Source organism: Mesobacillus subterraneus, from assembly GCF_020524355.2.
Taxonomy (GTDB): Bacteria; Bacillota; Bacilli; order Bacillales; family Cytobacillaceae; genus Mesobacillus; species Mesobacillus subterraneus_C.
Genome location: NZ_CP129019.1, coordinates 4,457,672 through 4,515,342, shown reverse-complemented (window position 1 = coordinate 4,515,342; position 57,671 = coordinate 4,457,672). Strand labels below are relative to the sequence as shown.

Sequence of the window (57,671 nt, the reverse complement as noted above, 5' to 3'; positions counted from 1 at the left end):
TCTGAAGCAGAAATTAGCTGTGACCTCCCGGTTAACTGCAATAAATAGGTCAAAATCCAACGATTTGGAACCAATAAACGGAAAAATGACCCTTATTTTCAAAGAAATAAGGGTCATTTTCAATTTATGCTGAATTTTTCCGTTAAAGTGGTGAAAACAACAATAAAAAACTACAGCTCAAACTGTGGTTTAATCTATTTCGTCAATTGACCATATTTCCCCATAGCAGCATTTAAAAGCTGGTCTGGTGCCAACTCGACCTGGAAGCCGATTTTCCCTGCGCTGACGATGATGGTCTCGAGCTCTTGGGCACTCTCATCCAAAAACGTCGGATAGTCCTTTTTCATTCCGATGGGTGAACAGCCGCCGCGAATATAGCCGGTGAATTTCTGGATATCCTTAACCGGAAGCATTTCCACTTTCTTTTCGCCGGCTTCCTTCGCTGCCTTTTTCAGATCGAGCTCGGCTTCGACCGGAATGACGAAAACATATAAATCCTTGCTTGCCCCTGCTGCCACAAGCGTCTTGTAGACCTGCGAAGCATCGTGGCCAATTTTCCCCGCAACGGCAACGCCGTCAATCTTGCCATCCTTCGAGTCATAAGTAAGGACCTCATACGGCACCTTCTGCGTGTCAAGAATCCGCATTGCATTTGTTTTAACCTTAGCCATCCTGGTTCCTCCTTAGTTGAAGGTATTTAGGATAATTTTACCTTAGGGCAGGTGGTCGATTCAATTACGTTCTTTATAGGCTTAGCCCTGAAATCTCGAGTTCTCCAGATTCCGATTCACATTAACGGCTTTCCTGCCAACAGAAACGTATGTTAAGCCAGCTGACTCTGCCTCAGCCAAATCATAGCAGTTCCTTCCGTCAAAAATAACCGGGTCTCGCATGAGCAACGGAAAACGTTCTAAATCATATTGGGCGATTTGCGTCCACTCAGTCATGATGAAGACGAGGTCTGCTCCTTTGATGGCAGTATCGATGTTTTCAGTGTAGTAGAGCCGGCTTCCAAAAAGATTACCGGTATTGCGGGTGGCAGCCGGATCATATACGGAGATGTCTGCCTTTTCTTCAAGCAGTCGGGCTATCAGATCAACAGCTGGCGCCTCACGGATGTCATCCGTATGCGGCTTGAACGCCAGCCCCAGCACAGCCACCCTTTTGCCCTGAAGATTCCCAAACAACTCCCGGGCTTTCTCAAACAATTGCTGCTTCTGCCTGTTGTTTACCTCGATGACGGAGCGCAGGATTTTAAAGTCATAATCATATTCTTCCGTCAGTTTTTCCAGCGCCTTCGTATCCTTGGGGAAACAGGAGCCGCCATAGCCAATTCCCGCTTTTAAAAACTGGCTGCCGATCCGGCCGTCCATGCCCATTCCCTTCGCCACATCTTCAATGTTTGCGCCTGTGTGATCACACAGGTTGGCCACCTCATTGATGAAGCTGATTTTCGTCGCCAGGAAGGCATTTGAAGCATACTTAATGAGCTCCGCACTACGGATATCTGTCTGCAAAATCAGCCGTCCAAAAGGTTTATATAAATCAGCCACCGCACGGCCTGCCTTATGGTCATCTGCCCCGACAACGATCCGATCCGCATGGAAGGTATCAAGAATTCCTGAACCCTCGCGCAGGAATTCCGGACTTGAAACGACCTTCACCTGGATATTGTCAGGCGTGATTCTACGAAGCTCCTGATAGATCCTTTGATTAGTCCCTACTGGCACGGTGCTTTTAATAATAATGACTGCATCTCTGACCAGGTTCGTGCCAATCTGCTCAACAGCCCTCTCCAGGTATTCAAGGTTCGCCGATCCGTCCTCATTTTCAGGCGTCCCGACGGCAATAAAAATGTAATCCGCATTCTTACAGACCGATTTTGAATCGTATGTAAAATGAAGTCGCCCCTCTTTAAGATTCCTTTTGAGCATCTCCTCAAGACCAGGTTCATAAATTGGGCATCTCCCCTGGGAAAGGGCGGTGATTTTACGGTCATCTATATCAAAACACGTGACATTATAGCCTACTTCAGCAAAACAAACACCGGTAACAAGGCCAACATAGCCTGTCCCAAAAATCGTTATATCCATATTGGCCCTCCATTCTGATGCTCTCATTTTATCATGATGGAACCCCTTCCTTCTGCAATACGCTCTATTTGGCAAAAACTTGTCTATCTAAATTATTAGTGGGTAAAAGGAAAAATAGCATGATTTTCACCAATATAGGAAAAATTAGTTATTATGAAGATTTTCAAGGAGGATTGTTGATGAACGAATACACTTCAAAGCTGCCTCGTTTTCCTGAACCCTACTGGCGTAAAACAGCTGAGTTGCCTTCCTTTCCACAGCTGGAGGAGGACCTGAAGACAGACGTCGCGATTATTGGAGGCGGAATCACTGGATTGACCTCTGCCTATCTGCTGGCAAAGGCTGGTGTGAAAGTCGCTGTGATCGAGGCTGGCAGCATATTGAATGGAACAACCAGCCACACGACTGCAAAGATCACTGCACAGCACGGTGTCATTTACGATGAGCTGATCAACCATCATGGTGAGGAGAAGGCACGTCTTTACTATCAGGCCAACTATGACGCGGTGCAATTTGTCAAAAACCTTGTAAAAGAGCAGCAGATTGACTGTGATTTTTCGGAAGAGGATTCTTATATCTACACGAATTCCGACAAAGAAATGGAAAAGCTCCTAACTGAATTTAAGGCCTACGAAAAACTCGGAGTACATGGCAGCGAGTATGTTTCTCAAGTTCCCCTGCCTATAGAAGCGAAAGCCGGAATTGTGATGCGCAACCAGGCCCAGTTCCACCCGCTCGAATTTTTAAAGCATCTGGTTGAGCGTTTTACTGAAATGGGAGGACAAATTTTCGAAAATTCTACTGCCGTCGATATGGAAGAAGGCGCAGAGCCTGTCGTTACAACCCGCGATGGTCATAAGGTGCACTGTAAACAAATGATTGTCAGCACGCATTACCCTTTCTATGACCTAAAAGGGTTTTATTTTTCCAGGATGACCCCGGAAAGATCATATGTGCTGGCTGTTAAAACTGAAAAAGAATTTCCCGGAGGCATGTTCATCAATGCCGAGCAGCCTACCCGTTCGCTACGTTACGCTGACTGGAACGGTGAAAAAATCGTCCTGTTTGGCGGCGACAGCCACAAAGTCAGCCATAAAACGAATACGCACCAATACTATGAAGCACTCGAGGCATTTGCATATCAAACATTCGGCGTAAAGGAAATTCCGTTCAGATGGTCTGCTCAGGACCCTGTTCCTAATGATAAACTCCCATTTGTCGGCCAATACTCAACGACCACAGACAATATTTATGTCGCGACTGGATACCGAAAATGGGGAATGTCTAACGGAATCAATGCAGCAATGATGTTGAGCGACCAGATTCTGAAAATAGACAATCCATATAAAGAAGTATTTGATCCGCAGCGTTTCAAGGCAGATCCTGAACTGAGGAAAATCATTTCAACAAGTGCCCATATTGCCAAGACACTCGTAAAAGGGAAGCTGGAACGCCCATCTACCCAGGCGACATCGCTTGATAATGATGAGGGTGCAACCGTGACAGTCAACGGCAAGCGTGCCGGCGCCTATCGCGATGAAAACGGCGAGCTGCATGTAGTAGACACAACCTGTACCCATATGGGCTGCGAGCTAGAGTGGAACAATGGCGAACGTTCATGGGACTGCCCATGCCACGGTTCCCGTTTCTCATACAAGGGTGACGTCATTGAAGGACCAGCTGAACTGCCGCTAAAAAAAGTCGATATAGAATAGAAGAAAGCCGCCACTACAGTTTGAGTGGCGGCTTGCATTGTGTCCAGAGGGGAGTATAATTTCCAATCGGGATTATATTGTTCTCATCAGGGATTATATTGTTCTCATCAGGGATTATACCGCTCCCAACAGGGATTATTTTGCACTCATCCGGGATTATATCGCTCCCAACAGGGATTATTTTGCACTCATCCCGGATTATATCGCTCCCAACAGGGATTATTTTGCACTCATCCGGGATTATATCGCTCCCAACAAGGATTATTCTGCACTCATCCGGGATTATATCGCTCCCAGCAGAGATTATCTCACTTTGAACGGGAATATCCCGCTCCCGACGATTCTCTGTGAAAAAAATTCACCAAAACGATTACCTCTTATCCGCTAAGAGTGTCTTATGAATCCAAATGCTGGCCTGCATGCCGTCGCCCATGGCAATCGTTGTCTGTTCGGAATGAGCGACTAGGTCACCTGCGGCCCAGACTTTCTCGACATTGGTCATTTTTGTCCGCGGGTTCACTAATACATGCTTGTTTTTATGAAGGTCGACGCCAAGCTGCTGTGCGAGCTGCGATTTCACTTCATTCCCTCCGAAGTCCATGAAGCCGCGCTCTGAGGTCAGTTCCTCGCCATTCTCTAGGACAACTCCCCTGAAGTCAGGACCGTCTGCCATAACCTTTTCAATCGGTCCTTCGACATACTTGATGTGCCTTTCCTTCATGGCTGCCATTATCTCTTCATCAACTTCTTTATTTTCATGATTCACATACGTGAGTTTATCTGTAAAATAGTTCAGGGTCAGTGCCATGTTGGCACCAGGGTTGCCAGAACCCATTACGATGGTGCTCTTGTCTTTCACTTCATAGCCATCGCAATCCGGACATATATACACGCTGATGCCAAGCGTAGGCATCAGCTCCGGAAAAGGTGGAATCCGATCCATGACTCCTGTGGCCAGAAGCATAGTCTTCGCCTTGTATGTGTCGCCGCTCTCCGCCTTTACTTCGAATCCATTCTCCGTCTTTTCGGCACTCTCAGCCTTGCCAATCACGAATTCAACGCCATATTGCGCCGCCTGCTTACGGCCGACTTCTCTTAAGTAAGGTCCGCTTACTCCATCCGGATATCCAAGGATATTATGGTAGCTCTGGCATATCGCCGACCGGCCATCACCTGCATCCAGAACCATGACATTATGATCGTATCGCCCAAGCTGAATCGCCGCCTGAAGCCCGGCAATCCCGCCTCCAACTATAAGGCAATCATACATACCGATCCACCGTCCTTTTAAAAAGTATCATAATTGCATGTTTCCCTTTTTAAAGGTGGTGTAATCCGGTTTATTCACTCCACTATTTTCTTAAGTAATTTTCTCAATATTTTTACTAACACTAGTTTTGTCGAACACCTTCAAATTACTACTTTGACACTATGAAATCAGTTATAATAAAAGCGAGGTGGATAATAATGACAAATACCGTCGCGAAAAAACCAAGATTACTGCTTTATGTAGTTTTAACCTCTTTGATCCTGGCAACAAATTTCATTCTTTACCGTACTTCGATATTCGGGCCAGTCCCCGATGGCGCCGTCATCGGTTCACTGCTTGACCTGTTAATCATTTTGCCTCTCTTGACTTACTTCATGATCATTCGCAAAAGATATTCACTAAAGTATATGGGAGTCGTCATATTTGCTGGATTTGCCGCAGCCTACTTCATCGTCCCCCAGCAGCATCTATCAGATTACCCTTTCCTTCCCTATCTTTTATTAGTATCAGAAGGCGCATTCCTGCTGGTTGAACTTTATATAGCCTACACCCTTATCACAAGGCTTCCGAAATTGCTGAAAGAGTATAAAACGCTGGCCAGCCGAAACTCGTTCTTTCTTTTTAACATTCGAAAGGCTGTAGAGGCTAGTCTGCCAGATCATACTGCAGCCAGAATCCTTGTCACTGAATTTTCCATGTTCCATTACTCTCTCTTCTCTTGGAAAAAGAAGGTTCAGATTGATTACGGCATGGCTTTTACCTATCATAAAAAAACAAGCGTGAATGCTGTCTACATCATGATCATCCATGCCATTGCGATTGAATCGGTTGGCCTGCATTACTTCCTGCATAGCTGGAACCCAATTGTTTCCTATATCCTGCTGATTTTGAACATATACGGCATTCTGTTCATGCTGGCCGAGCTTCAGGCCACACGCCTGACTCCGTTCCTGCTGACCGATGACCATTTGTTATTGCAGACAGGATTTTCAAGCTCAATGCACCTGCCTTTAAGCAATATCAAGGAAATCAACCATTACGAAGGGCCAGAAAAATTCAGCAAAAAAGAGCAAAAAGGGCTTTTTGATGCCAGAGTGCCTGATTTGATCCAGGAAAAACCGATGTTTGAAATCCTGCTGCATCAGCCGCAGGATGTCTACCTTATCTATGGCTTGAAACGAAAAGTGCACCGAATCGTCCTGAATGTCGACGAACCGGATGTTTTTTATCATGAATTGCAGCGGTCACTCCCGGAGTGATCGCTTTTTTCATGCTGAATAAAAATAATCTCTCGCTCAATAGGGATAATCTCTCAATAAAAAGCAACATTCTCTCGATGAATCGAAAAAATCTCTCACTAGAAGCAAGTAATCTCTCACTTAAGCCAAATAATCTTCTATTTATCCAAAAAAAAGTAAAAACCCAGCCGCATATTCACGACCGGGTTCCATAACTATTATGAGTTATATACTTCTAAGATTTTCTCTAATGAAAGCTCAGCCGTGCTGGCATAGACGATATCAGCATTCTCGAAGCTTTCCTTTGGCCCCACAGCGACAGCGAACATTCCTGCGGATTTAATCGCCTGTACGCCTGCGGCTGCATCCTCGACACCAATGCATGCTTCAGGCTCAACACCAAGCATTTCCGCTGCACGCAGGAAAACTTCCGGATGCGGCTTGCCGTTCACGACGGTCTTTGCGTCAACGATGATATCGAACTCGGATTTCATTCCGAGTGACTCCATCACAGTGAACGCATTCTTGCTTGCAGAAGCCATGCCCAGCTTGAGGCCCTTTGCTTTAATATCCGTAATCAGCTCTTTGATCGCGGGTAAAAGGTCAGCTGGAGTGATGTTCTGAATCAGCGTGAGGTAATGATCATTTTTCTTGCCAGCCAATGCTTCTTTTTCTTCTGCTGTAAAATCGCCTGAACGGCCGCCAAGATCAAGGATTTTCTCCAGGGAATCCATGCGGGATACGCCTTTTAGTTCCTCGTTATCCTCACGGGTAAAAGTAATGCCCAAATCCTCAGCCAGCGCTTTCCACGCTAAGAAATGATATTCAGCTGTATCAGTAATGACGCCATCAAGGTCAAAAATAAACGCTTTTAGTGGTCTTGTCATGATTAAACTCCTTTCATGAATCGTTCTCATAACGATACACATTGTTTGTTATGTTGTTCTTAGACATTTCAAATCCATTCCCGGTTCAGGATGTCTATTAAAACCTGGTTCTTAGACATTTCACATCCAACTGCTCTTCAAAATGTCCTTTAAAACCTGGTTGTTAGACATTTCGAATCCATTCACACTCCAAAATGTCCATTTAAGCTGTAATATATAGTACCGCGCGGCAGCATCATTGAGAGAGACCTTCAGGCTGCCCCAAAGATCTCTCAGTATCTTTATTTCAATTTTACAGTTAGTTCGCCTTCTGCTGGAATTGTGATTTCCTCGCCGTAAAGCTTCATTGCAAGTTCTGGTCCTTGCTGCGATAGGACGACGTTTTCCTGGTTCACTTCTACCTTGATGTAGTGGTCGCGGTAGATGATGTTGAAGCTGTACTGTGTCCAAGCTTTAGGGATGAAAGGCGCAAATGATAATGTGCCTTCAGCCGTACGCATGCCCGCGAAGCCCTGGACAATACCCAGCCATGCACCTGTCATGCTCGTGATGTGCAAACCGTCTTCTGTATCATTGTTGTAGTTATCAAGGTCAAGGCGCGCCGTACGGTTGTACATTTCGTATGCCTTCTCTTCCATGCCAAGCTCTGCAGCAAGCACTGCATGGATACTTGGTGACAGTGATGACTCATGCACCGTCATTGGCTCGTAGAATTCGAAGTTGCGGCGCTTCTCTTCTTCTGTGAATTCGTGATTGAAGAAGTACAATCCTTGAAGAACATCAGCCTGTTTGATGAAGCAGCTGCGCAGAATTTTATCCCATGACCAGTTCTGGTTGATCGGGCGGTCTTCAGCTGAAAGCTCATCAACTGTCATCAAGTCTTTATCTAGGAATGTATCGTGCTGGATGAATACACCTTTTTCTTCATCGTATGGGAAGTACATTTTTTCAATGATGTCCTGCCATTTCGCAAGCTCATCTTCGGAGAATTCAAGGCCTGCGAGGCGCGCCTCATGTCCGTTTTGCTTAAGAGATTCAATGACTTCAAGCGTGTAGCCCAGTGTCCAGACAGCGATACGGTTCGTATACCAGTTGTTGTTGACATTGTTTTCGTATTCATTCGGTCCAGTTACACCATGCATCATATATACGTTTTTGGACTTGCTATAGTGGACGCGATCTGCCCAGAAACGGGAGATGCCAGCGAGCACATCGATACCGTATTCATGGAGATAATCTTTGTCTCCAGTGTAATTTACATAGTTATAGATACCATAGGCAATAGCACCGTTACGGTGAATCTCTTCAAACGTGATTTCCCACTCATTGTGGCACTCGACGCCTGTAAAAGTAACCATTGGGTAAAGTGCACCATTAAGTCCCTGCTGCTTCGCATTGTGATAGGCGCCATCAAGCTGGTTGTGGCGGTAAATCAGCAGGTTGCGGGCAACCTCGGATTCCGCAGTAGAAAGGTACAGCGGGATTGCGTACGCTTCTGTATCCCAGTAAGTCGCACCGCCATACTTTTCGCCTGTGAAGCCTTTTGGTCCAATGTTCAAACGGGAATCTTCACCATAATAAGTAGAGAATAGCTGGAACAGGTTGAAACGGATTCCCTGCTGTGCAGAGTCATCGCCTGCGATTTCAACATCAGCTATTTCCCAGCGGCTCAACCAGCCATTTTTGTGCTCTTCCAACAGCTGCCCAAACCCTTTTTCAACTGAACGGTCTAGAACTTCACGGCCTTTAGAAACAAGCTCACAAGCTTCATAGTCACGGTCCGTTGTTACGGCAACATATTTGTAAAGGTTTACAGTTTGACCCTGCTCAACCTTAACTTCGATCACATTTTCTACGTATTCTTCTTTTTCACTGACTTCAACCTTTGCTACATTTCCTTCGACAACCGTTTGCATAGTGGTTGCCACCTGGAATGTGGGAGTACCGAATGGGTTGTCTTTCGTTTTCATTACAAGACTGCCCTTATGTTCTGAAGCATCCCTGCTAATTTCGTACCAGAAATCTTCATCATAATTAGAATCTTCGTTACGCACGTCTCCATCGAGATAAGGAACAAAGGTAACGTTTCCATTATAATTCTTAGCCGTAACTGAATACTTGATCGCAGCCAGTTCTTTATCAGCAACTGAGAGGAATCGGATTGCTTCTACTTCCGTTTCCTTGCCGCTCTGAACGACTGTAAAACGGCGTGTCAAGACACCATGCTGCATATCAAGTTCACGATAGTAATCTTTCACTTCTGCTTTGTAAAGGTCGAGTTCCTCTCCGTCAACAAACACTTTTATGCCGATAAAGTTCGTTGAGTTAATGACCTTGCCAAAATAGTGGGGATAGCCATTCTTCCACCATCCTACACGTGTTTTATCGGGAAACCAGACGCCTGCAATATATGAACCGCGATGGAAATCTCCAGTATATGTCTCTTCAAAATTTCCGCGCATGCCCATATGGTCATTTCCGAGGCTTGTGATGCTTTCTGCAAGGCGGAAATCTTCTTTATGCAAGTCCGTTTCGACGATCTTCCAGCTATCAATCCCAAATAATCTTTTCATAGCTTTTATCTCCTTTTAGAAGTTGTACAAACGTTTGCACTATTATATCATGAATTTCCGTAAAAATGACAAAAACCAAAGGTGATATTTTTGTGTCATCCTGAACTTATTATTATTTTACTATTATAATCCGCTGAAAAAACTTTTCCACCTATTTAGTTGGTACATATGTTATAAACTTTCAGAAAACTAATATAATCTAAAAGAACTACATATGGAAGGAGGAAACCATTTTGAGCATACGTTTTTTCAGAGTTGCTGCGGTCTATTTTGTCATTGCTATTATTCTAGGAATTATTATGGGGATCGCACATGACTTCACACTGACTTCGGTGCATGCCCATTTAAATCTGCTTGGCTGGGTATCAATGGCCCTGTTCGGTACAATTTACTATCTTTTTCCTGCAGCAGGGAACAGCAAGCTAGCCTCAACCCATTTCTGGCTCCATAATATTGGAGTCCCCGTCATGCAAGGCGGGATTACCTTATCTATGTTGATAGGGGGAGTCATTTTTACCGTCTTTGCCATCCTTGGATCACTAGTCGTCGTTATCGGAGGCATTCTCTTTCTGTTAAATGTTTCCAAATATGTAAAAGCCTAAAATAAGATGAAAAAGTTCGCCTCCAAAAAATGAGGCGAACTTTTTTATTATGCCAGCTCCTTCTGCTTCGTTTCCGTGCCCCAGAAAAAGACGGCAGCAGCACCGATCAGGATTGCTATGCAAAAAATCGTAAAAATGGTGGTGATCGATAGATTTTGCGCCGATAAATACGGGACCATCAGTGGTCCGATTATCCCGCCGATTCGGCCAAAAGAGGCAGCCATACCTGCACCGGATCCGCGGATTGTCGTTGGATATTGTTCCGGTGTATAAGCGTATAACGCTCCCCAGGCACCAAGATTGAAAAATGATAGCAGAATTCCAGCTGTGATCAGCAACGGAAGCGAATCTGCCGTCCCAAAGAAATAGGCGCTAAGTGCTGTCCCTATTAAATAGACAACCAGCACGAACTTCCTGCCTGCTTTTTCAATCAGCCATGCTGCCGTAAAATACCCCGGAAGCTGGGACAAAGTCATGATCAGTACGTATTGGAAGCTCTTAATCAATGTGAAGCCCTTCATGACCATCACGCTTGGAAGCCACAGGAACATTCCGTAATAGGAAAATACCACGCTGAACCATAGAATCCAGAGCATCGCCGTTTTCTTGAAATGTTCCTTTGACCAGACCTCGGCAATGCTTTCCTTGATCGTAAGCCTTTCCTTCTTTTCAACAGTCAGGTACCGTGGTGAATCCGGCAGGTTTATTCGTAGATACAGGGCATAAAATGCTGGCAGGGCACTAAGGATCAAAGCCATTTGCCAGCCGAATTTCGGGATGACGAAGTATGAAATCAATGCCGCAACAAGCCAGCCTGCAGCCCAGAAGCTCTCAAGCAGGACGACGACTCTCCCTCGTTTCTCAGCAGGCACACTTTCCGCAACAAGAGTGGACGCTACCGGCAACTCACCGCCAAGTCCCATTCCAATAAAGAATCTTAGCAGTAAAAAGAACGACAGAGTTGTTGCCATAGCGGAAATCCCGCTACCTACTGAGAAAAGCAATAAAGTAATAATAAAGACATTTTTTCGGTCAATCCGGTCAGCAAGCAAGCCAAATACTAATGCACCGACAGCCATCCCAATTGAGTTCACACTGCCGATCCAGCCCATTTCCTTACCTGTCAAATTCCAGTCAACCTGCAATGCGGCGATGATAAAGGACAAGATCCCCACATCCATCGCATCGAACATCCAGCCTAGCCCCGCAATCCCGAGCAGCTTTTTTTCTGAAATCTCCTGTGACTTTTTCATATTACCCTCCTAAACCATTGCAACGATACAAATAGTTTCCCTTAAATTGTTATTTTTAACATAATAATCGCGCTGCTTCTTTATATTATCACGTGTCTTTACAGTAGTCATGATATAAGTTATTCATAAATTTCAAAGAATACGAAGACAATATAACTATATCCTTGAAAAGGTGGAGTATATATTTTGAGAAAAAAAAGGCTCGTCAAACATAACTCCGTTCCCTTTCTGCTGCTCGCAGTGGTTCATGTTCTACTTTTCTTCATATTCGCAAAGCCAAGCCGTCAAAAGAATATATGGAGCCTTCTGCTCTCCAATATTGGTATGGCATATTTATTTGAGTATCCGGTCCTTAATCTGTTCAAAGGGTATTCATACAAACCATATATCCTAAAAAAACAGGCTCACGATCAAATCCTTGGAGCTGTTTTTTCGCAGGCATTATATGTTCCCATTACCGCAACTCTCCTGACACTGTATCAGAAGAATCGGTATTGGAAGCTCGGCAGCACGCTGATTTATTATGGAATCGAACGTTGTTTCCTGCATTTAAAAATCTATAAAGCATTTTGGTGGAAGCCTTACTATACGGTCTTTTTAATGAATATCTATTTTTATGTCAGCGACTGGTTTTACAAAGCGCTGAACGCGAAAAAAGAATGGGCTCTGGTGATTGCGCACTATCTGTCAACAGAAGTCATCGGTGTGACCTTGCTCTTTATATCTGCAGTCAACAGGAAAGTCAGGTTTGGACGTGGGGTTCACCACTCATGGCGGGAGCATTTCATCATCGCACCAATCTATAGTTTGATTCGTTCCATTTTCCTTGTCCAAAATTCGTCAAAAAGTGGTCTGTTGCCGAGATTGACGATGTTAATGGGCTCTATCGGAATGGATATGCTGCTGGAACGAACCGGTCTGTTGAAACTGCGGTTGAACAAGCTCTGGAATCTTGCATTCCATGTATTCATGGTCTTTATTTCAAGGTACTTATATTTAAAAATCCGCTTAAACAAGTAGCCCCCCTCTGCAAAGCAAAGGGGGGCTTCTGGTCTAATCTAGTTTTTCAAGGATGACAGTCACCTTGAACAGGTCACCATCGACTTCAATATCAAGTGAGCCTTCATGAAGGTCGACGATGGACTTTGCGATTGCGAGGACAAGACCGGATCCTTCCGTATGGCGTGACTGGTCGCCGCGTTTAAAGCGTTCGAAAAGTTCATTCAAATCCTCGCCCAACTCGTATTTCGTGATGTTTTTAAAAGTAAGCACAACCTGGTTTTGCTCTTCTTTTACCGAAATATATACCCTCGTATTTTCCAGAGCATACTTCAGGATATTGCCAATCAGGTTATCGAACACTCTCCAGAGCTTTTGCCCGTCGACAAAGGCATGAACCGGGTGATCTGGCTGTGACACGCGCAGCTGAAGGGAAGACTGGCTCAGCGCCTCATTATGCTCGGCTAGCGCCTGCTGCAGCAGTTGGTTAAGGTCAACTTTCTCCTTATGCAGCTCGATATTGCCGCTTGCCATTTTCGTCGCCTCGAACAGGTCATCGATCAAGACTTTCAAGCGCTTTGATTTCCTGTCGAGGATTTCGATGTAGGAATCCCGGTCTTCAGATGCCAGGTCAGGCGTTTTCAACAACTCTGTATACGTAATGATCGATGTCAGCGGCGTCCGGAGATCATGGCTGACATTCGTGATCAACTCAGTCTTCAGGCGTTCACTTTTTGCCTGTTCCTTATGGGAGACTTTTACCGTGTTCCTGAGCGCATTGATATTTGCCGCATGTTTCGCGATCGCAGATTTCCCTTTTACCGGTATGTCCGCACCTAAATTGCCTGCAGCAAGTTCTTCTGTATGTTTTAATACTTTATTCAAGTAACCAGCTTTCCTCATGATGATGAGGAAAATCGGAAGACTTATCACCCCAAAACCGAAAGCTATGACAATTATATCTCCCCCACCTGCTACCAGGACGCCAACAAACAGCATACCCATACCAAACACGATTCCGAGGATGACAAGCAGCTGGAATCCAATGCTTTTGATTAAAAAGGCATTCTGAATCGCATGATAGCTTTTCACTAAAAGGCTGTTATCCACATCATCCCACAGCTTTGTCCAATCCTTTCGATACTCCGAAAGGAATTTCAGCTGGACCCAGCCAACTGCCAGCAAAGAGGCTGCAGCAAGCAGGCTGATGATCATCTCAATAAGGGAGGCTAATACATTTGAATGGTAATAGACAAATTGTTCACTGATCAAAGTCATGGTCAGCAACAGGAAGAAAACTGTCACTAAAAGCATCATGATTCTTAATTCAAGCGGAATCCTCGCATAAAAGGGTTTCATCTGCTGAAATGAACCAAAGTTTGTCGCCTGCTTTCGTTTTGCCAGGAAGTAGCTGGCAATCAAGGCAGCGAAACTTGATAGAAGATAACCGAAATAGAGCTTTTGCCCTGTCTGATAGTCCCTGTAATTCACGATGACGTAATGGTTCTCCGAAGCGCTCTTAGATAAGCCGATTTGGCCGGACAGATTCCGGTCTTTTTGGTTTTCCAGAATCGTTTCAGCGACTTCATTAAAAGGCAGGAATTTCTCACTATAACCAGTGAATAAATAATTTCTTTGCAATACAGCGTAATCTTTCACATAATACATCTCTTTTTTATTCAGGAAATCAGATGCTGATTCATTTTTTGATAAGGTAAGATTCGTAATGACTTCTCCTGTTGCATTGTCTTTCAGGTAATACTTGTATGCCTGCTGAAGATTGCTGAATTCACGTTGGTATTCTTCCATGTCTTGATAAAATTCATCAATCTTTTTTTCCTTCTCTTTGACGATCTTAGCGCGTACATATTCCTCGCTGTTGAAGTTTTCGGTTATATCCGCGATTTTCCCGTCTCGTTCTTTCTTTAGGATCTCTTCAGCAGCTTTATTTTCTGAATCGATTGCCGCCTGTATTTGATCTTCATATTGCATCCCGATATTGGATATTTGATCTCCAAGATTGCCATACCTCATTCGGTGTTCTTCAATTTCCTCGTCTGTTACAGTAATTTTCTTTTTCATTTCTTCTTTTGGCATGTTATAGATCTCATATACATTCAGCATCGCAACGAACTGCTCCATTTGCGAGTTATATTCCTCTGATTCAAAATAATCACCTTGCATGAACCGGCTGCCATTTGTCAGGACCGAAATAAGTCCACTAAGACCGAATGCAATCAAAAGCACCCATACCACAAACACATACTTACTTTTCGATTTTGTATCCAATCCCCCACACCACCTTCAAAAATCTTGGATTCTTCGGATCGATCTCTATTTTTTCGCGTATTTTCCGGATATGGACCGCCACCGTGTTTTCAGCATTGTAGCTCGGTTCCTTCCATACTCGCTCATATATGTCGTTGATGGAGAAGACTCTGCCGGCGTTCGTCATCAGCAGCTCGAGGATTTTGTACTCGATAGGTGTCAGTTTGACAGGCTCTCCGTGGGCAGTGACTTCCTTCGAGGACTGATCCAATGTCAGTCCATTCAGGTCGATCGCTTTCGCTTTCCCTTCATATGTACCGAGTGTGACGTATCTTCTCAGCTGGGATTTTACCCTTGCAATCAGTTCGAGCGGATTGAACGGCTTCGTCACATAATCATCGGCACCGACCTGAAGCCCGAGAATTTTGTCCGTATCCTCTGCTTTCGCGCTCAAAATGATAATCGGTATATTCTTGTCTTCACGGATCCTGAAGGTCGTCGTAATACCGTCTTGCCGCGGCATCATCACATCGAGCAGGATTAAGTGAACAGGCTGCTCATTCAGTTTTTCGATCGCCTCGATTCCATCTGCTGCCTTGATCACCCTGATTCCTTCGTTCTTCAAATAAATCTCTATCGCATCACGAATCTCTTTTTCATCATCAACAACCAGCACATTGTATTGTTCCAATTTTTAAAAACCCCCTTCCCATACAGGCAAGCTTCGATATTGCTTATTCTAGACAGTGAACCTTAATATTCACCGAGGATAAATCTTAAGATTTTCTTAATAATGGTAAAAGTGGTGTGTGAATCTATTATATATTTTTATGAAGGTTGAGAGGAAAGGTAATTTTGAGGTGTTCAATGGAGATTTTGTGCAGAGGAAACCCTGAAGTCGAGCAGATTGGTGCTAATTAACCCATTTTCGTTGGGAAGTTTAATGCTTTTTACATTGGTGAATCTTTTTATTGGCGGTTTTCACAACTTTATTGGCAATTTTCAAATTTTATTGGCGAAAAAATGAATTTATTGGCGAACTGGAAATTTCGCGGTCTTTTTTCCAGTTCACCCTACTACCTGCGAAGCGTTGCGATCAATCGCTTAGGATTCAGCAGCAAACCCAGAGCATCATTGATATTTTCGATCAAGATATCACTTTTCAGCAGTGTTGATGTGGCACATCCTTCTCTTCCGGCCACGGCAATGGCGATCTCGGATTCGGCGAACATGGCCTCGTCGTTTGCGCCGTTCCCCATACAGATTACTCCATCCAGACCTCGGGCATATTCCCCCTTTTCACCTGTGTGGTCTCCTGAGTGAAGAATGTGCACAGTGACAGGCATTGCCTCGCACTGGTTGATGACGCTCCCGTTCGTATCTGCTGTAATGACATGAATCTCTATGTCTTTGCTTAAAAGAATGATTCTTTCAGCCACTCCAGGGATCAACTCACCGTTAAAAGCAATCGTTCCGTTAAAATCGAGCACTAGATGTCTGAGATTGAATGGCCCTCTGCCCGGGATATTTAAAGCAAGCATGAATATGCCTCCCTTTTTTTTGATAGAATATCGTTATTATACACCCGCTTGGAGGATGTTAGATGGAAAAGAGCAAAGTAATACTCTATATCGCGGCAAGCCTGGATGGCTATATTGCCAGGCCAGATGGCGCCGTTGACTGGCTCGATAATGTGGAAGGTGATGGCGATAATAGTTACAGTGAATTCTACAGTAAGGTTGGAACCGTTGTTATGGGACGAAAAACGTACGAAGAGATTTTAAGACTGACAGATGATTTTCCCTATGGAGGTAAGCCCTGTTATGTCTTATCGCGACAAACGCAGGAAAGCAACACCCATGTCACGTATTCAGACGAAGAACTGGAATCCCTTGTTTCTCGCCTGAAGGAACACTCTGAGGGTTATGTCTGGCTTGTCGGCGGCGGTCAGCTTGTGAAGCAATTCCTTGAAAAAAAGCTGATCGACGAAATCGAGCTTTATATCATTCCGAAATTGATTGGGGATGGAATTCCGCTGTTTCCAGAGGGTACGCCACCTGCGGATTTCGAATTAACAGACACAGGCCGATTTGGACAGATCGCCGCACTGAAATACAGATCTAAAAATAATGGCGCTGGATGACTCCCAGCGCCTCATTTTTTATAGATTTATTTTAACAGCGTCAAGCTCTTCTCCCGAATCCATTGATGGTTGGACTTCGATAAAATCTGATTCAGGCACCATCGGGAGTGTGATCCGCCTTTTCTCCAACACCGTTCCATCCTCGACCTTCCTCTCCAGTTTTGCGTCAGAAGTTCCGCCAATCATTTGCTTACCCTTATCATCAAAAAGATTGAGCATGACTCTTTCGCCATCTTCAGGATAACTCAGTGTGTATTCAATGGCGATCGACGAATTCCCGGTAATCAACTTTTCGAACGTGATTTTATAATCACCATGCTCACTTACCTTTCCAAGCGGAGCAGTTTCGAATGGAAGTTGTTTAATAGGCACGTCAAAATTCCATTTCCCCTGTTCGTCCTTCCAGTTGTCATTGATTTCACCGATTCCAATAATGTTGAATGGCAATGTGGTTTCTGCCGGCAATTCTGCTCTTGGATAACTTAACTGGATATGTCCTTTGTAGCCGCCCTCAATAGGGAGCAGCTTTACCAGCTCCATTGTTTCTTCGATATTCGGATCTCGGTCGAAAATTTCATAGAATGCATACATCTCGTCCTCATCGCCCTTCACCTCACCCTTAACATCGAAGGTGACGCCAATTATCGCTCCGTCATAATAAGCATCGATAACGCTCACATCAATTCCGTCAGAAACTGCCTTTTCATTCAACTCAGTGATGAGCTGTTGTGTGGCGAGATTTTCGGCAACCTTGTCATGTTCATAAAGCTTCGCCAGGAAAGGAATATCCGCCATCACATTTCCTACCGTCGGCACCATGAAGCCTGATGCAACGAACAGGACTGCTGCAGCGGCAACTGACGCCCCAATCACCTTGAATCGAGGTTTTTGCTTAGCCTTCATTTTGTTCCCTTTGCTGACCCCTGCCTTAATTGCTTTTAAAACTTCATCTTCAGGAACCTCGAGTTGATCCACCGATTCATGAAACATTTTCTTTTTCATCGTGCTCGCCTCCCAATCTATTTTTAAGTTCCTTCCTGCCCCGCTGCAGATAGGTTTTTACGGTATTTTCAGGAATGACCATCATTCTGGCAATCTCGCTGATTGGCAGGTCATGATAGTAAAACAGGATTATCGCGGTCCGGTGCTGAGCTTTCAATAGAGTAATCGCCTCCATCAAATCGAGGTTCTCTGCCAGCTTATGGTCACTGTTTGAAGTCAGGTCGACCTGTTTCTCAACTGGTATTTCTTTTTTCCTTTTTTTCAAAACATCGTACGCACAATGGATCAGGATTCTTGTCAGCCAGGTTAAGAAGTAATCTTCATTCTTCAGCTGTCCGATCGCCAGGTATGCTTTGCATGAGGTTTCCTGGACGATATCAAGGGCATCCTCCCTGTTTCCTGCATATAAATAAGCGGTCCTATATAATCGATCACTATGTAAAACCAATAGCTTTTCAAACGCCTTTGTATTCCCCTTGACTGCTTTCTTCACAAGTATTGCTTCTTTCATTTCCTGACCTCCTTTCACTCTTTAGAGCAATCTCAGGTAAAAAAAGTTTCAACTTTTTCGAGATATTTTTCTAGGACTACCGTAATATAGTAATTAATGGAATTTTACCTATATATAAACAGATTGAATCTACATTTCTAGTATATCGAACGAGGTGATGTAATGGGCTTCTTCTCTCCTAAGCCTGATTTTCATATTCCAGAAGACGGAATCGACCGAATGGATACGATAACACTCGGCGGCATCCAGCAGAGTATCCTCATCCAGTCCTACTCACCTAAGAACCCGGTGCTGCTGTTTTTGCACGGCGGTCCTTCCATGCCCCTGCCTGGTGTCTCTTCCAGAGGGAAAAACTATACTGTCGCCACCAACACAAAAGAGCTTGTCAAGCACTTTACCGTTGTCTTTTGGGACCAGCGCGGCACGGGCAAATCCTATCACAAAGATATTCCTCAAGCATCGATGACCTTTGATCAACTCGTATCAGACGCAGCTGAACTGACTGACTTTTTAAGAGAAACGTTTCATCAGGAAAAAATCTTTCTTGCCGCTCACTCATTCGGTACATTGATCGGCATGTACTTGGTAAAAAGATACCCAGTTAAATTCCATTCCTATGTCGGGATTTCGCAGATTATCAACTGGGCTGAAAATGATCGTGAAGGTCTCGAGTGGGCAAAAAAAGAAGCAAAACGGCGCGGCGATTTCAAAGCACTGAATGAACTTGAAGCAGTTGGCGATCCGCCATTTACTAAGGGCTACAAGCAATGGGGTGTCCTGCGAAAATGGCAGATGAAGTATAGGACGATGGTTTATCATGACGCGAAGATCAAGCATCCCGGCCTCGCGAAAGTGTCGCTGAACATGCTTATCTCCAGGGATTACAGTTTCACGGATGTTATCCATTCTTTTCACAGCGGGTTCAAGCTAATCTACACAGACGAATTCATTCGAAACATACCAAATATTGATGTGCAAAAAGACGTGACATCTGTGGAAGTTCCTGTCACCTTCATCCATGGTCGGAAGGATGTCCATGTTCATGCGCATTTTGCAGAAGACTATCTTAGCTCTTTGAAAACGAACCATAATAAAAGCTTCATTTGGATGGAGAAATCTGCCCATCTCTTTCACCCGGATGATACCGCACGAATCGAGCAGCACCTTATCCATGAACTAAGTCATATTAAAGAAGAGGTCATCAATCAATGAAAACAATTTATAAGAGCCTGGAAGGAAAAGAACGGATCCTTAACCAATATGAAGAGTATCTTACTCAGTTTGATTCACTGATTCGGAGGGATTACATACAAACGAGATATGGCAGCACTCATGTACTGGTAATGGGAAAGAAGGAAGGGAAGCCTCTATTTATTTTCCAGGGTGGCAATTGCATCAATCCAGTCACCTTGTCCTGGTTCAAAGGCTTGCTTGGGGAGTATAAGGTCTATGCACCTGACACTATCGGACATCCGGGTTACAGTGACGAAACAAGAATATCTGCCTCAGACAGCAGCTTTGCTGAGTGGATTGCCGACTTGATGGACCATTACAGGATTGAGAAATGCGGATTTATCGGTCCATCTTACGGAGGCGGCATTATCCTCAGGCTTGCGGCATTTATGCCGGAAAGAATCCAGTGCGCTATCCTTGTCGCTCCAGCTGGAATCTGCCTGGGCTCAAAAATGAAAATGATCAAGGAAATCCTTGTCCCAATGATTTTTTACAAGATGAACGGATCTGTCAAAAGCCTGCGCAAAATTGCCGATGTGATGTCCTCTAATAGCATGAAACAGCTGGATGAAAGCATCATCGGCAATATTTTCAAACATACAACCCTTGAACAGGAAATGCCAAAACTGACTGTTGCGAATGAGCTGAGAGATTACACTGCCCCCACGCTTGTCATAACGGGAACAGAGGATGTATTTTTCCCAGGAAACAAAATTTCCCAGAAAACGGAAGGACTTTTAGGTGAGCAGCTAGAATTGAAACAGTATCAGATGGGACATTTTCCGTCCACTGCTCATCTGGAGATCATCGACATAGATATCAAGGAGTTTTTGAAAAACCATTATTAGGAGGCAAATAATGCAGTCAAATCCAGTACAAAAAATCGGCCAGATTGGAATACCTGTAAAAAACATTGAAAGAGCCACTGCCTTTTATCAAGAAAAATTAGGACTGCCATTATTATTCAATACGGATACAATGGCGTTTTTCGACTGTGAAGGCGTCCGTCTACTGTTGACCCTTCCGGAAAACGAGCAATTTGCCCATCCTAGTTCAGTCATCTATCTACAGGTTGAAGACCTCAAGGCAAAGTATGAAGAGCTTTCAGATGGCGTACAGTTCATCGGCGAGCCGCATGTAGTTGCTAAAATCGGCGATACAGAAACATGGATGGTGTTCTTCAAGGATACAGAGGAAAACACTCATGCCTTCATGAGCGAGGTCGTTGCATAAAAACAGAAAGGATACTGCCGGTGACGCAGTATCCTTTTTATTGGATTGCTTTCAATTCATTCTTTTTAATGAATAATTCAATTTGATGGGCCGCCATCATTCCAGCCGTACTGTTCAAATGCATCCCGTCAGTCAGCAGCAAATATCCATTCCGGGCAGATATCCGATCAAGGCTGTATCCGTATACGAAATGTTCGATGATCGCTTTTTCATAAAGCTTCGTTCCGGCCTTTAGCGAACGTCCCCTCGTATGCCCTTTTCCCTTTAGGTATGCCTTTAACTTTTCGTTAAAAGAAAGATACGAAACATTGGTCATTTCCGCGGTTTTTTTTATGACTTCGTTGTACTGGTCAATTTCTTTATTTGCTTTTGAAAATAAGTTCTCACCAACGACTGGCAGAGATAATAATCCGATTTTAGCGGATGTTTCTGCTTTCAGCCTTGAGACGATCAACCCAAGATTCTTTTCATATACCAATAATGACGGTTTTTCCAATTGCTGAGCCAGTTTGATGTTCTTCTTTGCAAGGTCCGGGGCTATTTTTGCCGAAGCATCATTCAATCCGACTAAAATCACGACATATTCAGGCTGGCATGCAATTATATCGTCCAGCCGCTGCAGAACATCATACGCGGTACTTCCATTCACTCCGGCATTGATGAATTGATAATCCTTGCAGTTTTTCCTCCTGGCTGCGTCTTCGACAAAATTGTAGCTGATGTTGCCGTGAACCGCATCACCGCCAATCACAGCCACAAGCTTTTTTCCTTCCTGGCGAAGCCCTTTTTCCAGAAAAGCCTTCGGATGATTGTGAGGTAATTGATTAATACGACTTTTCCGCTGAAAATAAAACAAAAAACTGACAGCAGGAATCAATAATAGGACTACTATCCCGCCAAAAATAAGATCCATATATAACCCCTCTCTTCACGATTCTCAAGAATTTATTAATTAAAAATTCTGAATATATAAGTTGAAATTATTCGACAAATCGTGTAAAATTCCCTGTCAATCAGATATTTACCTGAACTAAGAAACATACAACGTGCCGATAACTCCATTATAGCCTTTTATTTTATGCAACAGACAAACTAAATGGTTTAAAAATTTACATAAATCAAAAAATTACTTTGCAACTAGATTTACATTTAGGATAATATTATATGGTAGAGTTTGGGAAAGGGGATTTTCTGCCTATGCTGAAAGCTAGGTTATATGATTTCACGTTATTCTTTACTGCTGTTGCCGTGGCTTTTGGATTAGGTGCCCTCACTATAGATAATAATATTTTTTTTATAGCACTATTTATCTATTGGTTATTTTCATCTCTTTATAACCACTTAAGAATCACAGCGAAAAATGGAACACTTAAATTTGATTATGGCATTAGCTATAGTCTATCGTTCGGGATTTTCGCAGGTCCATTAGGCTTATTTATCTTTGAAACTATATTTCGTTTTACCGTTTATTTTTCCAGAAAAAGCTCAAAAACTGCCGATGATGATGAATTTTGGGATACTTTTTACAATATAGGCGCACATGTATTAATTTATTCGATTGGATATTTTCTCTTTCAGCTAGGGTACCCGTTAGTTGAGTCAATTCCTTTTGGATTCTGGATCTTAATGTGCATCCTTGCTGTAACAACCACGTTGATTTCGTATACCTTCCTTTCAACGGCCTTTTATATTTTAGGAGAAATTAAAAGCCTCCAGGAGGCAATAAAGTTTTCTAAAGAAAGCAATAACTGGCTGGATCTTGGCAAAACCGCATTCACAAATGGCTTGCTGCTGCTTTTGCTGGAGGAACAGAGATGGGAAATGGTCGTTGGATTATTCATTCTAAACTATCTCGTCAGCCGTTCCTTCCAGTCCAAATCGCAAAGCATCCAAAACAAAATCGAGCGGGACAAGTTCGAACAAATGGCTTATACGGACTTCCTGACCGGTATCCCGAACCGCGCATACATGGATAAAAAAATGTTTGAGTTAAACCATACCGGTGAAAAAGTCGGCATCGTTGTAGCGGACATCGATAAATTCAAGCTTATAAATGATTCCTACAATCATGCGGTAGGCGACCGGGTGATCCAGCATTTTGCCCATACACTCAAAAGCTTCTTGTCGGAAGACGATTATGTTTTCCGAAGCGGCGGGGAAGAATTCACATTGATCCTCAGGAATAAATCCTTCAGCGAGAATATTGACCTTGTGGAAAAGATTCGCCAAGGGGTTGAACTAAGTTCAGTCGAGGTTGATTATCAATCCGAAAAGCACGCTGTTTCAATAACCTCTTCCTTTGGCTTGTATTATTTTAAAGTCAATCAGTACACTTCAATGGAAAAAGGGTATATTTTTGCTGACCAGCTCTTGCTGCAATCGAAGGAACTTGGCAAAAACAAAGTTACCTTTAAGGACGAGCTTTCCCGAAATGTCCCGGTCAATGCCATGTAAAAAGACAGAGAGACGGATTCTCTGTCTTTTTTTGGTCTCGGGCAGTTTAGAGGCATGTTATTTTGACAGCTCTTCTCCTTTTGCTGCTCAACCTGTCATGATTACGGGGAGTTCTTGACAGCTTTCCTGCTTTGCACCCCAAACCTGTCATAATTACGGGGGGTTCTTGACAGCTTTTCTGTTTTGCCACCCAAACCTGTCACAATTACAGGGGGTTCTTGACAGCTTTTCTGTTTTACACCCCAAACTTGTCATAATTACGAGCTTTTCTTGACAGCTTTTCTGCTTTGCCACCCAAACCTGTCATGATTACAGGGGGTTCTTGACAGCTTTTCTGTTTTACACCCCAAACCTGTCATAATTACGAGCTTTTCTTGACAGCTTTTCTGCTTTGCCACCCAAACCTGTCATGATTACAGGGGTTTCTTGACAGCTTTTCTGCCTTACACCCCCAACCTGTCATAATTACGAGATTTTCTTGACAGCTTTTCTGTTTTACACCCCAAACTTGTCACAATTACAGGGGGTTCTTGACAGCTTTTCTACTTTGCACCCCAAACCTGTCATAATTACGGGATTTTCTTGACAACTTTCCTGCCTTGCCACCCAAACCTGTCATGATTACAGGGGTTTCTTGACAGCTTTTCTGCTTTGCACCCCCAACCTGTCATAATTACGAGCTTTTCTTGACAGCTTTTCTGCTTTGCCACCCAAACCTGTCATGATTACAGGGGTTTCTTGACAGCTTTTCTGCCTTACACCCCAAACCTGTCATAATTACGGGATTTTCTTGACAACTTTCCTGCCTTGCCACCCAAACCTGTCATGAATACAGGGGTTTCTTGACAGCTTTTCTGCTTTGCACCCCCAACCTGTCATAATTACGAGCTTTTCTTGACAGCTTTTCTGCTTTGCCACCCAAACCTGTCATAATTACAGGGGGTTCTTGACAGCTTTTCTGCTTTACACCCCCAACCTGTCATAATTACGAGCTTTTCTTGACAGCTTTTCTGTTTTACACCCCAAACTTGTCACAATTACAGGGGGTTCTTGACAGCTTTTCTACTTTGCACCCCAAACCTGTCATAATTACGGGATTTTCTTGACAACTTTCCTGCCTTGCCACCCAAACCTGTCATGATTACAGGGGTTTCTTGACAGCTTTTCTGCTTTGCCACCCAAACCTGTCACAATTACGAGCTTTTCTTGACAGCTTTTCTAATATGCGCCCCCAACCTGTCGAAATCCTTCAGAACCAAGCCTGCAAACTAAAACTGATTTTAAAAATGCATAAATAAATCCGCGGATGCTGCTTCGTTCAGCAACCATTTGATTGGTACCTGTTCTGCGGGATGGATGAAATCAACTTGATCATTTACATCCAGATCTACGACATAGAGCTGGACTCCCATCTCTACGGCGATTCCAAGAAGGTCATGAACGGAAGATACTCCAAAGTCGCTCAATGCATTGGATAGGTACTCCAGGTCCTCTGACGGGACGGATACATATCGCTGATCCAGAATATTGACTCCCCTGCGGGAAAATGCCAGGATTACTTCTGCCCCAGATGATGCAGCCCCCACAGCCACATTCAAAGGTGGGTACGCAGATTCCAGTTGATCGTGAAGTGCCATAACCACTACTTTTTTCTTTTCCATAAGCTCACCCTCCTCTTAGTAGGTTAGTACTGCATCCGCTTGATAAGCGGTCTCTAAAAAGGTAGCAACTCCTGATAACTCTGCACCCTCAACCAGCTCAAGTCCATCAGCAATCAGTACATTCATCTGGCAGCCGAAAAATTTTATTCCTTTATCTAAAGCCTGCTGCATCATTTTTTGCAAATCAATATTATGGGTTCTCTCCATAATCTTTAAGTATCGTTTATCCAAGACTCGTGCTCCATCCAAATCAAAGAAAATAGAAACCTCGTTCTCTTCCTCAACGTTTTTCAGTGCTTTTTTCAAAACATAAGGGACATTCGAGCTCAATGAAACGAAGTAAACAAATTTCTTCTTAGCCATATGACTTCCTTCCCTTCCTTCATTCTGTTTATCTATTTATTTTGTCCGTAAGATTAGCGACAATGAATCTTAATTCCTATTATATACCTATAAGGGTATATATAAAAATAAAAAAAACACGCAGCAAATTGGTGTTTTCCACAAGCTGCTGCGTGCCATTCTATTATTTTACCCACTTATGAAGAAGTGGACCTGTCTCCCCATACACCGGATCCGTTTCCGGAATAGGAACGTTCTTGATTTGAGATAATGCTTGGGCCCTGACACCAGGATCTTCTTCCTTCAAATCCGGATTTCGGCCATTGGGATATGCTCCTACAACTCGGAAATCCTGGCTGCTGTCGATTTTCTTGTGGCCGGTTCCTGCCGGCAGGACTACAACATCCCCTGCTTTAAGCTCCAGACGTTCTCCGGCATCTCCGCCAATTTGCACGGTTGCGCTGCCGGACTTAACACCAAGGACTTCATGGGTGTTTGTATGGTAATGATGATAATCGTAAATATCTCCAGTCCATGTGCCTGTCCAATTATGCTGCTCGAATTGTTCCTCCATGCTTAAGTTATCGTCAAAAACACCTTGATAGACAATGACCGGCAAAGTCGGGTTATTGGGGATGTCACCTGTGTCCTGTGCAAAAAATGATCTTACTTGCGTTTCCATTGTGGAATCCGCTCCTTTCTTTTATCAGGTTCGTTACTCAACTGAGCAATGTACTTCTAAAAGTTAAGTGCCACCCACAACTTTTCACTTGATGGCATCGACCAAAAAAGGTCTATGCTTATCTCTACCTAAAAATCTCTAGTGTTAAACGTATCGCCTTGTTTCAGGTTGCCAGCTTTATAGCCTTTTTTGAACCAGCTTTTCCTCTGTTCTGACGTGCCGTGTGTGAAACTTTCTGGAACGACATAGCCCTGAGACCGCTTCTGGATGGTGTCATCCCCGACCGCACTTGCAGCATTCAACGCTTCCTCAAGGTCCCCTTCTTCCACGACGCCCATTCCCTGTGCATGGTGAGCCCACACGCCTGCTAGATAATCGGCTTGAAGCTCAAAACGAACTTGATACTTATTGAATTCTGTCTGATCCAAACGGCCTCTAAGAGAATTCAATTTATCGGTCGTTCCCAGTAATGTCTGGACATGGTGACCAACCTCATGGGCTACAACATAAGCCATCGCAAAATCACCAGGTGCCTGGAACTTTGTTTGAAGTTCATCATAAAAGCTGAGGTCAATATAAAGCTTTTGGTCACCCGGGCAATAAAACGGGCCTACCTGCGAGCCTGCCATTCCACACGCAGACTGTACGCTTCCAGAGTATAAAACAAGAGTAGGCTCTTGATACTCCAATCCTTCCTCTGCAAATACCTTGGACCATACTTCCTCTGTATCAGCAAGGACCACTGAAACAAATTGGGCAAGTTCCTCTTCCTCGGCTGACTGCTCATAAGGTGCAGGCGACTGGTTGCCGCCATTTGTCATATTATTGACGACGTCTCCCATATCGCCTCCGCCAAGGAATGTCATGATCACTAATAGGATGATGCCGCCAAGGCCGCCGCCCATGAGAATGCCTCCGCCACCCATCCCTCTTCTATCTTCCACATTGCTGCTCGCTCGTCTGCCTTTCCACTGCATCATGTTTGCTCCTTCCTGCTATATATTAAACACTGTTAACAATCAATAATGGATGTCCTTAGTGTTATACCCGCTATGAAGCGATTTATTTGCCTGTCTATGAATATTTTTTGCAAAGTCACTCCTATACACAAAAAGCAAGCAAAGCACCTTCTTTCAAAGGTTCTTCTGCTTGCTTTTCTCATTGCCTAGGAAATATAATCGCTGATGGCTCCTGAGACATCGTACTGGTCGAGGTCTAGTTCGATGTCTTCGCCTGCTGCCAGTTTGGCGAGCTGGGTCCCAAGATATGGTCCGACTGTGAGACCCGATGAGCCCAATCCATTTGCCATGTATAGGTTATCAAAACCTGGAACGGTACCAATAATTGGGAGGAAGTTCGGTGCTACCGGTCGGAATCCCACTTTTGTTTCGATGTAGGTTGCATTGGCCAGTCCTGGTGCTACCGATAAACCTTTATCGATGATTTCATGCATGCCCCCAAGAGTTGGGCGGGAGTCAAACCCCTTCTCATCCTCATGTGTTGCTCCGATGACAACTTTTCCTCCATCGAACGCAAGAATGTACTGGTTGTTGGGCGGCATGACGACTGGCCAGCTGCCAGTCTCTGTATTCTCAAGCTCCAGATGGATGATTTGCGCTTTTTGAGGGGGAGATGCTGAGTTGCATTCCAAGCGGTTTCAGCAACTCAGGTGCCCATGCCCCTGCGGTTATGATCGTGCTGTCAGCTTCATAACTTATATCTCCTACTTTAACACCTGTTACTTTTCCGCCAGCGCACTCTAATTGGGCATTTCCGTTAACCAGTGAAGCTCCTTGTTTTTGCGCTGCATTCAGAAGAGCCAATCGCAGCAAGCGTCCATTTACCCGTGCACCACCGCTTACATGCACAGAGGCATACTCTTCTGATAATGGCGGGAAAAGTTCATTTGTTTCGCGCTGATTCAACTGGCTGATGGCTCCGATTTCCGGAGCATCTTCACGCCTCACAGTCGCTCTTTCTTCCATTTTTAACAATTTTCCCTGATCATGATGGAGGCTGATGGCTCCTACACGCTGATAACCTGTTTCCTTCTCGCCGTCCTCTTCAAGTTGCTTAATCAGTGACGGGTAAAAAGCCGCCCCATTCTTTGCGAGGAAATACCATGCCTTATTCCTGCGCTGAGTCAGCCAGGGACAAATGATTCCAGCTGCAGCATCCGTCGCTTGTCCTGGTTCTTCACGGTCAATGACCGTTACACATTTTCCTTCCTTCGCTAAGTGATAAGCAGTGGAGGCCCCTAGTATTCCTGCCCCAATGACTACATATTTTTTCATCATTACACCTTTTCATAAAAGATTCTTAATTTCATTTTACAGAAGTTTATCGACAGACTCAAAGAAAGGTAAACCCCATTGCTAGTTTCCTCTTATTCATACTTTAATAGACATAACACTGTAGTAGAGGTTTTAGTTGAATTCTTTGCTTAAGCCTTGAAGGAATTAAATAATCTTCCTGCAATAATCGAACTTTTGTATTATATGACTCAAAAAGCCAAATGCTAAGCCCGTAGATTGTTGGAAAGAAACTTTCCACTATCGAAAAGTTATTTTCGCTATACCTTAGGGGTTTCTGATATAATTTTTATTATTGTGTACAAACAGCAATGATACTGTTGAAATAATGGAGTGAAGATAAAGATGGACACTAAAAAGGCTTTGCCTATTTTATTTTTAGTTATGTTTCTCGTGATGGTCGGCTTTGGAATCATCATTCCCGTCATCCCATTTTACGCAGAAGAAATCGGTGCAACACCAACACAATTAGGTTTATTGATGGCGGTCTATTCCTTGATGCAATTTTTATTCGCTCCAATGTGGGGCCGTATCTCCGACAAAATTGGCAGGAAGCCTGTCATCATGATCGGTATACTGGGACTGTCCCTATCCTTCTTCTTGATGGCACTTTCCACAGAGCTTTGGATGCTGTTTGCAGCAAGGATTATCGGAGGTTTTTTGTCATCGGCTAATATGCCAACTGTCATAGCCTATGTTGCAGATATCACATCCGAAGAAGACCGCAGTAAAGGCATGGGCATCATCGGCGCGTCAGTTGGACTTGGATTCATTTTCGGTCCGGCAATCGGCGGTGTTTTCTCACAATCAAGCCTGAGTACACCTTTTTATCTTGCTGGAGCGACATCACTGGTTACGTTCTTATTCGTGACTTTTGTATTGAAAGAATCGCTTTCAGCTGAACAGCGCAGCAGTCAGGAGAAGGAGAAAAATTCATTACTGAAAGCATTAAATGGACCACTTTCCATGCTGTTCTTACTTCAATTGTTTGTTTCACTTTCTTTGGCCGGACTGGAAGCAACATTTGCTTATTTTGCTGCTGAAAAAGCGGGGCTGGGCTCAGTGGAATTAGGTTATATTTTCATGATCATGGGACTTGCTGGTGCCATCGTACAAGGCGGATTAGTCGGCAGATTGACTAAGAAGCTTGGCGAGGGTATGGTCATTCAGCTCGGTATCATCATTTCTGCCGCGGGGTTTGGATTAATTCTCCTAACTGAAGGGTTTGGTACGGCCGCACTTTTCCTTACCATATTTGGTATAGGAAATGGTTTGATTCGCCCAAGTGTATCGTCATTACTGACAAAGAAATCGACAACCGGTCACGGAGGGACGACGGGATTGCTTTCATCCTTTGATTCACTCGGCAGGATTATCGGCCCCCCATTAGGCGGATGGCTATTCTCGATTGCCATTGGGATGCCTTATATTTCTGGGATTGTCCTTTCAATGGTAGCCCTGATTTTATATCAATTCTATCAAACAAGAACAAAAACTTCCCATTCGTTAGACCAATAACAAGAAAAGCGCAAGCGCCTTGATCAGCCCCGACAAGCGCTGGAGGACCGACCAGTGAAGTCGTTCTTTGACTTCATTGGACGGACCGAAGCGACTCGAGGGGCTAGGCGCTGGAGCTGGACAATGAAAAGTGCAAGCGCCTTGATCAGCCCCGACAAGCGCTGGAGGACCGACCAGTGAAGTCGTTCTTTGACTTCATTGGACGGACCGAACCGACTCGAGGGGCTAGGCGCTGGAGCTGGACAATGAAAAGCGCAAGCGCCTTGATCAGCCCCGACAAGCGCTGGAGCTGGACACTAATCTTAATACAAAAATTTATTCTTTTTTAAAATAGCAAAAAGGGGATGGTTTATTCACCATCCTCCTTTCATTTAAAGTCGTTCTACCTTCTTAACTCGTTAAGGGTAATTTTATTTCAACTAATGTACCAATGTTTAGCTTGCTATGATAGGAAATAGTCCCATTGTGCTGTTTGATGATTTTATGGCAAATCATCAACCCAAGCCCCGTTCCTTTCTCCTTCAATGTGTAAAATGGCTCTCCTAATCGAGGAAGTAATTCTTCCGGAATTCCACATCCTTCATCTTGAACAGAAAAAATACAATCACCATCTATCCCTTTTTGCAGTTTAATATCAATATTTCCGCCCTTTGGCATGGCCTCCATAGCATTCTTGAAAATATTCAGGATCACTTGCTTAATCTGGTTTTTCTCACAAGTTATGAAGAAATCTGTTCCCAGATAACTTCGGGTGAATTGTATATTTTTCATATTGGCTTGCGGGGATAAGAATTCGACTGTATGATCGATCAAATCGCACAAGTTGGCCCGGTTAAGCTGTATAGCCTGCGGCTTTCCTAAATAAAGCATTTCAGTTGTGATCGTTTCAATTCTCTCTAGTTCGCTTAGAAGCAGGTTGTTAATTTCATTCGAACTGTTATCTTGTCGATACAGTTGGACAAATCCCTTTATTGTCGTAAGAGGATTCCGTATTTCATGGGCTACACCTGCGGTCAATTCCCCCACGATCGATAGCTTTTCGGATTGCAAAAGAATCTCTTCCGCTTTTTTCCGCTCAGAAATATCCCTGCTAATTATCACAATATGCTCGATTGTTTGAGACTCATCCATAACAGGCATGCAGCGGGATTCAAAATCAATCCATTTTCCATTAATATGCTGGAAGCGGAACTCTACTGGCAGTGATTCTTTATTTTTTATGATCTTTGCTATTGTTTCCGTGAAATTCACTACATCATCTGGATGAATTAACTGACATATTTCTATTTTTTCAAGCTCTGGGACCTTGTATCCCAACGCCAGCTCATGAGAAGGAGAGAAGTAACTGATTGAGTGCTCTTTATCCATTACCATGATGAGATCTGATGTATTCTCAGCTATGAGACGATACTTTGATTCACTTTCCTCAAGCGTCTGCTCCATCCGCTTTCGCTCCTGGATGATTCTATATAACTTTTCATATGATTCTATTAATAATCCGCCAAAAAAAACTCCTATTGAAACAAACAGTAAATATTGGAGATGAAAAACTGGATTGTCTCTAATTACATTTAAAACGATCGGTACAGTAATAATATAAGTGACTATGTAAGAACACAGGAAAATGATGTATCGCCTCACTGGTTTAAAATGTCCAGTGAATTTTTGAATTACAATTAAAACAGCCATGACTATTAACCAGCCAACGATTGCCGGATACCAGTTTTCAGACACCATTAACCTGGAAGCCAACGCAAAGCTGCTGGTAATCATGCCTGGACCTGGCCCAAGATAAGCAAAGACCAAAATGATAACCGAATAACGGATATCATATGAATATCCTTGATTCTGGAAAGATAAGCTAACGAGCACGGAGGAAACAATCCCCGCATATAATCCTGCCCAAATCCGCAGCTGCTTGAGTGGCTTAAGATTCAAATAAGAACGGATGACTAAAGGAGTACTGACCAATAAAGAAAGCATAGAGAGGTTTATGATGTAATCTATTAGAATCAACTGGCTCCCACCTAAAAAAATTGCAATTTATTAATTATCATAAACCAGAGAAAACACCTTTTCCATAGTATTTAAAACAATTAACCCTTTATTATTTTTAAAATTTTTAAAATAATTAAACTTTAACTTAAATTATTTCGAATATCGTAGTAATATGAACTTATAAAAGGAGGAGATAAATTTGACTAAAACGATTGAAAAGCGCCTTGTCCGTTCTGAAGTCCCTGTTGATCTGACATGGAATCTGGATGATTTATTCCAATCCGAAGAGAAATGGGAGGCGGCATTGAACGAGATTGATGATGACGTCAAAAAGTTCACAGACTTTAAAGGTAGCCTGCATAAAGATTCAAAGACATTGCTGGAATGCCTTACCGCGCAGGAAGATTTAACAAAAAAGTTGGTCAAAGTCCGTACATACGCAAGCTTGAAGCAATCTGCTGATGGTACCGACCCAGTGAATCAGGCAAATTCAGCTAAGATAGCAGCCAGTGGTACTCGAGCTTTGTCTGCTCTATCATTTATTTCATCTGAAATACTGGATTTGGAGGATGGAAAAGTCGAAGAGTTCCTTCAGGAAGAGCCTCGCCTTGAACCCTTCAGAAAGAGCCTAACAGAGCTTCTGGAAACGAAGGAGCATAAGTTATCGCCTGAAACAGAAGAAGTACTAGCTGCGCTTGGAGAAGTCCATTCTGCTCCTTACAATGTTTATGGAATGGCTAAGCTTGCCGACATGCAGTTTTCTTCAATACAGGATGAAGAGGGAAATGAACTCCCAGTCTCTTTCGCATTATTCGAGAGCCGCTATGAATTTTCTCCAGACACATATGTGCGCAGAAAAGCATATGGATCCTTTGTCTCGACACTAAAACAATATCAAAATACGATCGCAGCAACCTATGCAACTGAGGTTAAAAAACAGGTTACTCTTGCAAAGCTGCGAAATTATGAATCAGTTACACATATGCTTCTTGAATCACAGCAGGTAACACCGGAGATGTACCACAACCAAATCGATATCATCTATAAAGAACTGGCACCGCATATGCGACGCTTTGCTGAATTAAAGAAAAAGGTATTAGGCCTCGACAAAATGATGTTCTGTGACTTGAAGGCTCCATTTGACCCGGAATTTGACCCGGAAATCACTTATGATGAGGCTCGCGTGGTCATTACAGAATCTTTAAAAGTAATGGGCCCCTGATTATACAGCCATGATTGAAAAAGGCTTTGAAGAGAGATGGGTGGACCTTGCAGATAATGTCGGCAAATCAACAGGAGCATTCTGCTCAAGCCCATATGGATCACATCCATATATCCTGATTACATGGGCAGACAATATGCGCGGCTGCTTCACGCTTGCCCATGAGTTCGGCCATGCCGGACATTTTTTCCTGGCGAACCAAAACCAGCGCATCATGAACGTCCGCCCTTCCATGTATTTCATCGAGGCTCCATCTACGATGAATGAAATGCTTCTTGCACAGCATCTTCTCGAAAAAAAATAAAGATGATGCGCAAATGAGCCGCTGGGTCATTCTGCAGCTTCTGGGAACGTACTATCATAACTTTGTCACGCACCTGCTTGAGGCAGAGTACCAGCGCCGTGTATACACGCATGCTGAAGCCGGCAAAGCCCTGACAGCAAAAACACTTACTGAGATCAAAACTGAAGTCCTTAAAGGCTTCTGGGGCGATACAGTGGAAATCGATGAAGGAGCCGGCTTGACTTGGATGCGCCAGCCTCACTACTACATGGGCTTGTATCCATACACCTACTCTGCAGGTTTGACCGCATCGACAGCCGTATCACAGCTGATCCAGGAAGAAGGCCAGCCTGCTGTAGACCGCTGGCTTGAGGTGCTCCGTGCGGGCGGCACCATGAAGCCGCTTGAGTTGCTGAAGCATGCCGGATTGGATATGTCGACACCGGAACCAGTTCGAAAAGCTGTTTCATATGTAGGCTCATTGATTGACGAATTAGAGCAATCTTATCAATAAATTAAAGAACCCATGGGCTGTGTTGCTAAACCGTTCCGTTTTGAGGTGTATATGGCGAAAATGGCACAGTAAATGGCGTGGAAATTGTCCACGCCATTTTTCCTATTGTGCCAGCATTTATAAGCCATTTCATTACAAATTAACACCTGCAAAATGATAGTAAATGCCATTGACAATGTTTGTTGTACAAGGAATAATGACGGTCATTAACACTGTCAATTTTATGGCCGGTTCGGAAGTCAATTTAAGGGTGCCATTCTACGAACATTGCATTCAAGTATAGCCAGTATAACGATGAATATGGAATTTTACTTTATTTTTTTCTCACCGAAGGGAGCAGTTAGCGGAAGATTGATTTTTTCTAGAACAAGGGAAGATTTAACCTTAATTGAGTAACAAACAATCCTAGAAATAAGCGGAGAATATCCGGTTAAACTGTATGTATAGCTCGGTAAGGGGTAAATAAGCGGAGGTTTTCCGGTTAAGCAAGTGCGAATGCCAATTTTTTATGTTTTTCAAGTAAATAGACGGAAATCTTCCGTCTATTTAAGCTGTTTTCCATGCCATTTTCTAAATAAGGGAAGTTTCTCCGCTTATTTATCAGCCACTGGTGACCACCTCACCAGGGTCCTTTCTTTTTGGTGTGGAATAAACAGGTGCTTTGTTGAATAAGAACCATTATATTTTGGATCCGAAAATAAATTCAATTAGAAAAATGGCGTGTCAAAACTGAAGTCAGTTTACACGCCATTTTTATTGTCATTTAAATGATATGCACCCTAAAACAGAATGGTTTACTGTGTTGCACCCATGGGTTCTTTCTGTTTATTTATTCATTTTAGAAAGGAAATCTCCAAGAAGATCGTCCAAATCCTCTTCCTTCTCTTCGGTTTCCCCTTCTGGTTTGTCAGCTTGCTCAATTGATTCCCAGACAAATGAATCAAGATCATCATCCATTGAATCGTTTTCAGCCGTTGAAGCAGTCTCCTCTATTACCGGTGAATCCTCAGCGGCAATCACTGATGGAAGATCTATTTCATCTTCCTGAAGGTACAGGGCTTCATCGATTTCTGTAGACTTACTGTTCAATGATGCCAGCAGTGACGTTGCCCGTATGGGGTCTGTCAGCAGGTGATACACGATATTGCCCAGCAAAGCTTCTGAATGCTCATGCTTGATCCAATCCCGTTGTGATTTGCTGAGATTGCGTGGGAGAGGGATGGTAATCGTTTCGCGTTCCCTGGAATATGAACTCCCTACACCCTGCAAGACAAAATCAGCAATCTTGCCAGAGAAATTTCTTCTCTCGGTTTCTTTTAATTTTTGAAGATGCCTCAAGATATGGTCTGGTGTATCAGATGGGATCCGGAACGATAGTGCCTGTCCCCTTTTAATCTCATTTGGGTTGGTTTTTTTCATGAAATCACCTTATTTTAGCTTTTTACAGGTTCAGAACCGGCTTTGCTGCTCTTCTCTGATTTCTTCACATAATCCATAATGAGCTTATAGTAAGCATTGGTCATCATCCAGATGCTTTCTTTTTCATCCTCGAAGAATTCAATGTTATAGCCATCAAGATTATTATTCAATGTTTTAATATAGTCTTTTAAAACTGTCGCGCCGCCGCCGACAAAATAGCAGATTTCAGTTTGTGAATTCTTAGCCCAGACATTGCGAAGCAGGCGGTATTGCTTTTTAGCCAGTTCGAGAAGGATGCGGTCTGTGATATCATGGACGCTTGTCCGGCTTCCTTTAACCATGATATGGTTGCGGTCATTCTTGCGCGTGATGATTTCTACAACATCCGTTCGGCTGTCTAACTCCACGCCATGCTTGCTGCGGATTTCTTCCCTAATTTGTTCCAATGCCTCAGAAACACCAAGGTTGAAGCCCTGTGCCTTATCATCATCAACATTACGGTTCTTGATGACTGCGATATCTGTTGATAAACCGCCGATATCCTGAATAAGAATTCTCCTATCGATAAGATCTTTGTTAATGATTTTCAGGCTATTGTCCATTACTAGATTGATATAAGCCGCGAAGCCTTCAGGATATACCTTTACTTCATCAAATTTGATATTTACTTTCAGACCCTGGTATTTAGGGGTAACAAGGAATTCTACCTGGTGTACAGATCCTACCAGCTTAGAACGGTAGCCAGCATCTTTTCCTTCCTTAACTTCACGAAGCGGAAGGCCAGTGCCTAGTGTATAATTCGCATCAATGACATTCTTGTTTTTTGGAAAAAGCTTAGCATTATCTTCATTGACAGCATCTAATGCAAGCGTAGCGAACAACATAATCAAAGTCTGATCTTCCTCGGACTTGCTGCTTCCAGGATCAAGTTCAGTTGCATTATCACTTTTCGTCGCAAGGTTGCCGACACGATAGATAGCATTATTATCTTTCAGGGCAGGGGAGTGGACACGAATATGAATTCCATCGAGAGGATCCTTCGTATCAAGCTCCTCAATACCGATTACCGGACGGTCTTCTGTGTCCCTTGCAACGATATTAGGGATGTTCAACTCATTATCAAATTCTCCAAGAATAGCTTTAATAGAATCGTTACCAACATCAACAGCTGCAATTCTAGATTTCGTCATTTCTATCAGTCCTTTTCATTAATCTAAGTTTATGTATACTCCCTTACTATTTTAAAGGTAAAGGTAAATAATAGATACTGCAAGAAAATCGATTAAAAAGAAATATAAATGTAAACATGTAAACAAGTTGTAAACCTTACTCCAGTTGTATACAATATTGTATACATATTGATTTGACGCGTTGTTTACATATTTGTATACATGTAAACGCAATTGTATACATATTGTTTACATTATGTATACTTGTTTACAAATTCGTATACATAAGATCTAATCTCTTTTATTTTCAATTATTTGCCATTTATTCCGCCCTGTCTCCCCTCCCCTACCTACCTTACGAACTAGTTTATTTTCACTATCAACAAAAGAGAGAGTCGTGCGAATGAAAAATCCTGTAAATAGTTAGGAAACAAAAAAAATAGGTAGGAATGAACAATTTTAAATAGTAGCAGTAGCGGGAATGTTGAAAGGAATTGAGTAATTGATAGAGGGAATATGAATTTTATGTTTCTATAGAAAGCATGAGGAGATATGCACATGAACTTAGAATCAAAAGAATCACATTTTCTTGGTGAGGTCGTCCGCCAAGAAAACCAACGCTCATTAAGCTAAATAAATATCCCCTCCCCTGTCTGGTGGTTTGGGTGGAATACAGTCGAAACCTGGCGAAAGAGGAAGAAGAGTAAACAAAAGCCAGACAAACGCCTGGCCAAAAATATTCTATATTTTCTTTACAAATTCAGATTTGAGCTTCATTGCTCCAAATCCCTCGAGTTTACACTCAATATCATGGTCGCCATCTACTAGACGGATATTTTTAGCCTTTGTCCCGATTTTAATCACGGAAGAGGTACCTTTTACTTTAAGGTCCTTGATGACAGAGACGGTGTCTCCATCGTTCAGCACATTGCCGTTCGCATCTCTGATCACTTTATTGTCTTCTCCATTGGCAGCATCTGCAGCAGGGTCCCATTCATGGGCGCATTCCGGGCAAACGAGCAGGGTGCCATCCTCATAAGTATATTCTGAACCGCATTTTGGGCAATTGGGCAAATTAGACATGTGTGAAGCCTCCATATTCCTCTTTTAATAACCTTAATTATAGCCAAGTTTCAGGGACATTCCTATGGTATTAGTAATGAAATGAATAAGCTTTGTATCAAGGTTCTTAAACGTGTATGAGCATCCAAAAAGAATTTCCAGGACTGTTTTACAATCGTTATCTATTACAAATGTCAGTTCATATATATTAAAATCATATCCAAAAAGAGCCCCGGCAGGACGACCAGTCATCCACCAGGGCTCTATTATTAGTTTTCTACAATTTCCTTACGATTTTTCTTAAACAATCTTGATAAAACTTCATATACAATCGGTACTATAATCAGCGTTAATAATGTTGAACTGGTCAATCCGCCAATTACGGTAATCGCCAGCCCCTTGGAGATCAGTCCGCCTCCGCCTGATCCTATCGCTAATGGAATCAAGGCGCCCACTGTAGCGATCGCTGTCATCAGGATTGGTCTTAAACGTGTAGCACCTGCCTCAAGGACTGCATCACGCATTGTGAGCCCTTCGCGTTCCATGTGAATGATTCGGTCTACAAGCACGATGGCGTTAGTTACGACGATACCAATCAGCATCAACAGACCCATCATGACAGAGACGGAGATGGTTTCTCCTCCGATAAGCAGCCCTACAAACGATCCAATGACTGCAAATGGAAGTGAGAATAGTATTGCAAATGGTGCGACACCCTCACGGAAGGTAACAACCAAGATGAAGTAGACGATTGCAATCGCAGCAAGCATCGCGGCGCCAAGCTGTGTGAATGTTTCCGTCATATCTGCCTGGACACCGGCCACTCCGACTTCCACGCCTTTAGGTAGGTCTAATTCATCGATTGCTTTTTCAGCGTCAGCACCTGCCTTTGAAATATCCTTGCTAATGACAGTCCCTGATACAGAAGCATAATACTGGCCTTTGCTGCGAGCCAAAGTATTCATCGTTGTACCTTCTTCAACACTTACTAATTCAGACAGCGGCATGGTTGTTCCGAGCGCTGTTGTACTTCAGTGGCAAGGATGTCATCGATTGATTCTGGCTGTTCAGCTTGCTCTTGCTGAACAATGACATCCAGTGACTCTCCATCTTTTTCAACAGTCGTCAAGATTTCTTTCGATTTGTTCGGATTGAGCATCATGATGATTTGTCCTGCTGTCAGTCCATATTGCAGCAATTCATCCTGTTCAACCTTAAAGGTGTATTCTACATAAGCATCTTCTGCACTGGAAGTTACGTCCTTCAAGCCGTCTACAGTTTTCATTTCTTCTTCTACCATTTTGACAGTGCTTGTTAATTTGTCTAAATCCTCACTATACAAGGTATAGCTGATCTCATTCTCAGGCATCGACATTCCGCCAAAGTTCTGGCTCTTCCATTCGCCGCTTTGGCCAATGTTAAAGACATAGTCCTCAAGTTCATCCCTTACTTCAGAGAAGTTATCCAATTCAGGGTCAAAGATGAGGTACATCAATGCTCCGCTTGCACCTCCGCCCATCATGGCCGTCATCTGATCGGCCTCGTCGTTAATCGATACCTGTACAATATCTATGTCATCGCGTTTAAGCATTTCTTCTTCTACTTCTGCCACATTCTCGATTGTTTCTTCCTTAAGCTCGCCTGCTTTAGGAGTATATGTCAGATACATGACCTTATCTTCTTCACTGCCCATGAAGCTGAAGCCGATGATAGGGGTCAAAGCAAGACTTCCGATAAGTAGGATAACCGCAATCAGTGAAGTAATGATCTTATGGTTAAGCGACTTATTCAATACACCCTTGTACCAATTGGACAGTTTCCCACCTTCCTTATGGCTGCTTTCAGACTTTTCACCATATAACTTCTTCTTGAATAAAAAGTGTGATAAAGCTGGTACAATCGTAATCGCAACTATTAGTGAAGCACCCAGTGCAAATGTCATCGTCAGGGCAAATGGTGCGAATAGTTCCCCTACCATGCCGCCTACAAAAATCAACGGTGCGAATACTGCAACCGTAACAAGAGTCGATGACAAAATCGGCTTGAACATTTCAATTGTCGCTTCACGTACAAGTGCCCGGCCTGTCAATCTCTCTTCTTTCAGATGCAGGCGGCGATATATATTTTCCACGACGACAATTGAGTCATCAATGACACGGCCAATCGCTACAGTAATCGCGCCAAGTGTCATGATATTAAGCGTAATATCCATCCAGTTCAATAGCAGCAATGCCATAAAAATCGAAACTGGAATCGAGACAATTGATATAATCGTAGATTTGAAGTCTCGCAAGAAAAGCAGGATAACAAGAATCGCAATTAATCCGCCAAATAAAGCTTTTTCAATCATTGTAAAAACCGATTCTTCAATTGGCTTTCCCTGATCAAGTGATACTTCAATGATTAACCCGTCGATTTTGGATTCTTCTTCTTTCACGATATCTTTCACTGCATTAACTACGTCAACAGTGTTTGCCTGCTGCTCTTTTACAATTTGCAAGGCTATCGCGTCTTTGCCATTTGTGCGGGAAATGGATTGAACTTTACCCACCAGTTCAATCTCGGCAAATTCGCTAAGTTTTACGAAAGGTGATGGATTTTCAGCAGAAGGCGTGACAGGAATCAGCATGTTTTTCAATTCATCTGTCGTCGTGAATTTGCCATCGACAGCAACGGCCTGCTCTCCTTCTTTGAACTCAAAGAGACCTAATGAAACGCCAAGATTGCTGGCTTGAATCATTTCCTCTACATTCGTTTCCGTTAATCCAAATTTCGCAAGTTTTGCTTCATCGTACGTTAAATTAACTTCTTCGATGTGCTGACCAGTCATAGTGACAGAAGCAACTCCATCGATTTTATCGATTTTCGGAAGAAGGATTTCCTCAACAGTGGATGTCAGTTCCACAATGTCCTCATTTGTGCTGCTGACACTCAACGCAGCAACCGGCATCATGTTCATGCTGATCGCTGTGATTGTTGGTTCCTGTGCCCCTTCCGGCAGCTTCACCATATCCAATGCAGACTGCAAAGCACGCTTGGCTTCATCCATATCGATGCCATACTCGTACTCCACCTGGATACTCGACATATTGGAGTAGGAATTCGAATAGACATATTTAACGTCTTCCAGTCCCTCCACCGCTTTTTCTATCGGAATCGACACATCCTCCATTACTTTTTCAGGAGTCGCCCCAGGATATACATCCATAACCATTAGGTATGGGATAGAAATATTAGGGATCGTCTCCATGTTCATCCGTGTGCCAGAGTAAATTCCTGATACAGTGATGATAATCGTAAGCAGCCATACGGCCAGTTTATTTCCAAGTACAAAATTGACTAAATTCTTCACTACTGCACCTACCTAAAAATGACTTTATTAACCATCATAATGTTACTGACTGACTGGTCATTTGTCAATTGTAGATGTACAGAAGTTACAATAAAAAGCATAAAAAAAACCGCCTCATAAAGAAGCGGATTTCGTCTTTTTACAATATAAGAATGTACAAAATTCACTTCGGTAATTGTCTAGCTCCTGCGCCTAGCCCCTCGAGTCGCTTCGGTCCGTCCATTGAAGTCAAAGAACGACTTCACTGGCCTGCCCTCCAGCGCTTGTCGGGGCTGACCAAGGCGCTTGCGCTTTTCTTATTGTCTAGCTCCTGCGCCTAGCCCCTCGAGTCGCTTCGGTCCGTCCATTGAAGTCAAAGAACGACTTCACTGGTACTGCCCCTCTCCAGCGCTTGTCGGGGCTGACCAAGGCGCTTGCGCTTTTCTTATTGTCTAGCTCCTGCGCCTAGCCCCTCGAGTCGCTTCGGTCCGTCCATTGAAGTCAAAGAACGACTTCACTGGCCTGCCCTCCAGCGCTTGTCGGGGCTGACCAAGGCGCTTGCGCTTTTCTTATTCATCATCTATTTCGCCGTCACGTATTTCATCTTCTTCCTCGACATCTTCCAGCTGTTCCCCTTCCTCAGGTGGTGCGTCATTGCCGCAGCCTGTCACTGTGAACATGGAGATGGCCAATAAAAACATCAACAATAGCTTTTTCATTAAACAATCCTCCTTTTGTTGAAGTTTTTCCTTTGCTTTATTTTTCTATGTAAGCTCATTTCTTAATTTGGACGCCTATCTAAAAAGAGATGAAACCGAAGTGTCATATCTTGATAATAATTATATTTATTGTAATAAATTTCAATATTAGCCGAACAATAATAACAAAGGAGTGACTAGTCGCATGAGTGGAACAAACGTAGAGCTGACTTCAACAGAGATATCGAATATCTGGTCTTCCTACTTGAAAAGCAGTATGGAGCTAAGGTTCTTTCAATATTTCTATGCAACTTCAGAGGATTCCGAGGTCAAAAATACAGTTGGAAAATTGGTGGAGTTTTCACAGAAGAGTCTCAATGACCTTAAAGCCATCTTCATAAAAGAGAACATGACGGTTCCTTTGGGCTTCACTGAAAAGGATGTCAGGCTTGAAGCAGATAAGGTATTTTCTGACACCTTTATCTTGTATATTTGCCATGATATAACGATGCTGTCGTTGAGTACATACCCAAGCGCTTTTCCTGATTGCACCAGGAAGGATGTCAGGGATTATTTCCAGAATGCTATTGAATTCACCCTGCGTATTCAAAATGAAATTACAGATTTGATGCTCTCACTAGGTGTATTTTTAAAATCGCCTCAGGTTGCCATGGACCATACGGTAGATTTAGTTGGTAACATGGATTATCTGAACGGCTTATTCGGTGGATCAAGGTCAGTAAACGCGGCAGAAATTGCAAACCTCTCAAGGGTTATCCATCGTGCCCGCTTTTCAAAAATGGTTTTGGTCACCTTCAGTAAACTGGCTTCCCACAAGGAAGTAAAACAGCATTTCAGCAAAGGAAGAGATGCGCTTGAAAAAGTCCTCGAATCGCTGGGAGATGTTTTTGAGAAAGAAAATATCCCCTATTCAGCTTCAGGTGACTATAATACTTTCGATGTGAAGTATTCACCCTTTTCCGATAAACTGATGCTGTTTTTCGTGAATACTTGCCTGGGAATGTTCTGCTTTATCATGATCAATCAAGCTCTGACCTCCAGTTTGAGGACGGATATCGTCACCAAATTCACGATGATTTCCACGCAAATGAAGAAGTTTTATGGAAAAGGCCTTCTTCTGTCAATCACCGAAAAATGGCTAGAACAGCCGCCGCAGGCTTTTGATCGGAAGGTATGAATTGCGTAGTATGGATATGTGGTAAAGATATATCCTAATGATGAAGGGCTATAAAAACCGCTAAACGGGTTCAGATAGTCCTTTTTTTAGTTTTTGCACTTAATACTTAGAATTTATCCTATCTTTTATAACTAATCCTATTGTCTGCTTTTCGAAACAAGTATAATTTAATAGTTAGTACTATCAAAACAGTGCATAACAATTCATAAAAAAAGAGGCGGTTCTAGAAAGTGAACATTTGGCATTCATACAAAAACTCATCTTTTATTTTAAAAATGACAGTCGGCTTCGTTTTAGGTATTTTAGCTGGCGTTCTATTTGGGGCGGAGGACGAGATTTTCAAACCTTTTGGAACACTGTTAATAAAATTGCTTAATCTCATCGCTACACCCGTTGTTTTCCTGACGGTTGTGCTCGCAGTCAATCAAATGATTCCTGCGCAATTAGGCAGGACAGGCGGAAAGCTGGTTCTTTATTATGGAGCGACAACGGCTGCTGCTGTCTTAATTGGACTCAGCCTTGCATTGTGGATCAACCCAGGGAGCTCCCTTACCCTTCCTAATGCGGAGGTAGAGAAGCCTGCGACACCTTCCATTTCTGACGTGATTTTCAATATTGTCCCGGATAATTTCTTCTCGGCTTTTACATCAGGCAACTTAATAGCCATCTTGTTCCTTGCAATCATTATTGGTTTTACGATTTCAGGGATGAGATTCGCGGCTGATGAGAAAATCCAAAACTACGGAGCTCAGCTGCAAACATTTTTAGAAGCGGCAAATGAGGTGTTCTTCAGGATATTGAAGGGCATCCTCCTATACGCGCCTATTGGTATTTTCGCGATAAGTGCTTCCACATTTGGCACACAGGGTTGGGACACATTAATTTCCCTATTGGAATTTACAGCAGTATTTTATATTGGAGTTATTATTCTTTGGGTCTTTGTTTACAGCGGAACATTGAAACTCTTCAAGATTCCGGTCAAAAGCTTCTTTGTTAACACGAAGGATGCCTATACGACAGCATTTTTTACTTCCAGCAGCATTGCCTCTTTGCCAGTGGCGATTGAAAGTGCAAAAAAGGCAGGCATCAGCGAGAGAATGGTGAATTTCAGTTTACCTTTAGGAGCTGTGTTCAATTCTGATGGGGGAGCGCTCCGGATGGGAGCATCGATCGTCTTTGCTGCCAATGTAACAGGTGTGAGCTTCTCACTGACTGATTTCATTACCATCGTCCTGATTGGGACTCTCCTTTCGATTGGCACAGCAGGCATTCCTGCGGCCGGGCTTGTGACCCTGTCAGTCGTGCTGACGATGTTTGATCTGCCGCTTGAGGTCGTTGCTCTGATTGCTGGCGTCGATGCGATCATCGGCATGGCCGGAACAGCATCGAATGTCGTAGGAGACGTCGTTGGTGCAGCAGTAGTTGATCAATCTGAAAAGAAAGCCGAAATGGCTGGTCAATAGAGACAAAGAGACCGCATCAGCTTTTAGATGCGGTCTTCACTATGCAATTATAAGTCAATCAGCACATTTCCCTTCCCCCGTGAAATACAGCTCAGCATCGTTTCATTGGAGCGCCGCTGTTCATCTGTCAGGAAGGAATCGTAGTGGTCAATCTCCCCCTCGGCTACCTTCACCTCACATGTTCCACACCCTCCAACTTTGCAGGAATACGGCACATCAATTCCACTTTCACGGAGGACATCCAGCATTGACCGTTCTGCAGGCACTTCAAGATGTTTGCCGCTCTGATTCAATGTTATTCTAAACGGGACCGTGTCCCTTTTCACAGGTGGTGCAAACAGTTCAAAATGGATATTGAATGCAGGATAGCCATAGCTTTTTGCTGCACTCTTGAATTCCTGGATCATTTTTTCGGGACCGCAAAAATAAACATGTGTGCCGATTTGGTGTTCCATAAGCAGCTCTGCTGACAAACGCTGCCGATTCTCTCCTTCAGAAAAATAAAAATGGCACTTACCAGGGTAAGTCTCGTTCAGGAAATCCCGAAAGGCGCATTGCTGTTTTGACTTTGCTGCATAATGAAGCTCAAAGGATTGGTTATTTTCGCTAAGGTCAGACATCATTGATAAAAATGGTGTAATCCCGATACCAGCTGCATAAAAAACATGATGCTTAGCCTGAAAACTCAATGGAAAATGGTTCTTCGGATAGCTGACTTTTACAATATCCCCTTCAGAGACATGATGATGCCAGTACTCTGACCCTCCAGTTGAAGGCTCTGCAAGTCGAACTGCTATTTCGAGCAACCCAGGCTCTGATAGATTAAAAATTGAATATGACCTTTCCAATGTCCCCGAAGCTTTCGGCAAATAAGCAGTGATATGTGATCCCCCGCTGAATGCCGGCAGCTTCGATCCATTCAGCGCCTGAAGGGTGAATCTTTTGATTGTTGCCGTTTCTTTTATTATTGATTTTACACGTACTTCATGGGTAGATTTCTTATGCAATCAAAAGCTCCTCCTATTCTATTTGATCGTTATATAACCCAAAAACGCATCCAAACGGCTTGAATAGTGATCCGACATTTCCAGCTCCTGTCCGCAGTGCCCGCAAACGATATACGACTGATTCGATACTTCATTTTTGCCATGGCAAGTGCAGCAAACCAGTTTCTTACTGACAGGTCCGATAGCTTGTGATTGCATGTCATGTTGGGAAAAGCCTGCCTTCATCGCTACTCCTTGTATCCTTTTTACAAAATCAAATGTCCCCGAAATGTATAAATACGTACCCATTTTCTGCTTTACGAACCATTGATTGACAATTTCTTCGTCACTTTCTTCTTGTAAAATATGAAACTCAAATGGTACATTCTCATTCAATGCCTGCTGAACGAGAATATGTAAGTTTTGATTTCCTTCTGAATCGGTACAAAATAAAAGCTTTCTTTTACCTTTGGCATATGAAAACATATCTGGAATCACCTTTTTTCCAGTTCATCTTCTAAATACTCCAAAACAACGTCCCGGTAAAGAGAGATCCCTTTGTAGTCAGCAATGAACGACGGCAGTTCATGTAGAATTGCTGAAAATTGCTCCAGCCACGGTGTGTGCTGAATGAATTTTTCAAGCGGAAGCATATGGGAGTGGATCGTAAATAAGATTCCATTGTTTTTTGGCAGGCGGAATAATTTTTGGACCTCCACCCGTATATGCACAAACTCGCCAACATTTTCTTTCGTCACTTTTTTTCGATCCTGCCCCCATTCCGCAAAGGTTTCAAGCGATGTATCCAGACGATTACCTGCCATTAGTGACCAGTTTTTTCTCCACCATGGGCTTCCTGCCTCGAGTCTCATCAAGAACTGGAGGATGCGATCATCAAGAGAATCTGATTGAAATCCTGGAATGGGCTTATGTATTTCTTTGAATGACATCCCCGCATCAAAAAATAGTGACCAATTTGCAGGAAAACAGAGCTGCCCTGCATCCAGGAACAGATCACCATCCCTCTGCATCATTAAAATAAGGTCTTCCTGAACATGCCTGCCGACAAAATCCAGAGGATCTAATTGCAAAGTCGTTTGATCACCAAATATGAATGTTTCCTCCTCGCCTGTAAGAAGGTTAGTAAACACCCACTGATTACTTTTCTCTGCCAGTTTGAATTTTTCAGGATAGCAAATGGCAAGGTGATGAAGGATTAGATCCAGCACTTCCCACTGGGACTCCATTGTAAAAGGAGAAGCATAATAACAGCGTTCCGGATGGTTGGATAACAATTTTCTTTTTAAATGAATTTCATCCAAATAATATTCCGTCAATTCAATGGCAATTGGTGGATTTAATGGAATGGCATTGTTAGAATATCTATATACATCACGATCGCTAAAAGGATAAGGAAAAGATAGATTTTTTTCAGTGGAGTTCATTCAATCACTCCTTTTCAGAATTTTTCATTTACTTAATACTATACAGAAGTTTTCAGATGAATTCACAGGAAAAAGTGGACTAGTCACTCAGTACAAGCAATTGCGCTCTTATTATGGCTACATTTTTATAACCCGTATAAATGCATGTTTTTTTTGAAATAATTATTAAGAACTCTATGTGGTGTTTATTACTTGACACTTAATAAGTTTTATATAATAATCGTTACTGTATTAGAATTATTCTAGTTTACCAAATAGTTAACTGAACACATCAGTAAAACTATTTCAAAAATAATCCAACCATTCAAGGAGGAAATTAATCATGGCATTAATCGGCACTCAAGTTTTACCATTCACAGCAAACGCATTCCAAAAGGGTGAATTCATCACTGTTACTGAAGAAAACCTTAAAGGTAAGTGGAGCGTAGTTGTCTTCTATCCAGCAGACTTCACATTCGTATGCCCTACTGAGCTTGAAGACATGCAAAACGAATATGCTACATTAAAAGAAATGGGAGCTGAAGTATACTCTGTATCTACTGATACTCACTTCACTCACAAAGCATGGCATGACCACTCTGAAGCGATTGGCAAAATCGAGTACATCATGATCGGAGACCCTTCACAGAAGATTTCTCGCAACTTCGATGTATTGAACGAAGAAGATGGTCTTGCAGAGCGCGGAACATTCATCATCGATCCAGACGGCGTTATCCAAACTGTTGAAATCAATGCAGGCGGAATCGGCCGTGACGCTAGCCAGGTTGTAAGCAAGCTAAAAGCTGCACAATATGTACGCAACAACCCAGGCGAAGTTTGCCCTGCTAAATGGCAAGAAGGCGGAGAAACTCTTAAGCCAAGCCTTGATCTTGTAGGAAAGATTTAAGGGGTACTCACCCATGTTATTAGATGCAGATATAAAAGCACAATTAGCCCAATATCTTCAAATGATGGAGGGCGATGTGCTGCTTAAAGTTAGCGCAGGATCGGATGATGTATCACGAGATATGCTGGCTTTAGTCGATGAATTGGCAACAATGTCATCCCACATCAAAGTGGAGCATGCCGAATTAGAAAGAACACCTAGCTTCAGTGTCAACCGTCCTGGTGAAGACACTGGCGTGACTTTTGCGGGCATCCCTTTAGGACATGAATTCACTTCATTAGTCCTTGCTCTGCTGCAAGTTAGCGGAAGAGCTCCTAAGGTAGACCAGAAAGTCATCGATCAGGTAAAAGCGATCAAAGAGGAATATCGTTTTGAAACTTATGTCAGCCTGAGCTGCCATAACTGCCCTGATGTGGTTCAGGCTTTAAATGTAATGAGTGTTTTAAATCCTGATATCTCCCATACGATGATTGACGGTGCAGCTTTTAAAGATGAAGTTGAAACTAAACAGATCATGGCTGTGCCAACAGTAATGCTGAATGGCGAGCCATTCGGAAGCGGACGTATGTCACTGGAAGAAATCCTTGCTAAAATGGGTTCTGGTCCTGATGCATCAGAGCTCAATGACAAAGACCCTTACGATGTTCTTGTTATCGGCGGAGGACCTGCTGGATCAAGCGCGGCTATCTATGCTGCTCGTAAAGGCATCCGTACAGGTATTGTCGCTGAACGCTTCGGCGGACAGGTAATGGATACTTTGGGGATTGAGAACTTCATCAGCGTGAAGCATACTGAAGGTCCAAAGCTTGTTGCAAGCCTTGAGGAGCACGTTAAAGAGTATGGCGTTGATATCATGAACCTGCAGCGTGCCACACGCCTTGAGAAGAAAGAACTTATCGAGGTAGAACTTGAAAATGGTGCTGTTTTGAAGAGCAAGACCGTGATCATTTCCACTGGTGCCCGCTGGCGTAATGTCAACGTTCCAGGAGAAGCAGAGTTCAAGAACAAAGGCGTTGCCTACTGCCCTCACTGTGACGGACCATTGTTTGAAGGAAAAGATGTTGCTGTCATCGGCGGAGGAAACTCTGGTGTTGAAGCAGCCATCGACCTAGCGGGTATCGTTAAACATGTGACAGTGCTGGAATTCATGCCAGAATTAAAAGCCGATGCTGTCCTGCAGGAGCGCCTAAACAGCCTTCCTAACGTAACAGTCGTCAAGAACGCACAAACAAAAGAAATCACGGGAACTGACAAAGTAAACGGGATTTCATACATTGACCGTGATACAGGTGAAGAACACCACGTTGAATTACAGGGTGTATTCGTCCAGATTGGCCTTGTACCGAACACAGAATGGCTGGGAGACACGCTTGAGCGCACTCGCTTCGGTGAGATCGTCGTGAACAAGCATGGCGCTACAGACCTTCCTGGTGTCTTTGCTGCAGGCGATTGCACGGACAGTGCATACAAGCAAATCATCATCTCCATGGGATCAGGTGCAACCGCATCATTGGGTGCTTTTGATTACTTGATTCGGAACTAAAGATAAAACCGCTTTGCTGCCGGAATGGCAGTCGAGCGGTTTTTTTGTTGTTTGAATTAGATAGATTATTTACGTCAACACGCCCTACCTAACTAAATAACGATCTTTTCTTGACAGCTTTAACCTCTTTCACCTGAAACCTGTCACAATAACGGCCTTTTCTTGACAGCTTTGGGCTCTTTCACCTGATACCTGTCACAATAACAGCTCTTTCTTGACAGCTTTGCCCTCTTTCACCTGATACCTGTCACAATAACAGCTCTTTCTTGACAGCTTTGGGCTCTTTCACCTGAAACCTGTCACAATAACGGACTTTTCTTGACAGCTTTGGGCTCTTTCACCTGAAACCTGTCACAATAACAGCTCTTTCTTGACAGCTTTGCCCTCTTTCACCTGAAACCTGTCACAATAACAGCTCTTTCTTGACAGCTTTGCCCTCTTTCACCTGAAACCTGTCACAATAACAGCTCTTTCTTGACAGCTTTGCCCTCTTTCAGCTGAAACCTGTCACAATAACAGCTCTTTCTTGACAGCTTTGGGCTCTTACACCTCAAACCTGTCACAATAACCGGCTTTTCTTGACAGCTTTGGGCTCTTTCCCTGAAACCTGTCACAATAACGGACTTTTCTTGACAGCTTTGCCCTCTTTCACCTGATACCTGTCACAATAACAGCTCTTTCTTGACAGCTTTGCCCTCTTTCACCTGAAACCTGTCACAATAACAGCTCTTTCTTGACAGCTTTGCCCTCTTTCACCTGAAACCTGTCACAATAACAGCTCTTTCTTGACAGCTTTGCCCTCTTTCACCTGAAACCTGTCACAATATCAGCTCTTTCTTGACAGCTTTGGCCTCTTTCAGCTGAAACCTGTCACAATAACAGCTCTTTCTTGACAGCTTTGCCCTCTTTTCCTTAAAAGCTGTCTTAATAACAACGTACTCTAGATAGCCGTGGCCGTGGCCGTAGCCCTAGCCCTGGACCTACCCGTTAAAAGCGTCTAAATAACGAGGACCATACCTGCAGAAAGTAATATAACCCTAGTATTAAATTTACTCTCCACCTAACAAAAAACCTTCAATCCAACTTGGATCAAAGGTTCTAGTCATCTAGCAAATCAGCTATACACTCTCTCTTTTTCATTTAAGCCCAGTGTCGTCGCTGTAGTTTCATGAATCTCATGGAACAGCTGCGGATTATCCACTAATGACACGCCATAGGTAGGGACCATTTCCTTTATTTTATCTTTCCAACCAAACATCTGCTCAGGGAAGCATTTTTCCAACACTTCCAGCATGACGTTTACGGCAGTAGATGCACCAGGTGATGCACCTAGCAATGCGGCTACTGACCCATCAGCGGCACTTACAACCTCTGTACCGAACTGTAGTGTCCCTTTGCCAGTTTCGGTATCTTTGATAACCTGTACCCGCTGTCCTGCTACTACGATACTCCAATCCTCGCTCTTAGCATTAGGAATAAACTCACGGAGTTCTTCCATCCTTTTTTCATGAGAGAGCATCACTTGCTCGATCAAATACTTAGTCAATGCCATTTCTTTCATGCCTGCTGCCAACATTGTAATCACGTTATTCGGTTTTACAGTACTGATTAAATCAAGATTAGAGCCTGTTTTTAAGAACTTTGGTGAGAAACCGGCATACGGCCCAAACAGCAAGCTCTTCTTGTTATCGATAAACCTTGTATCAAGGTGCGGAACAGACATCGGAGGAGCGCCAACCTTTGCTTTTCCGTAAACTTTAGCATGGTGCTGCTCTACGACTTCTGGGTTGTTGCAGACCATGAACAGTCCACTAACAGGGAATCCGCCAATACGTTTTGATTCAGGAATACCTGTCTTTTGCAGTAATGGCAGACTTCCGCCTCCGCCGCCGATAAAAATGAATTTCGCAGTATGATATTCCGTTTTACCGCTTTCAAGGTTTTGCACTTTTAGTTCCCATAAGCCATCACTTGTACGATTGATATCTTTAACACTATGGTGATAGTTAATCTCGACATTTTTACTCTCCAAATGCTCAAACAACATGCGAGTTAACGCACCAAAGTTAACATCCGTTCCTGAGTCAATTTTAGTTGCCGCAATCGGATCATTCGTGGTACGGCCTTCCATGACTAACGGAATCCATTCTTTCAGTTTTTCAGTGTCTTCAGAGTATTCCATCCCCTGAAACATAGGAATATCTGAAAGCGCTTTAAATCGTTTTTTCAAAAACTCAACATTTTTTTCGCCTTCTACTAGACTCATATGTGGCAGCGCCCTGATAAAGTCCTGCGGATTACGAATCAAATTGCTCTTCACCAGATAAGACCAAAATTGTCTTGAAATTTGAAATTGCTCATTTACGTTAATTGCCTTGCTAATATCTATCGAACCGTCGGGTTTTTCAGGTGTATAATTCAACTCACACAGAGCAGCATGCCCAGTACCCGCATTATTCCATTCATTGGAGCTCTCTTCACCAGCAGAAGCTAGTTTTTCAAACACTTTAATGTCCCAGTCTGGTGCTAACTCTTTCAGTAAGGATCCCAACGTCGCACTCATGACTCCGGCACCAATTAAGATAACGTCTGTTGCTTTCTGTATGTTGCTCATTATACCCTTCCTTATCCCTTATATTATAGTAGGTGCGCTGTTTCGCTCTCACCTGATAGCACACCTTTTCCATCCATGTTAAAACCATAACATAATCTATTATAATAACTTATACTTTAAAATATCTACTATTTACTGATTATTATAAACTATTTTTCCATAGTAAAAAAGTGAGAAGTCTCTCCACAAGGTTTAGAAGAAAGCTAAATCTACTGAAAAGCAAGCATCAGAACTGAAAAACTCTATTATCTTAATTCTCTACAAAAAACATTGATATGGCTCCCGGACCTACATGGGTTCCAACAGAAACTCCCATTTGCATGATATAAATAGCACCTGAAAATCCTGCTTCTTCCAGGATCTTTTGTTTTAGCGTTTCAGCAACGGTCTTATCCGATGTATATCCAATGAGAATAAATTCTGTCATTTCCTTGTCGTTTCGTTTAATGAACTCTTGTACATAATGCCTCAGTACTCTATTACGGCCTCTTTCCTTTGCAACGATTGCTCCTTTTCCTTGCTTCATCGTCATGATTGGCTTGAGCATAAGAATCTTGCCGATAAATGCACTTGCATTCGTGAGTCTGCCACTCTTGATTAAATGATTTAGGTCATCAACAGATAGGAAGTGTTTCACTTTTGTTTTGTATGTTTCATTAAATTGGATGATTTCATCAAACGATGCTCCCTGCTCTCGCATCATCGCACTTTTCATGATTAACCAGCCGCTGCCATGGCTCATGCATTTAGAATCGACTATATGGATGTTAACGGTCGACTCAGGTGATTCTTCATAAAAATAATCTTTAGCTAACACAGCTGATTGATACGCACCGCTTGTCCCGCTGGACATACATACACATAAAATTTCCGTGCATCCATCATTCACGGCTTCCTTTATGATCTTAAGGTATTCTTCCGGACTTGGCATCCCTGTTGTTGGATGCTCATTTAACCCTTCCAACATCCCAAAGAAATCATTCGGCTCAATATCCACTCGATCTTTATATAGCTTGCCCTCAATATTTATTGTCAGTGGTGCTAAACTAATGTCATATAATTCAAGAACTTCCTTCGATAAATCACAAGTTGAATCAGCCATAATTTTTATCATCTGTATCCTCCAAGTAAGTGACTCCCCTTATCTTAACCTAATCGCTACTTAAGTTAATACATATTTTTTAAGGCTTATTCCGTAAACTATTGGTTTGGACAATAATGGAAAATAAAGGATCGAAGTTTTAGCCATTCATTGATTATGGAAGCATTCGAAAAGTGCAACTTAAAGTGATTTAATAAACTATATTTAACTAATCGAACCGTTTTTTTCCTTTTTTTATACATAGATTCCTTCAAGGTGAAAATAATAAATGAGGATAAATTCTTTGAAGGGACTAAACATTATGGACAACGTTTTAATTGCACGCTCCTTATTTGGCACCACGATGGCATTCCACATCATATTTGCAACGATTGGTGTTGGCTTGCCATTAATGATTCTTACAGCAGAATTAATCTACCAGAAGACAAAGAACTATGAATATGTTGTGATGGTCAAACGTTGGACGAAAGCTTTTGCTGTTCTGCTTGGTGTAGGTATACCAACAGGTACGATAGCTGGTGTTCAATTATCCCTATTGTGGCCGGGATTCATGGAAGTAATAGGACGAGTTATGCCACTGCCTTTTCAGATTGAAATATATGCTTTCTTCGTTGAAGCACTTTTTATGTCTATTTATGTTTATGCAGCTGAAAGGATTTCTCCTTGGTTGAGAGTTTTAAGCCTAACGTTAGTCGCTTTAGGTGCATTGGCTTCTGCCGTATTAATCACCAATGTGCATGCCTTTCAGGGAACTCCAGCTGGTTTCCGTTATGAAAACGGGCAAATTGTAGATATTGACCCGTGGGCAGCCTTTTTCAACCCTGGTTTTGCGGTTACAGCCTTGCATGTGGCCGTTTCTGCTTATGTTGTAGGAGCATTTGTCGTTGCCTCTGTTTCAGCTTTTAAAATGCTGCGAAACGAATATGGATCACGACTCTATCGATTCCATCAGAAAGCCCTGATGATCAGCCTTGTAGTGGGAGGAATCTTTTCTTTCCTGACAGCGATTAACGGGCATGCTGCTGCACAATATTTACATGAATACCAGCCGGAAAAACTTGCAGCTGCAGAAGGATTATTTGAGACCCAGTCACATGCTCCCCTGGCTATAGGCGGATTTACGGATAGAGAAACCGAAGAGGTTAAGTGGGGAATAGAAGTTCCCTGGGCATTAAGCTTCCTGGCAGGAAACAGCTTTGACACTGTCGTTGTGGGTTTGAATGACTTTCCTGAAGAGCTTTAGCCACCTTTATTCATTCATACCCTTTTTAATGTAATGGTTTTAATAGGCTCTTTTCTCATCTTACTCGCTTTACTTGGAATAGCCTGGAAATGGTTTTTAAAGAAGGAACAATTTCCGAAATTTTTCCTTTGGATACTGGTTTTTTCAGGTCCTTTAGCCATCATTGCCATTGAGTGCGGCTGGATCTTTGCTTGCACAGACCGTCAGCCATGGGTGATTTATCGCGTGTTAAAAACCGCTGATGCTGCGACCTCGGCAACAAATTTAGGAGTTCTTTCCCTCTTGTTTTTTAGTGTCTATATCATTTTAGGAATTGCCGTTGTTTCTGTGCTTCTGTACTACTTTAGAAAGAATACGGTAATGGATGACTTTGAAAGAGCGGAGAATAAGGGGATCCCTCTTTACGGTTCAAATTCTTAGGAGGAAACACAATGACAGATGCACTTTTAGCGATCACAGTACTTTGGGGGTTTGTATTTATTTACGCAGTAATGGCAACGATGGATTTTGGTGCCGGTTTTTGGTCAATGATCTATATCAATCGAGACAAAACAAAAGCTACCAATGTAGCCAATCGTTATTTATCACCAACATGGGAAGTGACGAACACCTTTATCGTTGCTTTAGTCATTGCTTTGTATAGCCTTTTTCCAAAAGCAACCTATACATTGGGGACCATTCTCATCATACCAGGAAGTGCTATTTTACTGTTATTGGCACTCCGTAGTGCTTTCTTGGTTTTTTCTAATATTGCAACTGACTATCGAAAGCCTCTCACGTATATATCAGGCATTACCGGAATTATTATTCCGGGAATTTTAATTGCCGTATTACCAATTACACATGGTCAAGCTATTGACTATGTAAATGGAACAGCCAATTTAAACCTGACCACCCTTTTCACAAGTCCCAACACCTATGCATTCATTGGTTTTGCCATTAGCAGTACACTCTTTTTATCTTCCTTACTATTAGCTGACTATTCGAAGGTATCTAGAGAGATGCATGCATACAAAGTTTATCTTAAGGACGGACAGATTTTTGGTCCTGTTTCCTTAATTATGGCATTTTTCATTATGCTCACATTAAGAAATGAGGCTCCCTGGTTATACGATCGAATGATCACGGATTTACCCTTGCTATGGTTATCTATCGGATTCTTTTTGATTGCTGGATTGGGTTTATTTCTGCCATCGTTTACGGATAAGGGTGTTCGCGGAATGCCCCGGCTTGCTGTTGTAGCTACTGTCTTTCAATATTTAGTTGCTAGTTATGTGTATGGGAAAGCACATTTGCCATATATCATATACCCTGATATAACCATTCAGGAGGCCTTTACAGATCCAAATTCATTCAGAGCCGTGTTTACTACTTACATTGTAGGATTTGCAATCCTGTTTCCTGGCTTCTTCTACTTTTGGCGATTATTTATGAATGATAAGCAATATTTACAGCAAGTGGGAAAGGAAAAAGAGTAATACGGAAATTCAGGGATGTTTTTTAAGACTTGAGGTGATATCCGTATGCCGATGTTAGATATAGATGGAACGAATATATATTTTACAGTCAAGGGTGAAGGTATTCCGCTCGTTTTTATCCATCCTCCTACGCTAACATTTGTTGCAAAGCAGCTGCTGAAGTAAATAAATTAATTAGTCACTTTGTCAAAAAACAACATACGATATGAGAATGAATATTTTTACTATGATTAAAATGGAGACGGATTTTAATCACTGTCGGCCAAACTCGATGAGAACCGAGCTTGCCGACAGTATTGATCTATGTTGTTACCAGCTACTCCACTCTCCTAGCTGCCTGCTGAATAGGATCCCATACGCCATTATATGGGGGGAGCATACGCCAAATCTAAGTCGAGCAGTTCATCGGTCGTCATCGAATGAAATATGGCCGTCGCCAGGACATCAATTCGTTTATCGACCCCATTTTCCCCAATGATTTGCCCGCCAAGAACTTTATGTGTCTCTTTGTGATAGACAAGTTTTAATTTCATCTTTTTATCATCTGGATAATACCCAGCGATATCAGTTGCTGTGATAGTTACAGAGCCACAAGGAATATTTAGCCTATTTGCCTCTTTTTCTGATAGCCCTGTTCTCCCAAGGGTTAACCTGAAAAACTTAATAATCGAAGTGCCTACAATTCCTTTAAACGTTTTATGTACATCAACCATGTTCAATCCCGCGATTTGCCCTTGCTTATTGGCATGTGTTCCCAGCGGGACATGATCATCCTTTTCTTTTACTCGGTGATATTGTGTGGCACAATCTCCCGCCGCATAGATATCCTCCAAACTGGTTTGCATATAGGCATTGACCTGGATTGCACCATTTTCAATTGTTTTGATTCCTGTTCCTTCTAAAAAGGAAGTATTGGGCTTCACACCTACAGCAACTAGCACCAAATCGGTTTCATACTCTCCTTTATCGGTTTTCACGGATTCCACATGGTCCCTTCCGCCGAATGCCTCCACGGATTCACCCATTTTCAACACAAAGTTTTGCTTTACTGCTTCTTCATGAATCAGTTCCGCCATGTCTGTATCAAATATTTTGGCTAATTGCTCATTTCTTTCAATGATCGTTACCTTCTTGCCGAGCTCCGCAAAACTCTCGGCCATTTCAAGCCCAATGTAGCCGCCGCCAATCACCGTCACATGATTTATATCTTTCTCTAGATAATCCATGATTGCCTTTGCATCAGGGATGGTCTTTAATGAGAAAATACCAGGAAGTGTCACACCTTCCCACTTTGGAATGACCGAGCTTACACCAGTAGCAATCAGAAGGCGGTCATATGGAAGGCTAAACGTTTCACCATTGCTATGGTTGATTCCGCTGACCATTTTATTTTCTGTGTCTACCTTTTGGACCTCATGAAATACCCGAGCATCAATGCCATATTTCTCTTTAAAAGTCGACTGAGTGCGAGCGATTAAGTCATCTGTGGACTCAATCTTCCCACTGATCACATAAGGAAGGCCGCATTGACCGTACGAATAGACGCCTCCTTTTTCCAACACAGTGATTTCATGTCCAGAGCTGTTTCGTACCATTTGCATCGCAGCACTCATGCCCGCTGCATCCCCGCCAATAATAAGTATTTTCATCTTCATCCCTCCATTCCTTGTGTATCCATTTATTACTCATCTTTAAACATTGGGTTTATCAGTGGCTTGAAAAAAATGCTGATTTACCAACCTGATGTATCTTACGCTGTAATTCTTTCTTCATCATTCCATCAATGGAACGGATTGGACGATCATATGCTTAAATAAACCAGAAAGCATCAAGAGAAATCCAAAGAGAATCTGGATTAAAGCAACGAAAAATGGAACTTAGTTTTTTTACGCGGAAATCTCGTCATTTCTCTTGGAAATAAAACAGGAAAACAAATATTTGTTTTCCTGTACGTGATATTTAGAGTTTTGTTCTTACAAACTGCTAATAATCCTTTTTAAAAGATTTCTCATGTTGAAGCAGCCATTC

45 protein-coding genes and 5 pseudogenes (1 of these 50 cut by a window edge) are annotated in these 57,671 nt (G+C 42.8%); 20 read left to right on the top strand and 30 right to left on the bottom strand.

The features are described from left to right. Positions 1-194 precede the first annotated feature (194 nt). Together ybaK and LC048_RS23520 are read right to left on the bottom strand one after the other, a co-directional pair. Positions 195-671, bottom strand: a complete 477-nt coding sequence (ybaK, locus tag LC048_RS23525) for a Cys-tRNA(Pro) deacylase (RefSeq protein WP_226603322.1) — start codon at positions 669-671, stop codon at positions 195-197. 81 nt (positions 672-752) lie between these two features. Next, entirely contained in the window at positions 753-2,093 is a 1,341-nt protein-coding gene (locus LC048_RS23520; protein WP_306048926.1) for a UDP-glucose dehydrogenase family protein, read from the bottom strand. Between the two features lie 179 nt (positions 2,094-2,272). Between LC048_RS23520 and LC048_RS23515 the strand changes: the two genes are divergently transcribed. Together LC048_RS23515 and LC048_RS23510 are read left to right on the top strand one after the other, a co-directional pair. Then, positions 2,273-3,808 carry an FAD-dependent oxidoreductase gene (locus LC048_RS23515; RefSeq protein ID WP_306048925.1) on the top strand — a complete coding sequence of 512 codons (1,536 nt, stop codon included), beginning with the start codon at positions 2,273-2,275 and terminating at the stop codon, positions 3,806-3,808. 37 nt (positions 3,809-3,845) lie between these two features. Next, positions 3,846-4,196, top strand: coding sequence for a hypothetical protein (locus LC048_RS23510; RefSeq protein ID WP_226603327.1), 351 nt, complete (start codon positions 3,846-3,848; stop codon positions 4,194-4,196). On the opposite strand, the gene LC048_RS23505 is transcribed toward LC048_RS23510, so the two are convergent. Beyond that, on the bottom strand, positions 4,179-5,078 hold the full coding sequence (locus LC048_RS23505) for an NAD(P)/FAD-dependent oxidoreductase (RefSeq protein WP_306048923.1): 900 nt from the start codon (positions 5,076-5,078) through the stop codon (positions 4,179-4,181). The two genes, LC048_RS23510 and LC048_RS23505, sit on opposite strands and share 18 nt — an antisense overlap. 197 nt (positions 5,079-5,275) lie before the next feature. Here LC048_RS23505 and LC048_RS23500 point away from each other — a divergent pair, with 197 nt between their 5' ends. Then, on the top strand, positions 5,276-6,337 hold the full coding sequence (locus LC048_RS23500; RefSeq protein WP_226603330.1) for a hypothetical protein: 1,062 nt from the start codon (positions 5,276-5,278) through the stop codon (positions 6,335-6,337). A 197-nt stretch (positions 6,338-6,534) separates the two neighbouring features. Here LC048_RS23500 and pgmB read toward each other — a convergent pair whose 3' ends face one another. Together pgmB and LC048_RS23490 are read right to left on the bottom strand one after the other, a co-directional pair. After that, complete coding sequence (gene pgmB / locus LC048_RS23495) at positions 6,535-7,203, bottom strand: beta-phosphoglucomutase (protein ID WP_226603331.1); 669 nt, start codon at positions 7,201-7,203, stop codon at positions 6,535-6,537. A gap of 281 nt (positions 7,204-7,484) precedes the next feature. After that, the gene (locus LC048_RS23490; RefSeq protein ID WP_306048921.1) at positions 7,485-9,776 is read right to left on the bottom strand and encodes a glycoside hydrolase family 65 protein; all 2,292 of its coding nucleotides are present in this window, start codon (positions 9,774-9,776) and stop codon (positions 7,485-7,487) included. Positions 9,777-10,009: 233 nt separating this feature from the next. Here LC048_RS23490 and LC048_RS23485 point away from each other — a divergent pair, with 233 nt between their 5' ends. Beyond that, positions 10,010-10,378 (top strand): heme-copper oxidase family protein, encoded by a 369-nt coding sequence (locus LC048_RS23485; protein ID WP_226603333.1) that lies wholly within the window; start codon positions 10,010-10,012, stop codon positions 10,376-10,378. A gap of 47 nt (positions 10,379-10,425) precedes the next feature. Here the strand turns inward: LC048_RS23485 and LC048_RS23480 are convergent, their stop codons facing one another. Continuing rightward, positions 10,426-11,631, bottom strand: a complete 1,206-nt coding sequence (locus tag LC048_RS23480) for an MFS transporter (protein ID WP_306048919.1) — start codon at positions 11,629-11,631, stop codon at positions 10,426-10,428. A 186-nt stretch (positions 11,632-11,817) separates the two neighbouring features. Here LC048_RS23480 and LC048_RS23475 point away from each other — a divergent pair, with 186 nt between their 5' ends. Then, positions 11,818-12,651: a hypothetical protein gene (locus tag LC048_RS23475; RefSeq protein WP_306048918.1), complete on the top strand. Its 834-nt coding sequence runs from the start codon at positions 11,818-11,820 to the stop codon at positions 12,649-12,651. A 33-nt stretch (positions 12,652-12,684) separates the two neighbouring features. Here LC048_RS23475 and LC048_RS23470 read toward each other — a convergent pair whose 3' ends face one another. From LC048_RS23470 to LC048_RS23460, 3 genes are all read right to left on the bottom strand, one after another. Then, a complete protein-coding gene (locus tag LC048_RS23470; RefSeq protein ID WP_306048916.1) occupies positions 12,685-14,919 on the bottom strand; it encodes a HAMP domain-containing sensor histidine kinase in 2,235 nt (744 codons plus the stop codon). After that, positions 14,897-15,589 carry a response regulator transcription factor gene (locus LC048_RS23465; RefSeq protein WP_226603340.1) on the bottom strand — a complete coding sequence of 231 codons (693 nt, stop codon included), beginning with the start codon at positions 15,587-15,589 and terminating at the stop codon, positions 14,897-14,899. The genes LC048_RS23470 and LC048_RS23465 overlap by 23 nt, the downstream gene beginning before the upstream one ends. 385 nt (positions 15,590-15,974) lie before the next feature. Then, positions 15,975-16,439, bottom strand: coding sequence for an HAD family hydrolase (locus tag LC048_RS23460; RefSeq protein WP_226603342.1), 465 nt, complete (start codon positions 16,437-16,439; stop codon positions 15,975-15,977). A gap of 62 nt (positions 16,440-16,501) precedes the next feature. Here LC048_RS23460 and LC048_RS23455 point away from each other — a divergent pair, with 62 nt between their 5' ends. Further along, the gene (locus LC048_RS23455; RefSeq protein ID WP_226603347.1) at positions 16,502-17,041 is read left to right on the top strand and encodes a dihydrofolate reductase family protein; all 540 of its coding nucleotides are present in this window, start codon (positions 16,502-16,504) and stop codon (positions 17,039-17,041) included. Between the two features lie 18 nt (positions 17,042-17,059). Here LC048_RS23455 and LC048_RS23450 read toward each other — a convergent pair whose 3' ends face one another. Both LC048_RS23450 and LC048_RS23445 read right to left on the bottom strand, forming a co-directional pair. Then, complete coding sequence (locus LC048_RS23450; RefSeq protein ID WP_226603350.1) at positions 17,060-18,043, bottom strand: DUF4179 domain-containing protein; 984 nt, start codon at positions 18,041-18,043, stop codon at positions 17,060-17,062. Then, the gene (locus LC048_RS23445; protein ID WP_226603351.1) at positions 18,021-18,554 is read right to left on the bottom strand and encodes a sigma-70 family RNA polymerase sigma factor; all 534 of its coding nucleotides are present in this window, start codon (positions 18,552-18,554) and stop codon (positions 18,021-18,023) included. The genes LC048_RS23450 and LC048_RS23445 overlap by 23 nt, the downstream gene beginning before the upstream one ends. A 162-nt stretch (positions 18,555-18,716) precedes the next feature. On the opposite strand from LC048_RS23445, the gene LC048_RS23440 reads away from it, so the two are divergent. Genes LC048_RS23440 through LC048_RS23430 form a run of 3 tightly spaced genes read left to right on the top strand, consistent with a single transcriptional unit; the run spans position 18,717 to position 21,020 of the window. Continuing rightward, positions 18,717-19,766: an alpha/beta hydrolase gene (locus LC048_RS23440; protein WP_226603354.1), complete on the top strand. Its 1,050-nt coding sequence runs from the start codon at positions 18,717-18,719 to the stop codon at positions 19,764-19,766. Further along, the gene (locus LC048_RS23435; protein ID WP_226603366.1) at positions 19,763-20,635 is read left to right on the top strand and encodes an alpha/beta fold hydrolase; all 873 of its coding nucleotides are present in this window, start codon (positions 19,763-19,765) and stop codon (positions 20,633-20,635) included. Before LC048_RS23440 ends, LC048_RS23435 begins: the two co-directional genes overlap by 4 nt. A 10-nt stretch (positions 20,636-20,645) precedes the next feature. Then, the gene (locus LC048_RS23430) at positions 20,646-21,020 is read left to right on the top strand and encodes a VOC family protein (RefSeq protein ID WP_226603368.1); all 375 of its coding nucleotides are present in this window, start codon (positions 20,646-20,648) and stop codon (positions 21,018-21,020) included. A gap of 37 nt (positions 21,021-21,057) precedes the next feature. On the opposite strand, the gene LC048_RS23425 is transcribed toward LC048_RS23430, so the two are convergent. Then, the gene (locus LC048_RS23425) at positions 21,058-21,933 is read right to left on the bottom strand and encodes an SGNH/GDSL hydrolase family protein (RefSeq protein WP_226603370.1); all 876 of its coding nucleotides are present in this window, start codon (positions 21,931-21,933) and stop codon (positions 21,058-21,060) included. Positions 21,934-22,184: 251 nt separating this feature from the next. Between LC048_RS23425 and LC048_RS23420 the strand changes: the two genes are divergently transcribed. Further along, positions 22,185-23,474 (top strand): GGDEF domain-containing protein, encoded by a 1,290-nt coding sequence (locus LC048_RS23420; protein ID WP_226603372.1) that lies wholly within the window; start codon positions 22,185-22,187, stop codon positions 23,472-23,474. Positions 23,475-24,754: 1,280 nt separating this feature from the next. On the opposite strand, the gene LC048_RS23415 is transcribed toward LC048_RS23420, so the two are convergent. The 5 genes and pseudogenes from LC048_RS23415 to LC048_RS23395 form a co-directional block, all read right to left on the bottom strand. Next, positions 24,755-25,135 (bottom strand): DsrE/DsrF/DrsH-like family protein, encoded by a 381-nt coding sequence (locus tag LC048_RS23415; RefSeq protein WP_226603373.1) that lies wholly within the window; start codon positions 25,133-25,135, stop codon positions 24,755-24,757. A gap of 15 nt (positions 25,136-25,150) precedes the next feature. Next, positions 25,151-25,498, bottom strand: coding sequence for a DsrE/DsrF/DrsH-like family protein (locus LC048_RS23410; RefSeq protein WP_226603376.1), 348 nt, complete (start codon positions 25,496-25,498; stop codon positions 25,151-25,153). Positions 25,499-25,661: 163 nt separating this feature from the next. Then, the gene (locus LC048_RS23405; protein WP_226603378.1) at positions 25,662-26,159 is read right to left on the bottom strand and encodes a cupin domain-containing protein; all 498 of its coding nucleotides are present in this window, start codon (positions 26,157-26,159) and stop codon (positions 25,662-25,664) included. A 128-nt stretch (positions 26,160-26,287) separates the two neighbouring features. Continuing rightward, positions 26,288-27,136, bottom strand: coding sequence for a KPN_02809 family neutral zinc metallopeptidase (ypfJ, locus tag LC048_RS23400; RefSeq protein ID WP_226603547.1), 849 nt, complete (start codon positions 27,134-27,136; stop codon positions 26,288-26,290). Positions 27,137-27,324: 188 nt separating this feature from the next. Then, positions 27,325-28,453, bottom strand: a pseudogene (locus LC048_RS23395) (NAD(P)/FAD-dependent oxidoreductase). 363 nt (positions 28,454-28,816) lie between these two features. Here LC048_RS23395 and LC048_RS23390 point away from each other — a divergent pair. The 3 genes from LC048_RS23390 to LC048_RS23380 are packed head-to-tail and all read left to right on the top strand — an operon-like array spanning position 28,817 to position 30,318. Further along, entirely contained in the window at positions 28,817-29,989 is a 1,173-nt protein-coding gene (locus LC048_RS23390) for an MFS transporter (RefSeq protein WP_306048912.1), read from the top strand. 54 nt (positions 29,990-30,043) lie between these two features. Beyond that, the gene (locus LC048_RS23385) at positions 30,044-30,169 is read left to right on the top strand and encodes a hypothetical protein (RefSeq protein ID WP_264188487.1); all 126 of its coding nucleotides are present in this window, start codon (positions 30,044-30,046) and stop codon (positions 30,167-30,169) included. Then, the gene (locus LC048_RS23380; protein WP_226603383.1) at positions 30,166-30,318 is read left to right on the top strand and encodes a hypothetical protein; all 153 of its coding nucleotides are present in this window, start codon (positions 30,166-30,168) and stop codon (positions 30,316-30,318) included. The genes LC048_RS23385 and LC048_RS23380 overlap by 4 nt, the downstream gene beginning before the upstream one ends. 61 nt (positions 30,319-30,379) lie before the next feature. Here the strand turns inward: LC048_RS23380 and LC048_RS23375 are convergent, their stop codons facing one another. Further along, a complete protein-coding gene (locus LC048_RS23375) occupies positions 30,380-32,005 on the bottom strand; it encodes an ATP-binding protein (RefSeq protein WP_306048910.1) in 1,626 nt (541 codons plus the stop codon). Between the two features lie 181 nt (positions 32,006-32,186). Between LC048_RS23375 and pepF the strand changes: the two are divergent. Then, a pseudogene (pepF, locus tag LC048_RS23370) lies at positions 32,187-34,006 on the top strand (oligoendopeptidase F). A gap of 825 nt (positions 34,007-34,831) precedes the next feature. On the opposite strand, the gene LC048_RS23365 reads toward pepF, so the two are convergent. From LC048_RS23365 to LC048_RS23345, 5 genes and pseudogenes are all read right to left on the bottom strand, one after another. Then, positions 34,832-35,425: a hypothetical protein gene (locus LC048_RS23365; RefSeq protein WP_226603390.1), complete on the bottom strand. Its 594-nt coding sequence runs from the start codon at positions 35,423-35,425 to the stop codon at positions 34,832-34,834. A 14-nt stretch (positions 35,426-35,439) separates the two neighbouring features. Then, positions 35,440-36,615, bottom strand: a complete 1,176-nt coding sequence (locus LC048_RS23360; RefSeq protein ID WP_306048908.1) for a ParM/StbA family protein — start codon at positions 36,613-36,615, stop codon at positions 35,440-35,442. A gap of 720 nt (positions 36,616-37,335) precedes the next feature. Next, complete coding sequence (locus LC048_RS23355; protein WP_226603395.1) at positions 37,336-37,677, bottom strand: zinc ribbon domain-containing protein YjdM; 342 nt, start codon at positions 37,675-37,677, stop codon at positions 37,336-37,338. 248 nt (positions 37,678-37,925) lie between these two features. After that, positions 37,926-41,008 (bottom strand): annotated as a pseudogene (locus LC048_RS23350) (efflux RND transporter permease subunit). Between the two features lie 548 nt (positions 41,009-41,556). Continuing rightward, positions 41,557-41,706: a hypothetical protein gene (locus LC048_RS23345; protein WP_226603400.1), complete on the bottom strand. Its 150-nt coding sequence runs from the start codon at positions 41,704-41,706 to the stop codon at positions 41,557-41,559. A 184-nt stretch (positions 41,707-41,890) separates the two neighbouring features. Between LC048_RS23345 and LC048_RS23340 the strand changes: the two genes are divergently transcribed. Continuing rightward, positions 41,891-42,883: a DUF3231 family protein gene (locus tag LC048_RS23340; RefSeq protein WP_306048907.1), complete on the top strand. Its 993-nt coding sequence runs from the start codon at positions 41,891-41,893 to the stop codon at positions 42,881-42,883. Between the two features lie 230 nt (positions 42,884-43,113). Then, positions 43,114-44,346: a dicarboxylate/amino acid:cation symporter gene (locus LC048_RS23335; RefSeq protein WP_306048905.1), complete on the top strand. Its 1,233-nt coding sequence runs from the start codon at positions 43,114-43,116 to the stop codon at positions 44,344-44,346. A 47-nt stretch (positions 44,347-44,393) separates the two neighbouring features. On the opposite strand, the gene LC048_RS23330 is transcribed toward LC048_RS23335, so the two are convergent. The 3 genes from LC048_RS23330 to LC048_RS23320 are packed head-to-tail and all read right to left on the bottom strand — an operon-like array spanning position 44,394 to position 46,777. After that, a complete protein-coding gene (locus tag LC048_RS23330; RefSeq protein WP_226603408.1) occupies positions 44,394-45,353 on the bottom strand; it encodes a PDR/VanB family oxidoreductase in 960 nt (319 codons plus the stop codon). Positions 45,354-45,371: 18 nt separating this feature from the next. Next, complete coding sequence (locus tag LC048_RS23325; RefSeq protein ID WP_226603410.1) at positions 45,372-45,818, bottom strand: dimethylamine monooxygenase subunit DmmA family protein; 447 nt, start codon at positions 45,816-45,818, stop codon at positions 45,372-45,374. A gap of 8 nt (positions 45,819-45,826) precedes the next feature. Further along, positions 45,827-46,777 carry a heme-dependent oxidative N-demethylase family protein gene (locus LC048_RS23320; RefSeq protein ID WP_306048903.1) on the bottom strand — a complete coding sequence of 317 codons (951 nt, stop codon included), beginning with the start codon at positions 46,775-46,777 and terminating at the stop codon, positions 45,827-45,829. Between the two features lie 322 nt (positions 46,778-47,099). Here LC048_RS23320 and ahpC point away from each other — a divergent pair, with 322 nt between their 5' ends. Both ahpC and ahpF read left to right on the top strand, forming a co-directional pair. Further along, entirely contained in the window at positions 47,100-47,663 is a 564-nt protein-coding gene (gene ahpC, locus LC048_RS23315) for an alkyl hydroperoxide reductase subunit C (protein ID WP_226603416.1), read from the top strand. Between the two features lie 13 nt (positions 47,664-47,676). After that, positions 47,677-49,206, top strand: a complete 1,530-nt coding sequence (ahpF, locus tag LC048_RS23310) for an alkyl hydroperoxide reductase subunit F (protein WP_226603418.1) — start codon at positions 47,677-47,679, stop codon at positions 49,204-49,206. Positions 49,207-50,320: 1,114 nt separating this feature from the next. Here ahpF and LC048_RS23305 read toward each other — a convergent pair. Further along, entirely contained in the window at positions 50,321-51,820 is a 1,500-nt protein-coding gene (locus LC048_RS23305; RefSeq protein WP_226603422.1) for a malate:quinone oxidoreductase, read from the bottom strand. Positions 51,821-52,070: 250 nt separating this feature from the next. Beyond that, complete coding sequence (locus LC048_RS23300) at positions 52,071-52,934, bottom strand: DegV family protein (RefSeq protein ID WP_226603424.1); 864 nt, start codon at positions 52,932-52,934, stop codon at positions 52,071-52,073. Between the two features lie 289 nt (positions 52,935-53,223). Here LC048_RS23300 and LC048_RS23295 point away from each other — a divergent pair. Together LC048_RS23295 and LC048_RS23290 are read left to right on the top strand one after the other, a co-directional pair. Beyond that, positions 53,224-54,585, top strand: a pseudogene (locus LC048_RS23295) (cytochrome ubiquinol oxidase subunit I). A gap of 11 nt (positions 54,586-54,596) precedes the next feature. Then, positions 54,597-55,643 (top strand): cytochrome d ubiquinol oxidase subunit II, encoded by a 1,047-nt coding sequence (locus LC048_RS23290; RefSeq protein ID WP_226603435.1) that lies wholly within the window; start codon positions 54,597-54,599, stop codon positions 55,641-55,643. Positions 55,644-55,959: 316 nt separating this feature from the next. Here LC048_RS23290 and LC048_RS23280 read toward each other — a convergent pair. Together LC048_RS23280 and LC048_RS23275 are read right to left on the bottom strand one after the other, a co-directional pair. Continuing rightward, positions 55,960-57,292: pseudogene (locus tag LC048_RS23280) on the bottom strand (CoA-disulfide reductase). A gap of 334 nt (positions 57,293-57,626) precedes the next feature. After that, positions 57,627-57,671: the end of a methylated-DNA--[protein]-cysteine S-methyltransferase gene (locus tag LC048_RS23275; RefSeq protein ID WP_226603438.1), read on the bottom strand. It continues 441 nt past the right edge of the window; 45 of the gene's 486 nt are visible here — the last part of the coding sequence; its start codon lies off the right edge, out of view; the stop codon is at positions 57,627-57,629.

Coding starts and splice junctions, on each gene's coding strand:
- LC048_RS23480 (WP_306048919.1), bottom strand. CDS start 11,631: ATGAAAAAGTCACAGGAGATTTCAGAAAAAAAGCTGCTCGGGATTGCG.
- LC048_RS23440 (WP_226603354.1), top strand. CDS start 18,717: ATGGGCTTCTTCTCTCCTAAGCCTGATTTTCATATTCCAGAAGACGGA.
- ypfJ (WP_226603547.1), bottom strand. CDS start 27,136: ATGCAGTGGAAAGGCAGACGAGCGAGCAGCAATGTGGAAGATAGAAGA.
- pgmB (WP_226603331.1), bottom strand. CDS start 7,203: ATGACAAGACCACTAAAAGCGTTTATTTTTGACCTTGATGGCGTCATT.
- LC048_RS23455 (WP_226603347.1), top strand. CDS start 16,502: ATGGAAAAGAGCAAAGTAATACTCTATATCGCGGCAAGCCTGGATGGC.
- LC048_RS23445 (WP_226603351.1), bottom strand. CDS start 18,554: ATGAAAGAAGCAATACTTGTGAAGAAAGCAGTCAAGGGGAATACAAAG.
- LC048_RS23500 (WP_226603330.1), top strand. CDS start 5,276: ATGACAAATACCGTCGCGAAAAAACCAAGATTACTGCTTTATGTAGTT.
- LC048_RS23515 (WP_306048925.1), top strand. CDS start 2,273: ATGAACGAATACACTTCAAAGCTGCCTCGTTTTCCTGAACCCTACTGG.
- LC048_RS23340 (WP_306048907.1), top strand. CDS start 41,891: ATGAGTGGAACAAACGTAGAGCTGACTTCAACAGAGATATCGAATATC.
- LC048_RS23290 (WP_226603435.1), top strand. CDS start 54,597: ATGACAGATGCACTTTTAGCGATCACAGTACTTTGGGGGTTTGTATTT.
- LC048_RS23450 (WP_226603350.1), bottom strand. CDS start 18,043: ATGAAAAAGAAAATGTTTCATGAATCGGTGGATCAACTCGAGGTTCCT.
- ahpC (WP_226603416.1), top strand. CDS start 47,100: ATGGCATTAATCGGCACTCAAGTTTTACCATTCACAGCAAACGCATTC.
- LC048_RS23425 (WP_226603370.1), bottom strand. CDS start 21,933: ATGGATCTTATTTTTGGCGGGATAGTAGTCCTATTATTGATTCCTGCT.
- LC048_RS23420 (WP_226603372.1), top strand. CDS start 22,185: ATGGTAGAGTTTGGGAAAGGGGATTTTCTGCCTATGCTGAAAGCTAGG.
- LC048_RS23305 (WP_226603422.1), bottom strand. CDS start 51,820: ATGAGCAACATACAGAAAGCAACAGACGTTATCTTAATTGGTGCCGGA.
- LC048_RS23345 (WP_226603400.1), bottom strand. CDS start 41,706: ATGAAAAAGCTATTGTTGATGTTTTTATTGGCCATCTCCATGTTCACA.
- LC048_RS23325 (WP_226603410.1), bottom strand. CDS start 45,818: ATGTTTTCATATGCCAAAGGTAAAAGAAAGCTTTTATTTTGTACCGAT.
- LC048_RS23410 (WP_226603376.1), bottom strand. CDS start 25,498: ATGGCTAAGAAGAAATTTGTTTACTTCGTTTCATTGAGCTCGAATGTC.
- LC048_RS23520 (WP_306048926.1), bottom strand. CDS start 2,093: ATGGATATAACGATTTTTGGGACAGGCTATGTTGGCCTTGTTACCGGT.
- LC048_RS23460 (WP_226603342.1), bottom strand. CDS start 16,439: ATGCTTGCTTTAAATATCCCGGGCAGAGGGCCATTCAATCTCAGACAT.
- LC048_RS23365 (WP_226603390.1), bottom strand. CDS start 35,425: ATGAAAAAAACCAACCCAAATGAGATTAAAAGGGGACAGGCACTATCG.
- LC048_RS23390 (WP_306048912.1), top strand. CDS start 28,817: ATGGACACTAAAAAGGCTTTGCCTATTTTATTTTTAGTTATGTTTCTC.
- LC048_RS23490 (WP_306048921.1), bottom strand. CDS start 9,776: ATGAAAAGATTATTTGGGATTGATAGCTGGAAGATCGTCGAAACGGAC.
- LC048_RS23405 (WP_226603378.1), bottom strand. CDS start 26,159: ATGGAAACGCAAGTAAGATCATTTTTTGCACAGGACACAGGTGACATC.
- LC048_RS23300 (WP_226603424.1), bottom strand. CDS start 52,934: ATGATAAAAATTATGGCTGATTCAACTTGTGATTTATCGAAGGAAGTT.
- LC048_RS23430 (WP_226603368.1), top strand. CDS start 20,646: ATGCAGTCAAATCCAGTACAAAAAATCGGCCAGATTGGAATACCTGTA.
- LC048_RS23360 (WP_306048908.1), bottom strand. CDS start 36,615: ATGACGAAATCTAGAATTGCAGCTGTTGATGTTGGTAACGATTCTATT.
- LC048_RS23320 (WP_306048903.1), bottom strand. CDS start 46,777: ATGAACTCCACTGAAAAAAATCTATCTTTTCCTTATCCTTTTAGCGAT.
- ahpF (WP_226603418.1), top strand. CDS start 47,677: ATGTTATTAGATGCAGATATAAAAGCACAATTAGCCCAATATCTTCAA.
- LC048_RS23435 (WP_226603366.1), top strand. CDS start 19,763: ATGAAAACAATTTATAAGAGCCTGGAAGGAAAAGAACGGATCCTTAAC.
- ybaK (WP_226603322.1), bottom strand. CDS start 671: ATGGCTAAGGTTAAAACAAATGCAATGCGGATTCTTGACACGCAGAAG.
- LC048_RS23355 (WP_226603395.1), bottom strand. CDS start 37,677: ATGTCTAATTTGCCCAATTGCCCAAAATGCGGTTCAGAATATACTTAT.
- LC048_RS23415 (WP_226603373.1), bottom strand. CDS start 25,135: ATGGAAAAGAAAAAAGTAGTGGTTATGGCACTTCACGATCAACTGGAA.
- LC048_RS23505 (WP_306048923.1), bottom strand. CDS start 5,078: ATGTATGATTGCCTTATAGTTGGAGGCGGGATTGCCGGGCTTCAGGCG.